This window comes from Nostoc sphaeroides (assembly GCF_003443655.1).
GTDB classification, from domain to species: domain Bacteria; phylum Cyanobacteriota; class Cyanobacteriia; order Cyanobacteriales; family Nostocaceae; genus Nostoc; species Nostoc sphaeroides.
This window is the reverse complement of sequence record NZ_CP031941.1, coordinates 2,970,172-3,027,842: the sequence shown is the minus strand read 5'-3', so window position 1 is coordinate 3,027,842 and position 57,671 is coordinate 2,970,172. Positions and strand designations below refer to the sequence as shown.

General features: G+C 42.3%; 47 protein-coding genes and 1 pseudogene (1 of these 48 running past the window's edge). 26 read left to right on the top strand and 22 right to left on the bottom strand.

All coding sequences use genetic code 11. From position 1 onward, the window contains the following. Window positions 1-220: 220 nt before the first annotated feature. Window positions 221-538, top strand: coding sequence for a DUF3155 domain-containing protein (locus tag D1367_RS13385; RefSeq protein ID WP_041566316.1), 318 nt, complete (start codon window positions 221-223; stop codon window positions 536-538). Between the two features lie 633 nt (window positions 539-1,171). Here the strand turns inward: D1367_RS13385 and D1367_RS13380 are convergent. Both D1367_RS13380 and D1367_RS13375 read right to left on the bottom strand, forming a co-directional pair. Next, window positions 1,172-1,702 (bottom strand): cofactor assembly of complex C subunit B, encoded by a 531-nt coding sequence (locus tag D1367_RS13380; protein WP_118166886.1) that lies wholly within the window; start codon window positions 1,700-1,702, stop codon window positions 1,172-1,174. 59 nt (window positions 1,703-1,761) lie between these two features. Continuing rightward, entirely contained in the window at window positions 1,762-2,109 is a 348-nt protein-coding gene (locus tag D1367_RS13375; protein ID WP_118166885.1) for a PadR family transcriptional regulator, read from the bottom strand. A 761-nt stretch (window positions 2,110-2,870) separates the two neighbouring features. Between D1367_RS13375 and D1367_RS13370 the strand changes: the two genes are divergently transcribed. From D1367_RS13370 to rpsN, 5 genes are all read left to right on the top strand, one after another. Further along, on the top strand, window positions 2,871-3,449 hold the full coding sequence (locus tag D1367_RS13370; protein WP_118171409.1) for a DUF3611 family protein: 579 nt from the start codon (window positions 2,871-2,873) through the stop codon (window positions 3,447-3,449). 175 nt (window positions 3,450-3,624) lie between these two features. Then, window positions 3,625-4,905, top strand: coding sequence for a serine--tRNA ligase (serS, locus tag D1367_RS13365; RefSeq protein WP_118166884.1), 1,281 nt, complete (start codon window positions 3,625-3,627; stop codon window positions 4,903-4,905). A 296-nt stretch (window positions 4,906-5,201) separates the two neighbouring features. Continuing rightward, the gene (gene rseP / locus D1367_RS13360; RefSeq protein ID WP_118166883.1) at window positions 5,202-6,302 is read left to right on the top strand and encodes an RIP metalloprotease RseP; all 1,101 of its coding nucleotides are present in this window, start codon (window positions 5,202-5,204) and stop codon (window positions 6,300-6,302) included. A gap of 23 nt (window positions 6,303-6,325) precedes the next feature. Next, complete coding sequence (gene nth / locus D1367_RS13355; protein WP_118166882.1) at window positions 6,326-6,997, top strand: endonuclease III; 672 nt, start codon at window positions 6,326-6,328, stop codon at window positions 6,995-6,997. Window positions 6,998-7,073: 76 nt separating this feature from the next. After that, window positions 7,074-7,376, top strand: a complete 303-nt coding sequence (gene rpsN, locus D1367_RS13350; protein WP_012410383.1) for a 30S ribosomal protein S14 — start codon at window positions 7,074-7,076, stop codon at window positions 7,374-7,376. A 107-nt stretch (window positions 7,377-7,483) separates the two neighbouring features. Here rpsN and D1367_RS13345 read toward each other — a convergent pair whose 3' ends face one another. Then, a complete protein-coding gene (locus tag D1367_RS13345; protein ID WP_012410384.1) occupies window positions 7,484-7,813 on the bottom strand; it encodes a hypothetical protein in 330 nt (109 codons plus the stop codon). A gap of 107 nt (window positions 7,814-7,920) precedes the next feature. On the opposite strand from D1367_RS13345, the gene aat reads away from it, so the two are divergent. Then, complete coding sequence (gene aat, locus D1367_RS13340; RefSeq protein WP_118166881.1) at window positions 7,921-8,496, top strand: leucyl/phenylalanyl-tRNA--protein transferase; 576 nt, start codon at window positions 7,921-7,923, stop codon at window positions 8,494-8,496. A gap of 646 nt (window positions 8,497-9,142) precedes the next feature. Here the strand turns inward: aat and D1367_RS13335 are convergent. Then, a complete protein-coding gene (locus D1367_RS13335) occupies window positions 9,143-9,952 on the bottom strand; it encodes a DUF3598 family protein (RefSeq protein ID WP_118166880.1) in 810 nt (269 codons plus the stop codon). Between the two features lie 184 nt (window positions 9,953-10,136). After that, window positions 10,137-11,039 carry a cell division protein FtsX gene (locus D1367_RS13330; protein WP_118166879.1) on the bottom strand — a complete coding sequence of 301 codons (903 nt, stop codon included), beginning with the start codon at window positions 11,037-11,039 and terminating at the stop codon, window positions 10,137-10,139. Window positions 11,040-11,445: 406 nt separating this feature from the next. On the opposite strand from D1367_RS13330, the gene D1367_RS13325 reads away from it, so the two are divergent. From D1367_RS13325 to D1367_RS33320, 6 genes and pseudogenes are all read left to right on the top strand, one after another. Continuing rightward, on the top strand, window positions 11,446-11,733 hold the full coding sequence (locus D1367_RS13325) for a Mo-dependent nitrogenase C-terminal domain-containing protein (protein WP_118166878.1): 288 nt from the start codon (window positions 11,446-11,448) through the stop codon (window positions 11,731-11,733). 362 nt (window positions 11,734-12,095) lie between these two features. Continuing rightward, complete coding sequence (gene def / locus D1367_RS13320; RefSeq protein WP_118166877.1) at window positions 12,096-12,659, top strand: peptide deformylase; 564 nt, start codon at window positions 12,096-12,098, stop codon at window positions 12,657-12,659. Between the two features lie 10 nt (window positions 12,660-12,669). Next, window positions 12,670-12,873 carry a hypothetical protein gene (locus D1367_RS13315; protein ID WP_118166876.1) on the top strand — a complete coding sequence of 68 codons (204 nt, stop codon included), beginning with the start codon at window positions 12,670-12,672 and terminating at the stop codon, window positions 12,871-12,873. A 164-nt stretch (window positions 12,874-13,037) separates the two neighbouring features. Next, window positions 13,038-13,838: a PD-(D/E)XK nuclease family protein gene (locus D1367_RS13310; RefSeq protein WP_118166875.1), complete on the top strand. Its 801-nt coding sequence runs from the start codon at window positions 13,038-13,040 to the stop codon at window positions 13,836-13,838. Between the two features lie 252 nt (window positions 13,839-14,090). Beyond that, window positions 14,091-16,559: a single-stranded-DNA-specific exonuclease RecJ gene (locus D1367_RS13305; protein ID WP_118166874.1), complete on the top strand. Its 2,469-nt coding sequence runs from the start codon at window positions 14,091-14,093 to the stop codon at window positions 16,557-16,559. A 146-nt stretch (window positions 16,560-16,705) separates the two neighbouring features. Further along, window positions 16,706-17,851 (top strand): annotated as a pseudogene (locus D1367_RS33320) (DUF4351 domain-containing protein). Window positions 17,852-18,033: 182 nt separating this feature from the next. Here D1367_RS33320 and D1367_RS13290 read toward each other — a convergent pair. Further along, window positions 18,034-18,672 carry a pentapeptide repeat-containing protein gene (locus D1367_RS13290; RefSeq protein ID WP_118171406.1) on the bottom strand — a complete coding sequence of 213 codons (639 nt, stop codon included), beginning with the start codon at window positions 18,670-18,672 and terminating at the stop codon, window positions 18,034-18,036. Between the two features lie 272 nt (window positions 18,673-18,944). Continuing rightward, window positions 18,945-19,619 carry a cadmium resistance transporter gene (locus D1367_RS13285; RefSeq protein ID WP_118166873.1) on the bottom strand — a complete coding sequence of 225 codons (675 nt, stop codon included), beginning with the start codon at window positions 19,617-19,619 and terminating at the stop codon, window positions 18,945-18,947. A gap of 644 nt (window positions 19,620-20,263) precedes the next feature. Between D1367_RS13285 and D1367_RS13280 the strand changes: the two genes are divergently transcribed. Beyond that, a complete protein-coding gene (locus D1367_RS13280) occupies window positions 20,264-20,704 on the top strand; it encodes a Crp/Fnr family transcriptional regulator (protein WP_118166872.1) in 441 nt (146 codons plus the stop codon). Window positions 20,705-20,772: 68 nt separating this feature from the next. After that, a complete protein-coding gene (locus tag D1367_RS13275) occupies window positions 20,773-21,291 on the top strand; it encodes a GNAT family N-acetyltransferase (protein WP_118166871.1) in 519 nt (172 codons plus the stop codon). Between the two features lie 322 nt (window positions 21,292-21,613). Here D1367_RS13275 and D1367_RS13270 read toward each other — a convergent pair whose 3' ends face one another. The 6 genes from D1367_RS13270 to D1367_RS13240 all read right to left on the bottom strand — a co-directional run bounded on the left by D1367_RS13270 (window position 21,614) and on the right by D1367_RS13240 (window position 30,018). After that, window positions 21,614-23,128: a cobyrinic acid a,c-diamide synthase CobB gene (locus D1367_RS13270; RefSeq protein WP_118166870.1), complete on the bottom strand. Its 1,515-nt coding sequence runs from the start codon at window positions 23,126-23,128 to the stop codon at window positions 21,614-21,616. Between the two features lie 127 nt (window positions 23,129-23,255). Continuing rightward, window positions 23,256-24,617, bottom strand: a complete 1,362-nt coding sequence (gene opcA, locus D1367_RS13265) for a glucose-6-phosphate dehydrogenase assembly protein OpcA (RefSeq protein WP_118166869.1) — start codon at window positions 24,615-24,617, stop codon at window positions 23,256-23,258. A gap of 199 nt (window positions 24,618-24,816) precedes the next feature. Next, window positions 24,817-26,346 (bottom strand): glucose-6-phosphate dehydrogenase, encoded by a 1,530-nt coding sequence (gene zwf, locus D1367_RS13260; protein ID WP_118166868.1) that lies wholly within the window; start codon window positions 26,344-26,346, stop codon window positions 24,817-24,819. A 155-nt stretch (window positions 26,347-26,501) separates the two neighbouring features. After that, a complete protein-coding gene (gene tal / locus D1367_RS13250; protein ID WP_118166866.1) occupies window positions 26,502-27,647 on the bottom strand; it encodes a transaldolase in 1,146 nt (381 codons plus the stop codon). A gap of 441 nt (window positions 27,648-28,088) precedes the next feature. Continuing rightward, window positions 28,089-29,138 (bottom strand): class 1 fructose-bisphosphatase, encoded by a 1,050-nt coding sequence (fbp, locus tag D1367_RS13245; protein WP_118166865.1) that lies wholly within the window; start codon window positions 29,136-29,138, stop codon window positions 28,089-28,091. A 364-nt stretch (window positions 29,139-29,502) separates the two neighbouring features. Beyond that, a complete protein-coding gene (locus tag D1367_RS13240; RefSeq protein ID WP_225892259.1) occupies window positions 29,503-30,018 on the bottom strand; it encodes a hypothetical protein in 516 nt (171 codons plus the stop codon). A gap of 246 nt (window positions 30,019-30,264) precedes the next feature. Here D1367_RS13240 and D1367_RS30125 point away from each other — a divergent pair, with 246 nt between their 5' ends. Beyond that, window positions 30,265-30,735, top strand: a complete 471-nt coding sequence (locus tag D1367_RS30125) for a hypothetical protein (RefSeq protein ID WP_181985172.1) — start codon at window positions 30,265-30,267, stop codon at window positions 30,733-30,735. Between the two features lie 76 nt (window positions 30,736-30,811). Here D1367_RS30125 and D1367_RS13225 read toward each other — a convergent pair whose 3' ends face one another. Then, entirely contained in the window at window positions 30,812-30,991 is a 180-nt protein-coding gene (locus D1367_RS13225; protein WP_118166862.1) for a hypothetical protein, read from the bottom strand. Between the two features lie 60 nt (window positions 30,992-31,051). On the opposite strand from D1367_RS13225, the gene D1367_RS13220 reads away from it, so the two are divergent. The 4 genes from D1367_RS13220 (at window position 31,052) to D1367_RS13205 (ending at window position 38,141) form a co-directional block, all read left to right on the top strand. After that, complete coding sequence (locus D1367_RS13220; RefSeq protein WP_118166861.1) at window positions 31,052-32,278, top strand: RNA-guided endonuclease InsQ/TnpB family protein; 1,227 nt, start codon at window positions 31,052-31,054, stop codon at window positions 32,276-32,278. Between the two features lie 670 nt (window positions 32,279-32,948). After that, window positions 32,949-33,506 (top strand): calcium-binding protein, encoded by a 558-nt coding sequence (locus tag D1367_RS32790; protein ID WP_118166860.1) that lies wholly within the window; start codon window positions 32,949-32,951, stop codon window positions 33,504-33,506. Window positions 33,507-33,691: 185 nt separating this feature from the next. Next, window positions 33,692-34,342 (top strand): calcium-binding protein, encoded by a 651-nt coding sequence (locus tag D1367_RS13210; RefSeq protein ID WP_118166859.1) that lies wholly within the window; start codon window positions 33,692-33,694, stop codon window positions 34,340-34,342. Between the two features lie 1,090 nt (window positions 34,343-35,432). Beyond that, window positions 35,433-38,141: a beta strand repeat-containing protein gene (locus D1367_RS13205; protein ID WP_181985171.1), complete on the top strand. Its 2,709-nt coding sequence runs from the start codon at window positions 35,433-35,435 to the stop codon at window positions 38,139-38,141. 316 nt (window positions 38,142-38,457) lie between these two features. Here the strand turns inward: D1367_RS13205 and D1367_RS13200 are convergent, their stop codons facing one another. Both D1367_RS13200 and D1367_RS30810 read right to left on the bottom strand, forming a co-directional pair. Next, complete coding sequence (locus D1367_RS13200) at window positions 38,458-41,109, bottom strand: CHAT domain-containing protein (protein ID WP_228674513.1); 2,652 nt, start codon at window positions 41,107-41,109, stop codon at window positions 38,458-38,460. Window positions 41,110-41,526: 417 nt separating this feature from the next. Further along, entirely contained in the window at window positions 41,527-41,751 is a 225-nt protein-coding gene (locus D1367_RS30810; protein WP_181985170.1) for a hypothetical protein, read from the bottom strand. 131 nt (window positions 41,752-41,882) lie between these two features. Between D1367_RS30810 and D1367_RS13190 the strand changes: the two genes are divergently transcribed. Further along, the gene (locus tag D1367_RS13190) at window positions 41,883-43,103 is read left to right on the top strand and encodes an RNA-guided endonuclease InsQ/TnpB family protein (protein ID WP_118167318.1); all 1,221 of its coding nucleotides are present in this window, start codon (window positions 41,883-41,885) and stop codon (window positions 43,101-43,103) included. A 313-nt stretch (window positions 43,104-43,416) separates the two neighbouring features. On the opposite strand, the gene D1367_RS13185 is transcribed toward D1367_RS13190, so the two are convergent. After that, entirely contained in the window at window positions 43,417-47,253 is a 3,837-nt protein-coding gene (locus tag D1367_RS13185; protein ID WP_118166855.1) for a DUF4912 domain-containing protein, read from the bottom strand. A 525-nt stretch (window positions 47,254-47,778) separates the two neighbouring features. On the opposite strand from D1367_RS13185, the gene D1367_RS13180 reads away from it, so the two are divergent. After that, on the top strand, window positions 47,779-48,477 hold the full coding sequence (locus D1367_RS13180) for a hypothetical protein (protein WP_118166854.1): 699 nt from the start codon (window positions 47,779-47,781) through the stop codon (window positions 48,475-48,477). 8 nt (window positions 48,478-48,485) lie between these two features. Here the strand turns inward: D1367_RS13180 and cobO are convergent, their stop codons facing one another. Further along, complete coding sequence (cobO, locus tag D1367_RS13175) at window positions 48,486-49,163, bottom strand: cob(I)yrinic acid a,c-diamide adenosyltransferase (RefSeq protein WP_118166853.1); 678 nt, start codon at window positions 49,161-49,163, stop codon at window positions 48,486-48,488. Window positions 49,164-49,822: 659 nt separating this feature from the next. Further along, window positions 49,823-51,082 carry a plasmid pRiA4b ORF-3 family protein gene (locus D1367_RS13170; RefSeq protein WP_118166852.1) on the bottom strand — a complete coding sequence of 420 codons (1,260 nt, stop codon included), beginning with the start codon at window positions 51,080-51,082 and terminating at the stop codon, window positions 49,823-49,825. Between the two features lie 186 nt (window positions 51,083-51,268). Here D1367_RS13170 and D1367_RS13165 point away from each other — a divergent pair, with 186 nt between their 5' ends. Beyond that, window positions 51,269-51,805, top strand: coding sequence for a nucleotidyltransferase family protein (locus D1367_RS13165; protein ID WP_118166851.1), 537 nt, complete (start codon window positions 51,269-51,271; stop codon window positions 51,803-51,805). Window positions 51,806-51,927: 122 nt separating this feature from the next. On the opposite strand, the gene D1367_RS30805 is transcribed toward D1367_RS13165, so the two are convergent. Both D1367_RS30805 and D1367_RS13155 read right to left on the bottom strand, forming a co-directional pair. Then, window positions 51,928-52,335 carry a hypothetical protein gene (locus tag D1367_RS30805; protein ID WP_181985168.1) on the bottom strand — a complete coding sequence of 136 codons (408 nt, stop codon included), beginning with the start codon at window positions 52,333-52,335 and terminating at the stop codon, window positions 51,928-51,930. Window positions 52,336-52,394: 59 nt separating this feature from the next. After that, window positions 52,395-53,075, bottom strand: a complete 681-nt coding sequence (locus tag D1367_RS13155; RefSeq protein WP_118166850.1) for a GntR family transcriptional regulator — start codon at window positions 53,073-53,075, stop codon at window positions 52,395-52,397. A gap of 89 nt (window positions 53,076-53,164) precedes the next feature. Between D1367_RS13155 and D1367_RS13150 the strand changes: the two genes are divergently transcribed. The 3 genes from D1367_RS13150 (at window position 53,165) to D1367_RS13140 (ending at window position 56,020) form a co-directional block, all read left to right on the top strand. Further along, window positions 53,165-54,787 carry a 2-isopropylmalate synthase gene (locus D1367_RS13150; protein WP_118166849.1) on the top strand — a complete coding sequence of 541 codons (1,623 nt, stop codon included), beginning with the start codon at window positions 53,165-53,167 and terminating at the stop codon, window positions 54,785-54,787. A 120-nt stretch (window positions 54,788-54,907) separates the two neighbouring features. Next, window positions 54,908-55,141, top strand: a complete 234-nt coding sequence (locus tag D1367_RS13145; RefSeq protein ID WP_118166848.1) for a hypothetical protein — start codon at window positions 54,908-54,910, stop codon at window positions 55,139-55,141. 450 nt (window positions 55,142-55,591) lie between these two features. After that, window positions 55,592-56,020 (top strand): KTSC domain-containing protein, encoded by a 429-nt coding sequence (locus tag D1367_RS13140; RefSeq protein WP_118166847.1) that lies wholly within the window; start codon window positions 55,592-55,594, stop codon window positions 56,018-56,020. Here the strand turns inward: D1367_RS13140 and D1367_RS13135 are convergent. Then, window positions 56,010-57,671, bottom strand: partial view of a hybrid sensor histidine kinase/response regulator gene (locus D1367_RS13135; RefSeq protein ID WP_118166846.1) — the 3' portion only. It continues 378 nt past the right edge of the window; the window shows 1,662 of its 2,040 coding nt (coding positions 379-2,040); the start codon falls outside the window, past its right edge; it ends in the stop codon at window positions 56,010-56,012. The genes D1367_RS13140 and D1367_RS13135 overlap by 11 nt on opposite strands.

Below are 57,671 nucleotides of genomic sequence, written 5' to 3'. Positions count from 1 at the left end.
TCACCCATTTAATAAAGCTTAACTAAAATCTTTTACATGAAAGGTTTGTACTAAGGGATTATATCGGAATGGTAGTTTTGTTTTCTCTATCTCCAAAGATATTAATTTTCTTAAATTAAAAGGTTAAAAACTATTGATATTTTGAACTATAACCTATATAATGACGACGGATTTTGTAGCTATCACTACAATCTATAGCTTGAAAGAGGAGGACAATAGATTGGCAAGGAGACGCAAAAGGAAGAGTCGTCGTCGTCAGGAAGGACGGCGAATTTTGGAACATGTGCCTCAATATAGCATCGAAAGTGGCGAAGAAAAACCTGTGACAGCAGCGAGAAGATTCATTCAAGCTGAAGGTATTTTGCCACCTGCGTTGCTACTCGTAAAGCGAAATGAACACACCACAGACCGTTATTTCTGGGCAGAAAAGGGACTCTTTGGTGCTCAATACGTAGAGGAAAACCATTTCTTGTTTCCTAGCTTGAGGGTGTTAGAACCTTCACCAGGTCAAGAACCTCTTGCTTTAGCTAGTCGGTGAACCATAAACGGTCATCTTACGCATTGAATGTGGCTCCTGACTATCATTAACTGGCAAAATTGCTAAGTTTATGCAAAATTTAATTTTTTTTTAGTTTGGAGCTGATTTGCTTTTTAAGGCTAGTCCAGGTAGTTGGAAAATCAACTTGTGTCAAACCACGGGGAACTCCAAAAAATAAATTATTCCACATTAAAGTTGTTGACTGTTGACTGTTGACTGTTGACTGTTGACTGTTGACTGTTGACTGTTGACTGTTGACTGTTGACTGAAAACTCCTGAACCGTCAACGGTCAACAGTGAACAATAGCAATGGAATATTTTTTTACTTGGAAGTCCCCCACGCTAGATTGCATGGGTTGATAGTATTTTGAAAATGCAGAAGGGAGTGGGTATAGAGCCAAGCGCCTCCAAAAGCGCTAGTGAAGTTGCGATTTTATGCCGTAAATTGTTAAACCTTGCTCTGTCAACAAATTTAAGTTAATGAATTTAAATTTTTCCCCACTACTTATGTCGTGGGGAAAATTGACAAAGCAGAAGTCTTGATTTCCTCCTTCCTACTTTCCATTGCCTAAAGAGTAGATCGGGTCAGAACTCTGCATATCATAGTTAAGAGATGGTCATAAAAACCAACAATTATTCACCAGCCTTGAGCTGTAGAATCCTCTGTAACTCACTGAGTTCATCTCGATGGGCAACTACAGTGATCTTACTTGAGGAGGTTTGTTTGCTCTGAGTTGTTTCTACTTTGAGCGACACCTTCTCAAGTCTTCCAGATTTTTTCCAATAAAATAGACCAGTCAAAGGCGACAGCAGTACCATAGGCAGAACAAAGGTACTGAGGTTAGGAAAAAGCAGGTACACGACTAGTGATAGACAGACAATACCAGTCGCTGCCAGCAGAGTTAAAAATATAGCTAAAAACCAACTGGGGCGAACATTACCTTCAAAAGTCACTTTATTTTGTTCTCGGTCTACCTCTGCTACTCGGTAAGACCGCGAGCGAAAATACTCTTTTAATTGAGACATTAAAGCAGCTTCGTCTTGCTCAGATACCAGTTGCGCTGTTTCTATGCGGTCTTTAGTCGAGGCACGAATAAAGAAAAACAGCCCAACTGATAACAACAAGGTTAGCAGGAACGTAGATGGCAGAATAGCAGTATCCATAACTAATTGTTACTGTTTGACTGGAGGAGACTTATTCATTATCAATTATTCATTATTCGTTACTTTGTCCTCCTATTGATGTAGTCAAGCCATTGAAAAGCTAAGTCCTGCGCTTGACCTTGCCATTCTGGAGAAACTTGGTACATTCGCCTGGGGCGTCCTCGTCCTTCGAGTTTCTTCCAATATCCAGTGATAGCCCTTTCGTCTTCCAGAAATTTGATTGCACTATAAAGTACGGTATCCGAAAGCCTATAGGTTGGATATTCAGTTTCTAATTGCTCAATCAACTCGGTTCCGTAAGATTCACCTTGTAACAAAACAGACAGTATGTAACAAACTGCTACTTCCTGACAAAGGTAAGTTGGCGGAGGATTCTCAAAGAATTGATATATATCCTCAAGTTTCATGGTTAGTGAATGGCTAAAAAAATGCCTTAGGGTAGAGTCTACAATCGTCGTAGCCAGTATATAGTGCTACTACTAAATGAGTAATATATATAAAGCTACTTAGACTAGATATCCATTGCGTAAATAGGAAATAATTACCCACGCCTGTGAAGTTGTGGGACTTTGCGAGTTTTAGGGGCACAAAGTAGTGTATCCCTACTCAAGCTCGATACGGCTGGTGAGGAGCGAACAGACACTGGCAAAGTCACTATCTAGGTGTTAAGTGATGCCGAGCTAGTCAGAACTGCTTAGGCAATAAAATGCCATCGAAGAAATTTTACAGGTAAAATGCTATTTTGTCTGTAAATGTTAATAAACACTTTGTTTTACAGTGATTTTCCCAATGCGAATTCTGAAAGCTTACGCTAAGGGATATGTCTGGGTTAAAGCTGCTACTGCAGTGAAAACACTTAAGCAGTAACCATTACTGATTTCCTCCATCAGAGAATCTCTTGTCTGTTATGGCAATTGTGATAGTAAATTTATCAAAGAAGACCTGATTTTCGCGTTATATGGAAAAACCTAACCCCCTTCCCGACACGGGAAGGGGGAAAAATTCAAAGTCTCTCTCCTTCTAGGAGAGAGAAATAGAAGTGAGGTTTTCTAAATACCGTAAAAAGTCAGAAAGAAGAAGAAGAAACGCTCTGACGCGGGTAAATAACTCTTCGTGTCCCCTTTTCCCCGTGTCCTTTAATCAAGCGCCCAGCACATTGGTTCAGTCTATGTCACAAACTCCCGATGCTCCATCATCTTCCTCAACTCTCCGGGCAATTGCCCAAACTTTTCGCCTTACAGGTTGGATTAGCTTCTGGATTCAGTTAGTACTAGGCGTTGTTTCTAGCATAATTGTGCTGCTATTCGCCATCTTTAATCAAAGAACTGGCAGTCCTAGTAATAATCCTGGGACTGGCTTTGGTGTATTTTTAGCAGTTTGTGGACTGGTTATTTTGGGTGGAGGGATTTATTTAGCTTACCGTTACACTAGAATTGGCAAGCAATTGGAATCCTCCAATCCCAGCAACCGCCCTCGGAAAAGCGAGACTGTGCAAGTATTACGCTTAGGGCTGTGGGTGAATTTAGGGGGAACGCTGGTAACTCTTTTGGGTGCGCAAGCGATCGTTGGTACACTAGTAGCAAGATCCATTTCTCCTCAAGCTATAACTACGCAATTTTTTGACCCCACCCGAATTATTAGCGGTCTAGATATGCTTGTGGTACAGGCAAACACCAACACCGTCTCAGCGCATTTTGCAGGGGTTATTGCATCGCTTTGGTTGCTCAATCGCATTAACCGTCCTTAGAAAGGGGAGTAATACCAAATTTTGGATTTTAAATTTTGGATTTTAAATTTTTCTAGCCCTGGCAAGATTGGCAGGGCAAAATTTTTATGTTTGCTTTTCTGCTCATGGCAAGCCAAAATCAGTATATGCTGATGTGTTGGCAGGTAGATAATAGGCTAAAAACTGAGAAAAATCTGTGCTGGATATCAAGCAAATACGGGAAAATCCGCAATTAGTTCAAGAACGATTGAATAGTCGTAGTGGTAAATACGACATTGAACCGATTTTAGAGTTAGATCGGCAACAACGGGAACTTGAGGGAACGCGCAGTCAACTCCAAGCTCGTAGCAACGAAATTGGTAAAATTGTCGGGCAAAAGATTAAATCTGGGATAAATCCTCAAGACCCAGAAATTCAGGCTTTGCGGGATGAAGGGAACTCTGTCAAAGCTACATTGAGCGAACTGGAACCCCAGGAAAAAAACCTCAAAGCTGAAATTGCCCAACTTGTGTTGGCACTTCCCAACTTACCAAGCGACTCTACACCCCTTGGTAAAAATGAGGAAGATAACGTAGAAGTGCGGCGTTGGGGTGATGAGTACATTCCCCAAAATCTGAATATTCTCCCTCACTGGGAAATTGGCGAAAAGCTGGGTATTCTCAATGTTGAACGGGCTGTAAAAGTTGCCCAAAGTCGCTTTGTGACTTTGATGGGCGCTGGTGCGGCATTGGAGAGGGCATTAATTCAATTTATGCTGTCTCTCCATACTCAAGCTGGTTATGTGGAAGTCAGTCCGCCTCTGTTAGTGAATACCGAGTCTTTGACGGCGACCGGTCAGTTACCCAAGTTTGCGGAAGAAAGCTTTAAATGCGCTGATGACGACTTGTGGCTGATTCCTACGGCGGAGGTTCCAGTTACAAATCTCTACCGGGGTGAAATTCTCGCTGCTGAAAACTTGCCTATCTACCACTGTGCTTTTACTCCCTGTTTTCGCCGCGAAGCTGGTAGCTATGGGCGCGATATGCGGGGTTTAATTCGCCTGCATCAGTTCAATAAGGTGGAAATGGTGAAATTTGTCGAACCCAGTACATCTTTTGATGAACTGGAGAAATTGGTGGGGAATGCAGAAGCAATTTTACAGGCGTTGAAGTTGCCTTACCGAGTAGTAAATTTAAGTACTGGAGATTTAGGATTTGCCTCTACCAAAACTTATGATTTAGAGGTTTGGTTGCCCTCTTCTGGCAAATACCGCGAAATTTCTAGCTGTTCCAATACTATAGATTTCCAGGCGCGACGGGCTGATATTCGTTTCAAAGAGGCGGGGAAGAAAGGCACTCAGTTCGTACATACCCTCAATGGTTCGGGTTTGGCTGTGGGACGGACTATGGCAGCAATTTTGGAGAATTATCAACAACCTGATGGGACAGTAAGCATACCAGAAGCGCTGCAACCTTACTTGGGACGGGAAGTATTGTAATTAGTCATTAGTCATTAGTTCTTTGTCTTTTACCAATGCCCAATGCCCAATTAGCTAGTAGGTTGGGTTGAGCAACGCGAAACCCAACACTTTGATCAATGTTGGGTTTCGTTCCTCAACCCAACCTACAATTTTTTTTGCAACAATTTAGCCTCGTCACGCCACTACTAGCTTTAGATGTTAGAACCAGATACGAAAAATCGAACTATGACTAATGCCCAATGCCCAACGCCCAACGCCCAATGCCCAATTAGAATGGAGATAACTATAGCTTAATATTTTCACTAATTTACTCTATGTCAGTTTTAGCAGCGATCGCAGTTTTGGCTGTTTTGATTTTGGTACACGAGTTGGGACATTTTGTTGCAGCCCGTTCTCAAGGCATTCTCGTTAACCGCTTTTCTTTGGGTTTTGGCCCAGTTCTTCTTAAGTATCAAGGAAAGCAAACCGAATATGCTGTCCGCGCCTTTCCCTTGGGCGGCTTTGTGGGCTTTCCCGATGATGACCCCGATAGCGATGTTCCACCCAATGACCCAAATCTACTGCGTAACCGTCCAGTTTTAGACAGGGCGATCGTTATCAGTGCTGGAGTAATCGCAAATTTAATATTTGCCTATTTGGTGTTGGTTCTGCAATTGGGTATCGTCGGCATTCCCAAAGAATTAAATTATAAAGCTGGTGTAGCCGTACAGCCTGTTAATCAAGAATCTGTTGCCTATCAAGCAGGAATTCGGGAAGGAGATATTATTCTGGCTGTTAACGGTGAAGAACTCCCGGCTTCTGAAAAATCCACTCCGTTGCTGACAAAAGAAATTCAAACTCATCCCAATCAGCAAATCGAATTGAAAATTTTGCGTGACAACCAACAACAAACCCTGAAATTAACGCCAAAATTGGGAGCCGATGGCAAAGGTGTAGTTGGTGTGGCACTTAGTCCAAATGCTACAGCAGTTTATCGCCGCCCTAATAGTCCTTTTGAAATTTTTGGTCTTGCTGCTAACAGGTTTCAACAATTATTTGTTGGTACACTTAGCGGTTTTGGACAGTTGATTACCAACTTTCAACAAACTGCTGGACAAGTCTCTGGGCCAGTTAATATTGTCAAAATCGGTGCAAAGTTAGCTGAGGACAATAGCGTAAACTTGTTGTCTTTTGCCGCAATTATCAGCATTAACTTGGCTATTATCAATATTTTGCCTTTACCAGCTTTGGATGGTGGACAACTTGCTTTTCTGCTGATTGAAGGTTTACGCGGTAAGCCTGTACCAGCCCGGATTCAAGAAGGTGTAATGCAAACCGGTTTGGTATTACTGTTAGGGTTAGGAATTTTTCTGATAGTCAAAGAAACTACTCAATTAACTAGTCAATTGGAGTGGGTGCAAAGATTGTTTCAGTGAAAATAAAGAGTGGGGAGTAGGGAGTGGGGAATAGGGAAAAGGAAGTTTTATCTTTAAAGCAAAGGGCGATAGAAATTTTAGCTCGTCTGAAGCGTCTTTATCCAGATGCTACTTGCTCTTTGAACTACTCAACGCCAGTACAATTGTTGGTGGCAACGATTCTCTCGGCTCAGTGTACTGATGAGCGGGTAAATAAGGTAACACCAGCTTTATTTGATCGGTTTCCTGATGCTGAGAGTTTAGCGATCGCTGACTTGGTAGAATTAGAAAGCTTGGTACGTTCAACAGGGTTTTATCGCAATAAAGCCAAGAACATTCAAGCTGCCTGTCGAATGATTGTTAGCGAATTTGACTCTGTTGTGCCTAACCAAATGGAGCAATTATTAAAGCTTCCAGGTGTGGCGCGGAAGACAGCAAATGTAGTCTTGGGTCATGGTTATGGCATTAACGTTGGAGTGACGGTAGATACTCACGTTAAGCGCCTTAGCGAACGTTTGGGTTTAACCCAAGCAAAAGACCCCGTTCGGATTGAGCAAGATTTAATGGGTTTATTGCCTCAGCCTGATTGGGAAAATTGGTCAATTCGGCTGATTTATCACGGTCGTGCTATTTGTAAAGCACGTTCTCCCGTCTGCATTGCTTGTGAACTTGCTGATTTATGTCCTGCTGCGAATAAGCCAGTGGTTGCAGGGTAAGCGACACAAGTAACCCCAGAATTGATGGAGAGACTGTAGAATGGAAAACGGTGTCTTTAAATAAGTTAGAGAATATATGGCAAAAAAGAGCATGATTGAGCGCGAGAAAAAGCGCACCAGGTTGATAGAAAAGTATGCTGACAAGCGGGAAGCTCTTTTGGAAGAGTTCAGAAGTGCAGCATCTCCCCTAGATAAGTTGGAAATCCACCGGAAGATTCAACAGCTACCCCGGAATAGTGCGCCCACTCGTCACCGCAACCGTTGCTGGTTGACTGGTCGTTCTAGAGGTGTTTACCGCGATTTTGGACTGTCTCGGAACGTGCTGAGAGAATGGGCGCATGAAGGTCTATTGCCTGGAGTTGTTAAGTCTAGCTGGTAAAAAGTTATGAGTGATGAGTTATGAGTGATGAGTTATTAATTGAGACAAACCTAACTCCTAACTCCTGTACAGACGCGATTAATCGCGTCTCTACTCCTAACTATTTATTATTGACCACAACACTTATCAATTCCCAGACTTTCTAAGAGTAGATCGCTGACGGCGTTAGCGATCGCAAACTCTCCGTAAAAGCTATTGGAAAAATCATAGGACTGCATCTCTGTGACAATGGCAATTACCAGAGAACCAAGGTCGTTTTCTCCTTCCATCCGTTGACGCACAAAAATCTGGGCGGCTCGTTGGGCAATATTTTGGTTGACTGCTTCGGGGATAAATTCTGTATCTAGCCACCGTTGTAAGCGTTCTCGTAACCATTCACCTTCGAGGAGAGGGTTTTCAGGCGGTGGTAGGGTAATGGGGGGAATTGGTTGAGTCATTTTTTTTATTTTAAACGCAGAGGGACGCAAAGGAAAACGCAGAGGAACGCTGAGGATGATTGATAGGATCAAATGGCGTTTTTAAGAGTGTTTTTTTATATTTATTTATGGAATATGATATCGCGGCTATTGTTGAGGGTTATGCACAAGGCTATTTTCTCATGGCTGATGATAGCGATCGCCTGAGTTGGTATGCAAGTCGCGATCGGACTTTTATTCCTTTGGATGAACGGTTTCGCTACCCTAAGTCTTTGCAGCGTGTCCTGAATCAAGAGCGTTTTAGTGTGGCTATTAATCGAGACTTTCAAGCTGTGGTGGCTGGGTGTGCTGACAGAGAAACAACTTGGATTTCACCGGAATTGCAAAAGATTTACTGGCTACTTTACCAGAGTGGTTATGCTTTTAGTTTTGAAACTTGGCAGGGTGACGAATTAGCTGGGGGAATTTTAGGGATTGTTATTGGTGGGGCTTTCATTGGAGAGTCGATGTTTTACCGGATTCCTGAAGGCTCGAAGGTAGCGATGGTAAAGTTGGTGGAAAGGTTGCGTCAGAGGAAATTTGTGTTTTTTGATGCCCAAATGATGAATCCGCATTTGGAGAGGTTTGGGGCTTATCGGGTTGAGGATGATGAATATCAAATGCTACTTCAGCAAGCGTTGCAATATAACTGTTATTTCGGATAAAAAATAACAGTTATAGCGTTTCTCGACCTAGTTAGGTACACCCGTAAGGGCACGGCACTGCCGTGCCCCTACACCTAGCGATATAATGTTGTACCGCATCTGAATGGAAACCGCTATATACATCGTTATTAAAGAAATTCCTTATACCGCAATACAGTTCAGTTAAGGATTTGTGGTACTGATTTTAAACCTGTAGAGACGCGAAATTTCGCGTCTTTACCAAGGTTTTTGGGCTTAACTGAACGGTATTGCCTTATACCGTCGCAGCATTGCTGTAAACTTAGAAACTGGCATTATAGGCATTAAAGGCACTCCATCTTCATTTTTGATGGGGGAAGTCTCAAGGATTTCCTTCAAAACTCCTGATGAGTTGCAACTACCAAAAATGGTTAGCAGATGAGTAATTAGGGTTTGCTGAATAAGTCTCTAAAGCGAATCTAGAAGCCACACAGGTTACAAAATGGTTGTTTCGTTGCTCAGTTTCCAATATTTACCCAGCGATCGCTAATGATTGTGCAAGGGTTTTGAGACTCTAGATATCATAGCCTTGCACTTATTTGGGAGAAAAAAGCTTGAAACCCTTGCCTGGACTAAATTACACCTTCATTCAGCAAGCCCTAATTAAGCGATCGCACTCTCAAATCCCTTACACTTTTTCTTCAGTAACTAATGTCAGACTAGCCCATTCGCCTTTATCGTCATAGCTGCGAATCATCCTCTGGCGCAGGTTTGGCTGAATTAACCAACCCGCTTCCAAAAATAAGGGTTGACGTAATTGCACCTTTAGCGGAGAAGTTGCAGAAGCGCCATCAGGTAACAATAATACTTGTATTTGCTTTTGGGGATCTTGGTCAAAGAGAACGATAGAACCTTTGATGGTAGCAGTTGAGGTAATTGTACGTTCCCCAAAAGAGGTACTTTGAATTAATCGCCCAGTATCATCAAGTTGTATTTTCAAAGTTGTAGAGTAAATATCAGGCGATCGCAAATCTCGATATATAGTTACTGCTTGTCCTTGCCATTCACCCAACAAATCATTTATCTGCAAAGGTGGACGTTCTGTTACTGGGGTTCTGGCTAGATGCTCTCGAATTAGAACTAGTCTACTTAGATTACCAGTCTTATCAAACAGTTGCACTAGACGCAAGCGGCGATTTTCATGAACAAAAGCGAGTTCTGCACCGAATTCGGAAAATGGCCCTAGCTGAATTAAACCTTCAGAAAATGAACCATTTTCAAAAAACAGTAGACCCCCTCCCACAGAACTATATTCTCTAATTAGATCATCTCCTCCCGAACGCCTCAGAGTTAGGCGTACTGTCTGGTTATTGTTTAAACCTTCTAGAGAAAGATAGCTAGGAGTATCAGTCAGAAGTGTACCTTCGGGAGAAAAGTTGGTAAATGAACCTTCCCATACACCGAGATTTTGCAGAAAACATTCCCATTGTGATTTCATAAGTTTTTGTCATTTGTCATTGGTGATTGGTCATTGATTAGCCCTGTTAAGTTGATATATAGGTTTAATTTCATATTCGTTCAAGCAAAACTTCAGTTATTCTTTTAAAATTTTGAAAGTTCCGAGTTTAGAGGTCGAAGTTCCGAGTTCAAAGGACTAATGACAAAGGACTAATGACCAATGACTAACCTTTAGCAAAACGTCGGACAGCGAATAAGCTTCCCATTAATCCTACAGCTGAACCGAAACTTAAGAGAATCAGGGGCAAGAGTAAAATTTGGGCTGGAGTGAGTTGCACCCCGTTAGTGATAGCTTGAATAAATTCAGGTTGATTGGCTAGCAACTTACCGAGAAACTGTTGAATTAGAGAAATAAAACTCCAAGCGATCGCACCACCAACCAAACCGAAGGTAATTCCTTGTAAAATAAACGGGAGGTAAATCCAAGCTCTGGTTGCTCCCACTAATTGCATAATTTCAATTTCCTGGCGTCGCGCCATCACAATCAGCCGAATTGTCGTAGTAGTCACTGCGATCGCTGTTAAAGTTAGAATAATTGTAATTGTTAAAGTAATCCAGTTCAGACCTTGGTGCAATTGGGCAATGCGTTTAACTGCTTCATCCACATACTGCACCGTATCAACTCCTGGCAATTTAGCCAACTGCGTTGCTAAAGTTGGTACAACTTGAGAATTACGCGCTTTTACCTTCATCTCATCAACCAGAGGATTCTCACCTAGCTGCTGCGTAGCCCCCTCAATATCAGAAATTCTCATTTCCTTAACTAACTTAGTCCAAGCTTGCTCTTTGGTAATGCTTTGTATCGCCGCCACCTCTGGCATTGTTGCAATCAGTGGCTCAATGGTTTCGACTTGCGTATCCGGTTCGAGATAAACTGAAACTTCTAGCTGACTACCAAACTGATAGAGGAGTTTTTCAACTTGCCAAGAGGTTTGCAAACTCAAGCCAAATAAAAACAGTAACACTGTAACAGTACTTACAGCTGCCCAATTCATCCAACCTCCCCGCACTAAACCGAGGAAAGTTTCTTTGAGTAGATAGTCAAGTTTCGTAAGAGATTTAAACACACATCACCTCAAAATTTTAATTAACTTAACGCCTTGGCGCTAAGTTCAGCTTTTGCATCTTTGCGTCAATAACATCACTATTTATAGTCAATAGTGCAAAGTTTGCCAATACATCAACTTTTATCCATTGCTACTTCCTTCCTGCTCCTTTGCTCCTGTACCGTCCTGCTGTCTTGATCATTTACCCTATCTTCATGCCATTCAGCATAGATACACTCACTGTCGCTCCCACAGTTATTGATAGCAATTGGCTACCTGTCGTGGTTTATCAGCAATTTTACTGTTTTTATAACTAACTTCAAAAAAAGGGGAAAATAGTTTGGTAATTTTACGATGTTTAGTCTCTGAGGATAGGTGTAACTTTAAAGTAACAAACAAGGTTGATTGATTGAAGGAGATTTAAATCATGAACTTATTAAATAAAGCCAACTTGGATAATAACTTATTAAGCCAAATCCGATATCAACTTGAGTCCATAGAAATACATGATTATCATCTAGCAAAACTATTGTGCAAAGTAATTCCCTCCAATTGCCCTTTTGAAAGAACGGTTACAGTTTTCGGTCGGACTCTGTTCCAAATTCCACCTTTGTGTAAAATTAATCCCCTCTATGAACAAATAGTTGGTCTTCGTTTTAAGTGTTTATTATATTTAGTTAATGAATGTGGTGAGGATGCGAAAAAATATTGTTAGAAATAGGTTTCCATCAATAAAAAATAGATTTAAGAAATCTTTTTACTAAAAAAATATTGTATAGGAATCCTAGTTGCAATTAACTGTTGGCTTCCTCGCCCCCCTGGAACTAAAGTTCAAGGCTAACGGCTAAAGTCTACTGAAGTAGACTAAAGATTTTTGGCTATATTTAGTCATCTTTTCTACGAGATGCACTCGCGTTCGCTTAGAGCGAGACGGACGCTCTAAGCGAACGCGCTATCGCTAACGAGCGTCGGGAACCTCCGCAAAGCACTGGTTCCTTTAGGTGGATTTCAAAAATTAAATATGAGTCTTATAGAATTAAGATAGTAGGAATTTTCACCATCTAGCCATCAAGACTCATGCCCTCTGAAATTGCTGTAGAGAAAAAAAAGTTAAAAAATCCACCTTTGGAGCTTCATTATTTAGGCGATCGCGTCCTCCGTCAAGCTGCAAAGCGAGTTGCAAAAGTTGATGACGAAATCCGCCAAGTGGTGCGCGAAATGTTGCAAACTATGTATAGCAAAGATGGCATTGGTTTGGCTGCACCCCAAGTGGGAATTCACAAACAACTAATTGTCATCGACCTAGAACCCGATAATGCAGCTAATCAGCCCTTGGTAATGATTAACCCCACCATTAAACAAGTAAGCAGCGACATCTCCGTTGCCCAAGAAGGATGCTTGAGTATTCCCAACGTATATCTAGACGTAAAGCGCCCCGAAGTCGTAGAAATTGCCTATAAAGACGAATACGGTCGTCCCCGGACATTAAAGGCTAATGACCTTTTGGGACGCTGCATTCAGCACGAAATGGATCACCTTAACGGCGTGGTATTTGTAGACCGTGTGGAAAATTCCTTGACTTTAGCCCAAGAGCTATCTAAGAATGGCTTCTCGTATCAAGCGGTGAAACCAATAAAATAGGGGGCTAGTTGTGTATTTAACTCCAAAAAGCGGTTTATTCCTGGGTGGTTCTTGTGTAAGTGCGATCGCGGCTGTCGGTTCAATTTTTGAACTCAGTTACGGGCAACCAGATTTTGGTTTCACAGCCACGGCGATTATCCTGGCATTGAGCATTCCACTCACAGGATTATTTTTTTTCGCCGCAGTGAAGGACGCAAGGGCTAACATGAAATAAGCATCAGGTACATAAAAAAGGTAAAAGGATGAGTAAAAAGGCAAAATTCATTCTTTTACCTTTTATTTTTGCTCTCCATCTTCCACTGCGCCTAAAGCTTTTAGCGTCATTAACTACGCTGCGGTTAACCCTGTAACCCCAGCGATCGCTTCTAAAATAGAAGAATGCTGTCAACTCCCACTCAACTACTGCGACTGTCTCAAGGACAACTCAACTTACTAGAAGTTTGTCCGCGTAAATTTCAACATACTTACCTAGAACAACTCAATTCGCCCTCAAATCCAGAACAAGAAGAACGGCTAACTTTGGGTAGTCGTTTTCACTTGCTAATGCAGCAGCGAGAAATGGGTCTGCCAATTGATAGTTTCCTGCAAGCAGATGCTAAACTGCAAAGCTGGATGCACGATTTTGCTGATGCAGCCCCAGAAATTTTAACGGCTGCATCTGATAATCAAACTTTCCGTGAGAGTGAACACTACCGCACTCTGCAAGTTCAGGATTATTTGCTAACAGTTGTCTATGATTTATTGATTGCAGATAACCAACAAGCGCAAATTCTCGACTGGAAAACTTATCCTAAACCACCCCATAAAGGCAAGTTAGAAGCCAACTGGCAAACACGGCTTTATCTGTATGTATTGGCAGAAACTAGCGACTATTTGCCAGAAAATATTTCGATGACTTACTGGTTTGTCCAATCTGAGGGGAAACCACAAAATATTAAGTTTAATTACAATACTGTTCAACATACACAAATAGCAAAGAAACTTAATCAACTGTTAAGCCAGTTAACTATTTGGCTGGAAAATTACCAAAATAACCAGCAGTTTCCGCAAGTGGCGGAGGGTAGCAAAACCTGTGATTATTGTCAGTTTGCTAAAAGGTGCGATCGCACACAAGTTACTGAAGAAGCAGTGAAAGATTCATTGCCCAATTTTGACAGCATTCAAGAAGTCTCAGTTTAATTTTATCCGCAGGATTGTTTTATTAATCTAAGTTAAGTAGGCGCTAATATTTCAAGGTATATTAATAAATTTAAATGTAGGGTGCGTTGTCGCGCAACGCACCGTCAACAATTCAAGGTGCGTTAGCCTACGGCATAACACACCCTACTTAATATTTTGTTTAAAAATAACTTCTAACTTTTCAGTTTCCAACTTCCTACTCCTAACTCCTAACTCCTAACTCCTAACTCCTAACTCCTAACTTAAGTTTATATGCCAGAACAACAGCAGTGGAATATAGCAGCAACCGAACAACCCCCGGAGTCGTTCATCCAAGCGGTGAAACAGCATACACCGGCATCAAGTGGAATATATGCAGCACAATTGTTGTGGCAACGGGGAATCAAAGATCATCAACAGTTAACAGCCTTTATTAACTACAAAGCTTATCAACCAGCGAGTCCGTTTGAGTTTGGGCAAGAAATGCAATTAGCGATCGCCCGGTTGCAACAAGCATATAAGATCAAAGAAAAAATTGCTATTTGGGGAGACTTTGATGCTGATGGGATTACCGCCACATCTGTACTTTGGGATGGATTGGGGCAATTTTTTACACAAAATACTCAGTTAATTTACTACATTCCCAATCGCCTGAAAGAATCTCACGGACTCAATAATCAAGGGATTGATAACCTCGCAAAACAAGGTTGCAAATTAATTGTTACTTGTGACACAGGCAGCACAAACATTGAGGAAATTATCTACGCTAAACAACTAGGCATAGATGTAATAGTTACAGACCATCACACCTTACCTGCCGAACGTCCACCTGTCGCAGCAATTATTAATCCTCGCTATTTGCCCAGAGAACATCAGCTGTTCAATCTTTCTGGGGTAGCAGTAGCTTATAAGTTAATCGAAGGATTATATCAAAGTCTGCCTAATATTGCAAGATATCCGTTAGAAGATTTATTAGATTTAGTAGCAGTAGGATTAATTGCCGACTTAGTGCAGTTAAGTGGAGATTGTCGCTATTTAGCACAGATAGGAATTCAACGACTGCAAGCGGATTTTCAACAGCCAGCAGCAGCGCGTCGGCGTCCGGGGGTGGGGCGATTATTAGAATTGTGCCAAAAAAGTGGCGATCGCCCCACAGATATTTCCTTTGGTTTGGGGCCAAGAATTAACGCCGTTAGTCGCATCCAAGGCGATGCTAGTTTTTGCGTTGAATTATTAACTAGTCGGGATGTCAAACGTTGTAACGAACTAGCCGAAGTTACAGAACTCGCAAACACCCGCCGCAAATCTTTGCAAAAAGATGTGCAAGCGCAAGTAGCACAAAAACTTACTCAATTAGACTTATCAACCACTAGCGTCATCGTCCTAGAAGATGCCCAATGGCCTGCGGGTGTCTTGGGCTTAGTTGCTGGACAAGTAGCACAAGAAACAGGTCGCCCGACTATTTTGTTAAGTACAGAGGGACTGGGAACTGGGGACTGGGAACTGGGGACTGGGGAGGAATTTTCCCAATCCCCAATCCCTAATCCCCAATCCCTAGCCCGTGGTTCCGCCCGTTCGGTGAATTCTGTCGATTTATACCAACTGGTAAAAGACCAAGCACATTTGTTACATCGCTTTGGGGGACATCCTTTTGCAGCAGGTTTGAGTTTGTTGGTTGAGAATATTCCTTTATTTACAGCAGCGATTAATCAGCAGTTGCGGCAATCTTTAGGTAGTACAACCTTAACGCCAACCGTGCAAGCAGACTTGACGGTAACAGTTGCAGACTTGGGGAAAGAGTTATTTTTGGAACTTAAACTGCTAGAACCTTGTGGAATGGGTAACCCTGTTCCGAAATTGCTAATTCAAAATTGCTTGTTTGAAAATCCTTGGCATCGTAATCAGCAGGATTGGCAAGGAAAAAAGGTACAGTACATTAAAACCGAGTTTGATATTCGGGATGATTCCAGCAGAAGTGCTTTTCCGGGTATATGGTGGGGACACTACAAAGATGAATTGCCCATAGGAAGGTGCGATTGCATAGCAGAATTAGACTACAACACCTTCAAAAAACGTTATGAAATTAGATTAATTGCCGTGCGTCCCAGTGTTAACTCAGCACTCAATACTCAAAATGGGCTAAACGCCCCGCGATCGCTAACCCCACTCATCTTAGACTGGCGTAATTTAACCACTCCCGACTCCCAAGTACAGACGCGATTAATCGCGTCTCTCCCAAGTACAGACGCGATTAATCGCGTCTCTCCCCCACTCTTGCTTGAAGATTGTCCTACAAACTGGGATGATTTACGTGCGTGGTTGCGGCGATGTCTAACGATAAGTAGTTCGCAACAATTAGCGATCGCTTGGTCTAAACCCAACCTCCAACCACCCAATCAAATTTGGCTGACTCTTGTCGGAATTGCCAAATATCTTAGTCGCACAAATCAATTAGTTACCCGCGTCCAACTTTTAGAGAAAATCGGCATCACTGACCAAACCTTGCTTGTAGGCATCAAAGCTTTAAAATATTTAGGGTTCACAGTCAAACGACAAGACCGTTATTTGCAAATCACTTGGCATTCAAGCGATAGTGCAGAAAACTTGGCACAGGAAGCAGTTGCACGATTTTTAGCTGCTGTCAGAGAAGAACAATTTCAGCGACAATATTTTGCTGAAGTTCCTTTATCTACTATTGTGGCGATCGCAAGTTCCGACAATTATACAAGTACAAACTTTTAAAAACGTGAGATCGACTGCTATTTTCGTGCAAATCCCTTCTATATTGATGAAAATCGCCAGTCTCAGATCCCCGACTTCTCCAAGAAGTCGGGGATCTTGTTGTTCACAAATGATTTAGGATTACTAAATGGTATAACAATCAACTGATGACCGAGCAACTGGAAAGAGCAGATAATGATAGCCCGTGGAAAGAAATTTTAGAAGCTTACTTTCCCCAAGCAATGCAATTTTTCTTTCCCCAAACAGCAGAACTAATTAATTGGGAACGTCCCCACGAATTTCTCGATAAGGAATTTCAACAAATCGCCCGCGAAGCAGAACTTGGTAGGAGATATGCAGATAAGTTAGTTAAAGTCTGGCAAATTCAAGGACAAGAAACTTGGCTATTAATCCATGTAGAAATCCAAGCAAAATCAGAAGATACTTTTGCAGAAAGAATGTTTTCCTACAACCTGCGGATTTTTGACAGATTCGCTAAACCTGCCATGAGTTTGGCGATTTTGTGCGATACAGACCCGACATGGCGGCCCAATCAATATAGTTATAATTATCCCAATACCAGGCTTAACTTTGAATTTGGAACCGTCAAAACAATTCAAAATTCAAAATTATTAATTCAAAATTGCAATCAGTGGGGGCTTGAAACCCACCACTGATTGTAGACCACTGATTTTAAAAATCAGTGGGGGCTTGTACCCAGAATTAATTAATTAATTCAAAATTATTCTTATTCTTCATTTTGAATTTTGAATTTTGAATTTTGAATTCAAAAAACGGTCAAGCTACTGGATTATCAAAATCGTTGGACAGAATTAGAAGCCAGCGACAATCCATTTGCAACTGTAGTAATGGCGCATTTGAAGACACAGCAAACAAATAAAAAACCAGGAGAACGTAAAGCTTGGAAATTTAGCTTGATTCGCCGATTGTATGAATTAGGATTGCAAGAAAAAGATATTCGTAACCTTTACCGATTTATTGATTGGGTTATGATTTTACCAAAAGCCTTGGAAGCAGAATTTTGGCAAGAGTTTAAGCAATTTGAACAGGAGCGGACTATGAGCTACATTACCACAGGCGAGCGCATTGGTTACGAGAGGGGAAAACAGGAACAAGGACAAACACTTGTGCTACGGCAACTACAAAAACGGGTAGGAGAGTTACCACAAGAGGTTCGGGGGCACATTGAAGCTCTTTCCCTAGAGCAATTAGAAGCACTTGGCGAGGCTTTATTGGATTTTACAACCCTTGAGGATTTACTTAACTGGTTGGAAGCAAATCAAACAACCTAGAAAATTCGGGTTTAATAAGTAATCAAGCGGACACGATCTGATTAAATCAGTGAACAGTGAACAGTCAACAGTTATCAGTTAAGAATTGATAACTGTTCACTGTTAAAAAATAAGCCTGTATTCATTACTGAATCAGGCTTTTGATGTTTATTAATACATTTGCAGAGAGAACTTCAGTTTAATTACTGAATAGTGAATCCTTCCGGTCTGATTGCATCTTCCAAATCAACTCCCATCAGGTTAACTCCCTGGATGTTTGCATTTGTGAGATTTGCCTTTTCCAAGTCTGCGCCCTGTAGGTTAGCGGTTTGCAGATTTGCTCCCAACAGGTTGGCTTTTTCTAGGTCTGCATCAAATAGGTTTGCTCCTAACAGGTTTGCTCCCAAAAGGTTTACCTTGCCTAAATCTGCTCCTTGAAAGTTTGCGCCTTGTAAATTTGTTTGCTGTAAGTTAGCCCTTTCTAAGTCTGCATTTTGTAAGTTAGCACCCTCCAAGTTTGCCGCTTGCAGATTTGCGTCCTTTAGCATTGCTCCAGTCAGATTACACCCGACACATTCATTGGTTTGTAATAAATGTCTAACGTTTTCTGTTACAGACACCATTGGCGGTGCAACTGGAGATATTACTGGAGATGTTACAGACTCCATTGGCGATGTAACCGGAGATATTACTGGAGCTAATTCAGATTCCGTAGGTATGGATGGTGTTAGTGTTAAAGCTCTAACTGCTTGCTGGTCAAGGAGCGAAAATCCTGCTACAAGTACCAGAAATACTGCTGTTACGATCCACTGAGTTAATTTTTTTGGATTTGGTTTATTCATTAGTTCCTTCATAAGCTGATTCGTTGTGCTGGGCTTGCTTTTATAAGAGCCATCAATAATGTGCTTTATTCTCACTTTAGATAAATTGATTGATAACATCAAATATTATTTTGATTCTAATTGATAAATTCAAGTGATTAAAGAATCTTTGATTTTTTTGGTTACATCAGGGAGATAGCACCGATCAAGAATTTCGAGTTTTCAGATCGGGTGCCGCAGCTACACCCGCACTTCGGCTGCGCTCAGTGACCGTCGTAGACATCGCCTCATGCCTAATTAGAAAGCATTGCCAGACTAGGTAAAAGCCGATATGTTTCACTTTTAATTAAGATAGAGAGTCCCAGGTAAATTAAGACAAAGGGGAAAACTTTTCGACCGAAGCGAGTTAAAACCGGAGCCATGAGAGGATTACGAGTCAGGTTGTAAGACAGTAAGCACCACACTCCAACAGTAAAGTAGCAAACACACAGAATTACACCCAAACTTGGAAGATTGCTACTAGCAAACAATGGTACATAGATCCCAATGTTGTTTCCTCCATTGGCAATGGTGACAGCAGAAACGCGGTAGGTTTGAGGATCGCGGATGGTTGCTAATAGTGATTTCTTGTGGCGTTCAGATTTCACAGGAGAGGTTAAGTCAACTGACACAGCTTGCACTGTCTCTTCTTCCTCTTCTCGACTGATGAGATTACTGATACCAATGGCGATGGGAAGCAAACCCAGCAAACCAATCCAGGTGGTTGGAACAATCAGACCGCCAAAGAAACCAGGGAGACTAGCAAAAACTAAGGCAGTGAACCCCAGAAATTCACCGATAATAATATGCTTAGGACGAAAGCTGCGATTGACTTTTCCAAAAAAAGCTGTCAAATATAAATTGTCGTCAAAGGTGGTTGCAAAAGCGGCAGAGATTCCAATAATTAATGTACTAATTAACCAACTCATAATTGTTGCTCACGATAATTCAATGCTGTTTGTCCTAGTCCTTCTCTGCTCCCCAATCTCAGGGCAGTTCAGGAGATTTTGTGACTGTTTTACCTAACGACAACCGATCGCGGTTGGTTATTCATTAGCCATTTCCCCAGTTTTTAGAAGCTATCGCCTCTAATCAAATTGGTGATTTTTTTCTCAGCAAGGTACCTTGGGAGTTCATGAAGTTAATATTATGGCTTTCACCCAAATAAGAGCAAATACTCTTGTTTTTTAAAACGATAAAGAAAAATGATTGATAACTTAACCATTTATGTTTTCCTCGTTCCTATGCTCCGCATGGGAATGCATTCATTGAGACTCTGACTCAATGTCTGACCCAAGGCAGTAGCCCTAATCAGCCACACAGCATGGGAACGAGAGAATACCTAAATACTGAGCTATTGTTTTAGAAGCTTCTGTGCGTAGTTTACCGCCGTAGGTCTTACCCTGAGCCTGTCGAAGGGCATCGCTCCGATTGAAGAGATGCTAAGTGGTTTTCTGTTGGTAAAATTTAAGATATTCTTGACGGCTAGCGTTCAATATCAGTTAATATGACTAATCGCGCTCTGATTTAAGTTTTAAAATTTACAGTAATGTTTGATATTTAACTTGTAATTATGCTAACCAGTGTTGACCGTTTATTATTTGTCCGGCGAGTCCCAATTTTTAAGGAATTGCGGGATGATTTTATTGTGCGGCTCACTTCAGTAATGAACGAATTGTCATTTCCAGCTAATTACACGATTTTTCGGCAGGGAGAAGAAGGGCGATCGCTCTATATTGTCGTCTCAGGCCGAGTTAAAGTTCACATTGGCAATAAACAGTTAGCAGAGGTGGAACAGGGAAAATACTTTGGTGAGATGGCAGTATTTGATACTCAACCTCGTTCCGCCACTGCAACAACTTTGGAACCTTGCGAATTTTTAGAACTGACGCAAGAGCAGCTGTATGATGCGATCGAAGAAACTCCCGAAATTGCGGTGAATATCATTCGTGAGTTATCCCGTCTGATTCGCAGATTGAATGACGATATGAATATCACCTCCTTGCGGAGTTAATAATCAAGTCAATCTTGAACAACCGAGAGTTAATTTAACGCGAGTAATAAAAGAGAATCAGAAAAAACATGGCAACAGACGCGGTAATCTTGCGCCTAGAAAAGGTTACGGAACAGCACGCCGAGATCCTCTACTCGTGTATAAGCAACCCACCTCTGTACAAATATCTTGAGGAGCAAATTCCGACCTTCATGGAGGTTAAGCAAAAATTCCAGTTTGCCGCGCTAGAAAAATCACCCGATAACGAGACTATGATCTGGTTGAAATGGGTTGCGATAACTCCCCAAAATCAACATGTTGGTGTTGTGGAGATAGGTATTTTTGATGATCAATATGCAGAAATCGGTTTTATGACATTTGTTGGTTTCCAAAACCAGGGATACGCTAAGATATACAGTTCTTTAGCGATCGCAGAAGCCCAACAACGTTTTAATTTATCCACACTACACGCATCGGTGAACGAGTGCAATATTGCCTCCCGTAAAGTGGTCGAAAAACTTGGTTTCAAGTTGTACAAAGTAAATCGAAATGCAGAGTTGATCAAGGGCAAACTTTCTGATGAATTCATTTACCGCTTGACCTTCTAAGGTTCTTGTTATGAATCTTAGAGGATGTTTGGAAAGTTTAATTTTTACTAGCCCTGGCGACTAGAAGTCGCGGCTACAAGAGACTTTACCTACCTCCGTGGGTTAAAAATCTATTCAGAAAATATTATTTGATAGTTTTTAATTCACCCTACTGGGTTCTGTGCATGTTTAAATCCAATACGCTTGGGTTAGCACCAAAAACCTTGAAATGTGTAGGTTGGGTTGAGGAACGAAACCCAACATTTCGGGACTTTGTTGGGTAATGCTAAAGCTTAACCCAACAAAGCAATTTTCCACAAAGCCAAGCGTATTGTGTTTAAATCTACGTTTCTATAGATGCTACTTTCCGACATTCTTGAAGAAACTGCTGGGGAATTTCTCTACTTTCTCCCCAGTGCGAATGCACATAAGAAGCATGAACATTTGCAGGTAAACCCCATCCTTCGCATCCCATATTTTCCTCAGAATCGTAGCGAGAAGTTTCAAATAGTGGCTGAGTCGCAGTTAAGGTTAAATGGGAACGATGAAACTCATGTCCGTAAACAGTTGTACCTGCTTTTACTAACATATTATTTTGCAAAGCTACTGCCCGACGATAGCCTAAAGTTAAACGCCCACCCATTACAGCAGATGTCGGTAAAACTCCCGCCATCGACCAAGATTTACCCTCAAAATCGATAATTTGCTCACATAAATACATTAATCCTCCGCATTCGGCAACTGTCGGCATTCCTTGAATAATTGCTGTTTTCACTGCATCACGAACGCTAGTATTTTCTGCTAATTGCTGGGCAAAAACTTCTGGGAAACCTCCGCCAAAATACATTCCCTGCACATCTTTTGGTATTGCAGCATCTTCTAAGGGACTCCAGAAAACCAGTTCTGCGCCAAGTTGTTGCAGCAAATCGAGATTGTCTTGATAGTAGAAATTAAAAGCGCGATCGCGGGCTACTGCAATCCTGACTGGGGATGAGGGCGATGTGGTTTGACTTCGCTCACCAACCGGGGGATGAGGGGGATGAGGGAGAGGTTTTGATTTTAATAAAGGTAATAAGTGTTGCCAATCGAAGCAGGTATCTCCTAAATCGGCGAGGCGATCAATTAAAGCGTTGAGTTCGGGAAGTTCTGCTGTGGGGACTAAACCCAAATGGCGATCGGGAATTGTGATGTTATCTTGACGGCGCAGTACGCCGAGAATGGGTAATTTTAAAGGTTCGAGAGAATCTTTGAGGAGAGAGAGATGGCGATCGCTCCCCACGCGATTTAATACTACCCCAGCTATTTTAATTCGGGGATCAAAAGACCGATAGCCGTGAGCGATCGCAGCTACAGAACCAGATAAACGACTACAATCAATCACCAACACCACAGGTAAATCTAAAAGCCGCGCGATGTGTGCCGTACTCGCAAAATCACTAATTTGTCCTTTGTCATTTGTCCTTTGTCCTTTGTCCTTTGCAAATGACATAGGCGCTTCTCTACGAGACGCTACGCGTAGCTTGCTTCCACGAAGTGGTACGCCTTCCCGCAGGGTATGACTAATGACTAATGACGAAATTCCATCAAATAACCCCATCACCCCTTCCACGAGTGCATATTCACTCAGTTGGCTATGACGGGCAAAACATTGCTGAACGTAGGCTTCGGAAGTTAGTACGGGGTCTAAATTGCGACAAGGAAGACCAGTTACGTGTTGATGAAACATCGGATCGATGTAGTCTGGGCCTACCTTAAAAGATTGCACCAGGCGATCGCTACGGCGTAAAGATGCTAAAAGGGTGAGCGTAACTGTTGTCTTGCCCACCCCACTACGTTCTCCAGCAATGATTACAGACATAAAAAAAAGTTAGGAGTTGAGAGTGAGAAGTTATGAATTATAACTCCTAACTTTTGTACAGACGCGATGAATCGCGTCTCTCCTAACTTTTGTACAGACGCGATTCATCGCGTCTCTCTTTATCTTTTTAATTCGCCAATTTGAAAATATTTGCTGTCACTCCCAGGCTTTCTTCAAAAAGTGACTCGCGGCCCCAGCGTTGCACCTGCTGACTCAGCAAAGCTTCCGCCTTTTGTTCCGAAAGTGAAGTCACCTGTTGAAACAGACCGGCAGATTGAGCGCCACCGTGGGTTTCCATCCGCATACAACCGCCAGTTTCCGAGCAGATAACTGTACCACAGTCTGCCTGGAGATTTGTTGAACTGAGGCGCAAGGCAATCAAGTCACCAACAATATCGCCCACATCAGCAACCGGAACACCTGCTAACTCTGCTTCTACTTGTCGCTGCTCTTGAGCAATAAAACGGATGCGAGTGATTTCATAATCACCGCTTTCTTTTTCATAAGAAACTGGCTGCCATTGCAACCGACTTGCCAGCCAACCCAAAAACAGCAAAGCTTGAGCGGGGTTGCCTTTTTCGTAATCAATCGTAACGCGGTCAATTTCTTTGAGGGCGGCGCGACGGTTAGGTGAGTCGTAAGCCTCAGCTGTCAATTCCTGCCATGATGCGAGGCGACGCCAGTTTAAGTCAGCTAAAGGTACACCCGTTTCTACCAACTCTTGTAGGTGGAGTAAATCACTTTCTGGCTCGTTGAAGTTGCAAGAATCTACAATCACATTATTGCAGACTGCTGCTAGGCGCTTAAATAGACCGTTGTTAGGGTCTGGTGTTGCCTTCCACCAGAGAAACTTTGGCAAGCCGCCAATCAACAAAGCTGGAATCATACCACCGATGCGTTCTAAAGCAGCAGCAGTTCCACTGAGAGTGATGTATTCGCAGCAGATAAGTGTACTTGATGATTGCTTTTGGATGGGGCAATAAGCAGAAACTTGAGCCTTAACCCCTTCATCTTCGCCAGCAATGGGAAATAGCGCAATGATGCGGCAGGGGTTGCGGAGAGCGATTTCATCGGCAATTCTGGGGCTACCGCTACTTAACCCAGCAGCAGGATGTTCTCCTACAGATCCACCTCGCTGGCCTTTAGCGAATTCTTCTCGTAATACAGTCAGAGTTTCTTGTGTTGCTGTTCCAGTTTCTGGCAGTTTATGTTTCTTTTGCACTTCCCGCAATGCTGCTACCATCTGTGGCCCTAAAATCCCATCAATTGGGCCGTTGTAAAATCCCAAAGCAGCCAACAAATACTGAGTTTCTTCTGGTTCGTAGACCACTAAAGTAAATGTAGTTGCCCTAGTAGCACTGGGAAGTCCACCGTCCTCGCCTGTTATGCCATAGCTTTGCCAAATTTGATTCAGTTCTGCATCTATTTCGTTAAGCGAAATATCTTTTGGTGCTTGGAGTGAGAAAATTGTAGAAGTTTGGGTAGGCATAGTAGTTTTAGATTTGTCAGCTTTGTTTGAATTTAGAAGTTAGGAATTAGGAGTTAGGAGTTAGGAGTTAAGAATTAGGAATTAGGAATTAGGAATTAGGAGTTATAACAACTGAAATTCTTAACTCAAAAACTCATAACTCATAACTCATAACTCATAACTCATAACTCATCACTCATCACTCATAACTCCTAACTTTCTACAGTCTGCGCCAGCGACGGCCATCCTGGTTAATTAGGAGTTCTGCCTGTTCTGGCTCCCAAGTACCGGCTTCGTACTGAGGAATAGTATTAGCGTCGGCGGGTGCATCCCAAACGGAAAGGGCTGGTGTTACTACTTGCCAAGCTGCTTCTACTTCGTCGGCGCGTGTGAACAATGTTTGATCGCCCATCATACAATCAAGGAATAAGCGATCGTAGGCATCGGATGTTGCTTGGATGCCAAAGGAACCATAACTAAAGTCCATGTCAACGGAACGGGTGCGGAATTCTGCACCAGGCATTTTGACATCAAAACGCAGGGAAATACCTTCATTTGGCTGAATCCGCATCGTCAAAATGTTGGCGTTTGTCTGTTGGGCGGCAGATTGGAACATCCGAGATGGAACTTCGCGGAAGTGAATGGAAATCTCACTCACTTTTTTCGGCATCCGCTTTCCGGTACGCAAGTAGAAAGGAACACCTTTCCAGCGCCAGTTATCTACCAAAAACTTCATCGCTACATAAGTGGGTGTGGTGGAATTGGGGTCAACGCCTGGTTCTGTCCTATACCCTGGCACTGCTTGACCTTTCATCCAGCCAGCACTGTATTGCCCACGGACTGCTGACCGCGACAGATTGTGAACATCAGCTAAACGAGTAGCTTGGAGTACCTTCACTTTTTCTGTACGGATACTATCGGCATCCATTGCGTTGGGTGCTTCCATCGCGGTTAAGCAGTAAAGTTGCATGAGGTGATTTTGCAACATATCCCGCAGTGCGCCAGCGCTTTCATAGTAACCAGCCCGGTCTTCCACGCCCACGGTTTCTGCCACGGTAATTTGTACGTGGTCAACAAATTGACGATTCCACAGGGGTTCAAAAATAGCATTGGCAAAGCGAAACACCAGCAAATTCTGGACTGTTTCTTTACCTAAGTAGTGGTCAATGCGGTATACTTGGTTTTCTTTGCAATATTTCTGTACCACTTGGTTAAGACTTTGGGCAGAAGCCAAGTCCCGACCAAAGGGTTTCTCAACTACTAGACGATGTTTGTAGGGATCTTCTAGCATTCCGCCGCTTCCTAGCTGCTTAATCGCTTCGGGAAAGAATGAAGGGGCAACGGAGAGGTAGAACATGCGATTACCTCGCGTGCCCCGTTTTTCGTCTAATTCACTCAATAAGGTTTTTAGTTTCTTATAGCCTTCGGGGTTGTCTATATCCCCAGGACTATAGAACAGACCTTGAGAGAAGTCTTGCCAAAGTTCCCCTAAATCGACATCAGGATGTGCCTCTTCCATGCCCTTCTGCATTTGTTCACGGAAGTATTCATGGCTCCATTCTCGACGCGCTACGCCGACAATGGTAGTTTCTGGCGGTATCCGCCGTTCTCGCCGCAATTTGTAAAGTGCTGGCACTAGTTTGCGCCAGGTGAGGTCACCAGAAGCGCCAAAGATAACTATAATCTGGGGTTCGGGCATCCCTTGTTGTTGCAGACCAACGCGCAAGGGATTTTCTAGCAGACTAACCATAGGAATTTTGGATTTTGGATTTTGGATTTTGAGATTGGGGACTGGGTATTAGGGACTGGGTATTGGGTATTGGGTATTGGGGGTTTAGTATTAGGAAAATTGTTTACCAGTCCCCAGTCCCCAGTCCCCAGTCACCAGTCCCTAGTCCCTAGTCCCTACACTGGTGACAATACCTTGATCTTGTCTTCTAAAGAGTTCATCAAGGACTGGAAGGGCTGAATGAACTTGTCAATACCGTCAACTAACAGTTCATCCATTACGGCATTGAGATCGATGTTGATGTCGTCATCTTTGAGGTTTTCGATCAGCGTGTAAGCATTGTCTACATCTGTTTCTAAGCGATCGCCTACGTTACAATGATCGGCACAAGCTTTTATCGTCGCTGGTGGTACGGTGTTAACGGTATCTCGCCCAATCAACTCTTCGATATACATCACGTCGTTGTAGTTGGGGTCTTTGGTGCTGGTACTAGCCCAAAGTAGCCGTTGTACTGTGGCCCCTTTTTCTGCCAAGGCTTTCCAACGATCGCTCTCGATAATTTTCTTGTATTCTTGGTAGGCAATTTTAGCGTTAGCGATCGCTACTTTCCCTTTAACAGCTCTTAGCCTTGCTTCCACAGAAATATCATCAACGCCTTTTTTCAACTTAGCATCTATTTTGGCGTCAATGTTGCTATCGATCCGGCTGAGGAAGAAACTGGCGACTGAAGCAATTTTACTGATGTCTTTACCTTCAGCTAGCCGTTTTTCTAAGCCACGAATATAAGCCCAAGCTGTATTTACGTAGCTTTCTACAGAAAACAGCAACGTAATATTAACATTCATCCCTTCGGCTATTACCTGCTCTACTGCTGGTAAACCAGGTTCTGTACCGGGAATTTTAATCATCAGATTCTCCCGACCAACTTCTTGGAAATACCGTCGGGCTTCGCTTATTGTTGCTTCAGTATCATGAGCGATCGTTGGTGGAACTTCAATACTCACATAACCATCTAGTCTATTCGATGATTCATAAACAGGGCGTAAAATATCACATGCATAACGGATATCTGCAAAAACTAGGGATTCGTAAATTTTGTCTATGGGTAAGTTAGCACGAACTCCGGCTTCTATATCGGCATCATAGATAACGTTACCTGCGATCGCTTTCTCAAAGATAGCTGGGTTAGAGGTAATCCCAGATATACCTTGATTTTCAACCATATCTTTGAGTTCGCCTGATTGAATAATGTCACGGCTCAAATTATCCATCCAGATACTTTGACCGTATTGTTTAATTTCTAGTAGATGATTGGTAGACATAGCTCTAATTTGTTTCACTCCTGTGTAGTGATGATTCTAAGTAAGTTGGCAAAACCCATCAAAATTTGATGCTTACTTTTGAATTGTGGCGTTGCCAATCACTTATCGCATCGGCCAGCTGAGATAATCTTTAATACATCTTCAAGAAGTGCTATTCTGCATCGCCAATCTTAAATCACCATGATTAACTTTTAATTAATGCCAGATGCTAGACGCATCCTTGATCCTTTTATTACCGTCTTCTAGTGCAGCATGACAAAAATAACTATCCAGTAGAAAAAGTTTAAAAAGCTTTATTTACAAGCTTTATTCTCTTCTAAATCGTGCTTTTTTACACTAGTACAAGTCAGCAGCCATTTCATTACAGCCAAAAAGACCAAAATTAAAGCCTTTTGATTTTTGACTTTTGACTTTTGACTTTTGACTTCCCCGTAGGGGTTGTTAGTGTCCGTTTTGAATAAAAGACTCCACCTTTGCTACATCCTCTTTGCTACCAATAATTAAAGGTGTGCGTTGATGCAATTTTTTTGGTACTACATCCAAGATATTTACCAATCCTGTAGTGGCGCGACCGCCCGCTTGCTCAATTAAAAAGGCTAGAGGAGCGGTTTCATAAAGCAAGCGCAATTTACCTTCTGGGTTTTGAATTGTGCCTGGGTAGAGAAACACGCCGCCTTGAATCAAAATTCTATGGATGTCGCTGACCATTGCGCCGCTATAACGAGCGCTGTAACCTTCTGTGCGGTGAACGTAGCGGATGTATTCCCGAATCGATTCTTCCCACTGCCAGAAGTTACCCTCATTCACGCTGTAAACAGAACCGTGGTTAGGAATCCGAATGTTTTCTTCTGTGAGAATAAATTCTCCTAAGCTGGGATCAAGAACAAAAGAATGAACGCCCTTACCTATAGTATAAACCAGCATCGTGCAGGGGCCATACAGAATGTATCCAGCAGCAAGCTGCTTACGTCCGTTGGTGAGGAGGTCAGTTGCCTTACCATCGCTATCAGTTCCTTCTTGTTGGCGAATGGCGAAAATGGAACCCAAGCTGAGATTATTATCAGTGTTAGATGAGCCATCAATTGGGTCATACAGCAGGGTATAGCGACCAATGGGGCAATTTTCCGGGATATAGTAGGGCTTTTCCATTTCCTCAGAAGCTAGGCGACAGACTAAGCCGCTTTGCTTAAAAACTGAGATAAATACATCATTGGCATAGACATCCATCTTTTTGACGGATTCTCCTTGGACATTAACTTCCCCAGTAAATCCGAGAACGCCTTCCATTAAACCAGCGCGACTCATGCGGCGAGCAACCAGTTTGCCAGCCAGGGCGATGCGATTCATCAGCGCACTTAAATCCTGTGCATCTGGCGAAAAACTCTGAAGTTGCTGTAAGACGTGACGCGATAAGGTTGTACAATCACGATCTAAAGATTTGTCTGTAATTTCATTGATAGACGAATCTATTGAATCTGGCGCTTTAGCCATTTTTATGTTCTCCGCAGCCACTAGCTGTTAATTGGGTTTTAGTCGTGTATGGCAACTTATGGTTGCTGCTTCTATCTTAGAAAGGTAATTTGATAACTTAGATGCGACTTTAGATAAACTAAAGAATTGACACTCTCAGCCCTAAAGGGTCTGAGATTCTACAGACAGAGTAAACTTAGGTAGTGCCCAAAGTCTAACTCTCGTTGCGGTCGTCAAACACCGCCTACCCAGTAAGCCTAAGTCTATGCTTAGATTGCTGGCTACTTTTCGCAAAATATTCGCGCTTCCGTTCAAATCTGCGTTTACAATTGAACCATTCGCTGACTGATACAGCCCTCTTTTGACCACTTTTTGAATTCAAAATTCAAAAAGTGGTCAACCCCAGAGAAAACCTAAGTTGCCCATTAATTAATGTTGGTCTTTGACCTCCTGAATTCGGATACGCAACCTTGAATAACTTTGACCCTTTTAGGTAGCTAGGCGGTTTCGGTCTGAAATGTAATTCACCTTTTAAGTATAAGTTTCTTAATTCCTTGAAAGACTTAAACGCCTCTGCAACTGACATCAAAGTTTGTTGCATTGGCGTGGAAGGCAAAGATTGAGCAAGCATTGACTTAGCAATTGAAGGTTCAAAGGCTAAGTCAAACTTACCTGTTAATAACTTATTTGTCTTAAAAAAGGTTTGGCGTGCAAAGTAAACTCCAGTATTGTAAAGCTTGCCTGATTGCTCACAGAGATATTCTAGTAGTGCTTTCGTCTCATTGCCTGGGGACAATAAAACTTGCTGCACTCCCATTAATTTCTTTGGCTTTGCCATCTTTTCACGTTGAAGTGATATCATACTAATATGGCTTTGTTCGATGGCAAAGAAAAAAGGCACAGTAGTTTATCTGTCTGAAGAAGATAAAAACAGCCTAGAAACTATTGCAAATCACTGGGGCATCTCACAGTCCTCAGCAGTTCAAAGATTAATTCGTGAATACATGAATACGACTGCGACTAAAGGAGCGAATGCCGCAACGCTGTCAGCACTGAAGTGACTGAGTTTCCCGCATCCCGTGTACTCCTATGAATTTTCAGTGACTCCTGCACTCAGACCCTAGATACGTAGTTTACTTCGACTTGTGTGTACACCGTAGAGGGGAGACGAAGCGTAGCTTTGGCTCTTTGGGGTTGTTGTGGTTTAGTAAGTAATCAAGCGGACGTGATATCAGTCATGACGGGAACCACTTCCGATTTAACGGGAACCACTTCCGATTTAACGGGAACCACTTCCGATTTAACGGGAACCACTTCCGATTTAACGGGAGCCACTTCCGATTTAACGGGAACCACTTCCGATTTAACGGGAACCACTTCCGATTTAACGGGAACCACTTCCGACTTAACGGGAACCACTTCCGATTTAACGGGAACCACTTCCGATTTAACGGGAACCACTTCCGATTTAACGGGAACCACTTCCGATTTAACGGGAACCACTTCCGACTTAACGGGAACCACTTCCGATTTAACGGGAACCACTTCCGATTTAACGGGAACCACTTCAGTCGTGATGTTGCCAGGACAGTTTCTGCATTTAGCTATTACGCCGTAAGCCTCCCACTGAATTCCGTCTTCGGAATCAGTGGCGAGATATAAGGCGGTTAAAAATAACGCGACCTCTGACCAATTCAATCCACAGGATTGATAGGGAGAGGGTCAGCGTTATTTTTAACACTCTCTAGATTTGGTAATCTATCAACCCAGTCTTCTACTATTTGCGTGACTGTTTTATCTTTCATTACAGCATAAGAGCGAAGTTTGTTTAATCTGCGCTCAGACATCCTGACATTTAATCTAGTAGTTTTCATTTTGTATACCCGTTGTTGTCACTTTATGATATTATAGTTTTGATAATAGAGGATGAATAAGTGAGGACAGCGTATCAATACAAGCTACGACCAACAACAAAACAAGCCATTAACATAGACAGATGGCTGTCTATGTTATGCGCTCAATATAATTACTTGTTGGCTGATAGGTTTGATTGGTACGAGCGCAATCGCTCACCGATTAATGCTTGTTCTCTTGTTTGCCACATACCAGAGTTACGCGACAACCCAGATTATTACTCACAAAAGAAAACGCTACCACAACTCAAAAAAACTCATCCTTGGTACGGTGAGATTTACTCGCAGGTGCTACAGGATATAGTTAAACGAGTTTATGTTACTTTTGACCGTTTTTTAAAAGGTGACAGCAGTGGAAAACGAAGTGGACGACCTCGTTTTAAGTCTCGTGACCGATACAGAACTTTTACTTATCCACAGATGAAGGATGGGTGTTTGCAAGGCAATTTAATAACTTTACCGATGTTCGGTGTAGTTAAAGTTATTTTGCATCGTCCTATTCCAGATGGCTTTAAAATCAAAACCGCTTCCGTAACTAAGAAGGCTGATGGTTATTATTTAACTTTAAGCCTTGAAGATACGGCAGTCCCAAGTATTAAGCCTGATTTCAATGCAGACTCGATTACAGCCATTGACCTCGGTTTAAAAGAGTTTTTGACAACTTCCGATGGTGATGTTGTTTCAATCCCTCAGCATTATCGTAAATCTCAGAAGAGATTGCGGGTTATTCAAAAACGTATCTCACGCCGTAAAAAGGGAAGTAGTCGCCGCAAAAAAGCTATTAAACAAGTTGCTAAACAACATAAAAAAGTAGCTGATAAACGCAAAGACTTTCACTTTAAAACTGCCAACAATCTACTAAAAAAATATGATGTTGTAGTTCACGAAGATTTAAACGTCAAAGGTCTTTCTCGTTCCATGCTAGCAAAATCTGTGCATGACGCTGGATGGGGTAGTTTCCTGTCAATTCTAACAACCAAAGCCGAAAATGCCGGGTTATGTGTAATTGCAGTGAATCCATCAGGTACATCACAAAATTGTTCTAGTTGTGGGGTGAAGGTTCCCAAAAAGTTGCATGAAAGATGGCACGACTGCCCCAGTTGTAAATGCAGTCTTGACCGCGATCATAATGCAGCAATTAACGTGAAGAATAGAGCGGCAGGGCATTCCGTTCTTAAAGCCAAGAGCCTCCTAAGCAATAGCCGGATTGTCTTGGAAGCCTACACTGTATGCGTTGCATCAGTGTAGGAGTATGTCACAGTGAGTTAAGCTGTTACGTATACAATTTGCACTAAGCTGACGCGCATTTAAATTTGATAATTTAGCGATTGAACCGCTTTGCTGCCTTAAATTGCCTTGTAAAACTAGATGACGAACAGCTTATCAGGGCGGTGAAGATGCCCACCCCACAATCATATTGAAAAAAATATTAGTGCAAATTAAGGGCACAATAGCTTATATTTTGCACCTGCCTATCCCGCCGCATCAATGAATTATCAATTATAAATCAATACAGTTCAGTTAAGGATAATCGTAGGTTGGGTTGAACTTTAGTGTTACCCAAGAAATTCTGATAAATGTTGGGTTTCGTTCCTCAACCCAACCTACGCAGTTTAAGGTTTTTGGCTCTAACCCAAGCGTATTGAATTATAAATTAATAATTATTTCGTCACGCTGTTTTCAAGGCGATCGTCATGGAAAGTCCCATGTTGTGACGACATTTGCCTTTGCGTCCATTGTTGGACATTATGAATAATTGCGATGCAGCTAAAGCGGTAGATAAATAGAGGATAACTGAATATTGACAGTGTTAATGCTGGAGAAAGCGTCTTATTTTATTGGTTAAAAAATCTCATCAGTTATGCTAGTTGCTAGTTAAGATAAGCAGTAGAAACACTAAATTATCGGAGTAAGGAACGTGGGAAATATTTACGGCACCTCTGGAAACAACTATCTAGTTGGGACTTCACTAAACGATCAAATATACGGCTATGGAGGTAATGACACTCTAATAGGTGGGCTAGGTAATGACTACTTAGAGGGAGGAAGCGGTAATGACATTCTCACTGGTGGTAATAATGATAGAGATACCTTTGTCTTGAATTACTCAGGTGGCGGTATTGATAGAATTACAGACTTCTCAGTTAACGACGATATTCTGAAAGTTACTACTTCTAATATTAGTTCCTCTCAGTATGTTATAGGTACACTATCATCTCTGAGCAATTATGAAGTGAGTAAAGATACTGGTATTAGCTCTACTAACCTTGCAAATCGTTCACTAACGGTCGAATCGAGTAGCTCTAGAAGCTCTTCTAGTATGTTTACATATAACGCAAGCACTGGTGCTCTATTTTATTTGAATCAGCAGCTAGCCTGGCTACCTATTAATCTTAATTGGAATTTGGCTGTTGTAGTGTCTTCGATAACTCCTCCTACTACTACTACTACTACTAATGATGAATCAATAATGTAACTCCCCATCTGAGTTTCCTACTAGAGTTGGAGGAGGCAAACTCCCCTTTTACTGTGTATACAAAAATAAGAGGTTCGCGCTTTGATTACGGAATTGGTGTTCTAGCTGCGATCGCCTTGTTTTGTTTCTTTACCAATCTCGTTTGTAATGCTAATTGCCAGTTAAAATAAGCAGTAGAAACACTCATGTATCTGAGAGTAACTAACGTGGCAATTATTCAAGGCAGCTCTGGAAACAACTATCTAGTTGGGACTTCAGGAAACGATCAAATATACGGCCATGCAGGTAATGACACTCTAAAAGGTGGGGCAGGTAATGACTACTTAGAGGGAGGAAGTGGTAATGACTATCTCACTGGTGGTACTGGTAAAGATACCTTTGTTTTATATTACTCAGGTGGCGGTATTGATACAATTACAGACTTCTCAGTTAACGGCGATATTCTTAAAATGATTACCTCTCCTATTAGCATTAGTAAGCCTATGCCTAAACCTGATCAAGGTAATGACCCTCTAATAGGTAAATCAGGTAAAGATTCCTCGGTGGGAGGACTTGTTAATGACATTTTCACTGGTGTCAATATCCTTGACACTAATGAGAATGCTATTGAATTGACTAACTCTATAACAACTGATGTTTTAGCATCAACAAATGGTTCGAGTCAGGACATGACACTTCCTGATCCTATAGATCAAACTCCAACACTAACAATAATTGGTGGGAGTGTGGGACTTCCTGATTATTGTAGCTATGACGCAAATACTGGTGCTCTATTTTATCTTGATCAGCAGTTAGCTTGGCTACCTCGTAACCTTAGCTTTGCTAACAATGCATGACTTACGCAGTCAGAAACCCCAGCCCTTTAGGGCGGGGCACAGAAATTGTCCTAATCTGACCAGATTAAGCCAAAAGTTGGCTACGTTAGAGGCAAGCGTTAAAGAACCTACCGGGAGATGCGAAGCTAGTCTCCTGCTCTAGGACCGAACTGTTAAACATGTGTCAATACCTTTGCCAAAATACGAGCCTACAAAAATTTTGGCAAAAACGGCAAAATGACTCATGCATAAGCGTTTAGCGTACAAAGTAGATTGGAAGCTCAAACCCTTGATAGTATGGGCAATACGTTAAAAAACGCTTGCGGGAAACCTTGAAACAATTTTTAGGGTTTATTGTTTTTGCCAAACCTTTGAAAACAGAATGTTAATATATCAACTCAGCCTCGTAAATTGGCGAAGGTATTGATTAAATTTTTCAATTACTTTTTTGTGATGCCTGTCTTGAAAAGTGACGCTCGTTCCTCTCTACAAGACGCTGCGCGAACGCTAACGCTGCGCTAACAGTTCCCCTTTGGCGTTGCCGCCAGTTGCTTCTGCTGTTCAAAGACGCTCTTGCTAGCAAGCTTTAAGAGTAGGGGTACAAGTCGGGAAGCCCGCTATTAGCGCCTGATTCTACTTTTCGCTGTGGTTATTGCCAGCCTACACAAGCATTAACAATTCAAAATTCAAAATTCAAAAATAAAGGGTGATTTGCAAAAGGCTGAAAGACGTATTTAGGTTGATATAGAGGATCATTATTTGGTAAAGTGCGTAAGTCTTAACGTGAATTCTACGCCTTATTATAGTGTCCGCTTAATTAGCTCAATCAAAAAGACCTCTTCCTGATTTTACTATGCAAAATCGTCCCTCTCCGAATCGGAGAGGGACAGCCTTGAACTTTAGTTCAAGGCTGGGAGAGGTTTGTGGAACTCACGTTAAGTCTTAAAATTTATCCAGTCAGTACTGTCACAACAGCAGATTAGTAATCAAAAACCTAACCTTCCAGCAGAGTTACGTGGAAAGGGGCACGGGCAAAGGTTTGCACAAGCATTACTAAAGTGATGTTCTGTCTTGCAATGAAGTAACTTTCAAGGGTTAGGAGATAAGTTCTGTGAGTTTAAGAAGTTGGTTTGATCGCGGTTGTCACTTAGGGTTGTCGGGCTTGGTGATTCTAGTGGGTGCGATTGGAATACGAGGAGGCGATCGCACATCTGCTCAGGTTACTGCTGATCCCACTTTGGGAACTCAAGTGCAGCGAAGCGACAACACTACCTTGAATATTACAGGGGGTACAACCGTTGGCAATACAAATTTATTCCATAGTTTCAGCAACTTTAGTATTCCAAGTGATGAGACAGTCAATTTCCCTGACGCGCCTAATATCAACAATATTTTGGTGCGAGTTACAGGGAGAAATCCCTCTGACATCCAGGGAAAACTTCAATCTGAAGGTAAAGCTAATTTCTTTTTAATGAATCCCAACGGCATTATATTTGGACAATATGCCGACTTAAATGTTAACGGTTCATTTATCGGCACAACAGCTAGTGCGATCCAGTTTCCGGGTGGTGGAGAATTTTCCATAACTTCACCCGTCAATCCGCTTAACCCCTTGCTGAGAGTGAATCCTTCTGCATTTCTATTCAATCAAATACCATCCCAGCCTGTTAATCCGATTCAAGTCAATGCATCACTTCTATTCGTTCCTCAGGGTCAGAGTTTAGTGCTATTGGGAGGCGATGTGAATTTAGAAGGAGCGATCGTGTATGCTCCAGATGGCCGAATCGAATTAGGAGGATTGGCAGCAGGGGGAACAGTAGGGTTGAATATTGATAACAACAATTTCCGCTTAAGTTTTCCTGAGAGTGTAGCGCGAGCAGATGTATCTCTTACCAATTTCACTACAGTAAGTGCTAGTGGTGAAGGCGGCGGTGGTATCCAAATACAAGGCAGGCGCGTTACATTCGATAGTTCAGATATTGCGGTTAATACCGTAGTCTCAAAATCGGGAGGAACATTAGGGGTGAACGCATCGGAGTCAGTAACACTCTTGCGAGGAAGCCGTCTGGTAACTGAAACAACAAGGTCTGGAACTGCTGGAGACTTAAGGATTGAAACTGGGCAATTGACTGTTCAAGATGGTTCGCAGATTTCAGCTTCCACTTCTTTACAATCTACAGGAGGGGGAGGAACTTTGTTTGTCAACGCCAGAGACTCTATCCAACTCATTGGGACTTCGCCAATTATAGAAGGTGAAAAACCCAGACCTAGTGCATTGCTTACTGTAACACAAGGTGCTGGAAATGCCGGAGAATTGAAAATTGAAACTGGGCAATTGATTGTTCAAGATGGAGCGCAGGTTTCAGCTAATACTCGTAGTCAGGGAAGGGGAGGAACTGTGTCTATCAATGCCAGGGACTCTATCCAACTTATTGGAACAAATGGTGACAGTAGAAGCGGCTTATTTGTTGGGACTATAGCTACTGGAGATGCCGGAAACTTAAATATAGAAACTGGGCAATTGATTATTCAAGATGGAGCAAGAATTTCAGCTTCCACTTCTAAAGAATCTACTGGTCAGGGAGGAAGTGTGTCTGTCAACGCCAGGGACTCTATCCAACTTATTGGAACAAAAGGTGAGAATAGAAGCGGCTTATTTGTTGAGACTGAAGCTAGTGGAAATGCCGGAAACTTAAATATAGAAACTGGACAATTGATTGTTAAAGATGGAGCGCAGGTTTCAGCTTCCACTTCTGAAGAATCTACTGGAGAGGGGGGAACTGTGTCTGTAAAAGCAAGGGACTCTATCCAACTTATTGGAACACAAGGTAAGAATAGAAGCGGCTTATCTGTTGAGACTAAAGCTGCTGGAAATGCCGGAAACTTAAATATAGAAACTGGGAAGTTGATTGTTCAAGACGGAGCGCAGGTTTCAGCTTCCACTTCTGAAAAATCTACTGGGGAGGGGGGAAGCATTATAGTTAAGACTGGAGAATTAAATGTCTTAAATAACGCTGACATAACTGTGAGCAGTCAAGGCACAAAAAAGGCAGGTGATTTGGAAATCACCGCTCGTTCTATTAAATTAGATAACCAAGGTAAGCTCATTGGGCAAGCTAACTCCGGTGATGGTGGCAATATTACGCTGAACTTGCAAGACTTATTGTCACTGGGCCTTAATAGTCAGATTTCTACCTCAGCAGGTACTCGTGAGGCTGGTGGAAATGGCGGTAATATTACCATCAATGTCCCTGACGGCTTTATTGTTGCCGTTCCTAGTGAAGATAGCGACATTAGCGCCAATGCCTTCACAGGTAGAGGTGGCAGAGTTGATATTACAGCTAAGGGTATTTTTGGTATCCAGCCCCGCTCTAATCCAACTTCTTTGAGTGACATCACTGCCAGCTCTCAGTTTGGTGTAAACGGCACTGTAGAAATTAACACACCTGATGTTGACCCCAATAGTGGCTTAGTCAATTTACCAGCCGTACCAGTTGATACCCAAGTAGCACAGACTTGTACCGCAGGTAGCACTGTAGCTAAGAGCAGTTTTACAATCACTGGACGCGGCGGTTTACCACCCAACCCCAGAACCGAACCCCTCTCTCCTGATGCAGTTCAACTAGATTGGGTAACTCTCAACTCAAAGGCTGAAAACCGTGTTAGTACAAATTCAAATCAGGCAAAGAGTTACAGTCCAGCGCCGATTGTGGAAGCGCAAGGGTGGGTGATAAATGCTAAAGGTGAAGTTGTACTCACGGCTGATGCGCCGAAAGCTTTGCCTCATAGTTCCTGGCTTGCTCCTGCTTCTTGTTTGTGAACAACCAGGTTATATCATGTCCGGTTAATCAAGCTGAATAAAAAATGTTCGTAGTAAGGACTTTATACCAATTCACGAAAATCCTGATACATATAGATTTATCGTAGGGGCAAGGCCGCAAAGCCCATTGGTGTCAACTTAGGTTGAAAAGCTTTTAGAGATTATCTCGTTATCTCGTTCCCAGTCTCTGACTGGGAATGCCGTCCTAGAGGCTCCGCCTCCCTGACTCGCGGCAGAGCCGCAATTGAAGTGCATTTCCAGCCAGAGGCTGGAAACGAGGTTTTAAAGGAGTTTTAACTTAAGTTGACACGAATGATTACAGCCAATTGCCTACTAAAACATAGGGTGCCCAAAAATATGGAGCTTTTTCTTTAGCAAAAACACCTAATTGGGCACGCTGGAGTGCCTGGGCTTTATTTACCCCAGCCTTTAGCTGTCGATAGAACTCACTCATAACATCGGCGGTGGAGCGATCATCTATTGACCACAATGTTGCTAGTGTACTGCGTACCCCCGCCCGCATAGCTATCCCAGCCAGTCCCAAAGCTGCTCGTTTGTCTCCCTCAGCAGTTTGACAAGCACTGAGGACAAGTAATTCAATGCCACTAAACCTGTCTTTGTCGCTAACTCGCAGTAGATTATCAAATTCCTTGACTTTAACTAGTTTATCCCAGGTGAGAATAAACGTTTTTTCAGCATCAGAACTAAATTCACCGTGAGTTGCTAGGTGAACCACGGAGAAGGCAACTGTTTGCAACTTATTTTGCAGGTTTGTTTGGGTAAACTGTTGATTTAACAGTTCTTCACTCTTGGATACCTCAGATTTGATTTCTTTTAATTCCCGTGGTACATTTTCTAATTGGGGAAATTCTTTGCCTTCCACTGGGCGTTTTTCGCTGACTCCGGCAGTTAAAGCATTTAGCTGTACCTGTCGCAAAGGTTTGGGATCGAGGAGTTGCAAACCTGGTGTCAAGGCGATCGCATATTTCTCTATCAGATATTTCTTTTGCTGTTTGTCGTAGAGAACCGCCATCGGTATATTACGTAACTCCCCATCCAGCACAAACACTAAGGTTTTGATCCCACTATTGACTAACTCTGTTTGTGCAGGTCGAATTAACCAATTATATATTTGTTGGGACTGCTGCTGAACCCGACCAGTCGCGGTGACATCTAGTAAGTTTTTCCTCAGTTCTGCTATTGTCTTTTCCACATCATTTTGAGCTATTGCAGTTTTGTAGTGGCGCAACTCTTGATTAGGCAATTTGAGGATAACATCTAGGCGGTCTGGTAAAATAATTGGATAGATCACTGCTGCTCGTTGGTCTTTTTTGTCAACCACTGGGTCAAGTTCCTGTGTAGGATTTAAACAGGCTGACCGAAAGAAGTTATCCAGTTCTGCCAATTGCAGAGATTCAATTACATTACGAGCAAGCTTTAGATTGTCTTGATTGATACCCTCTTCTGGCGATCGCGGCGTGTTAGCTTTTAGTAGAGAAGCGTCTTGTTGATCTAGCTTCTCGAAGGGAACAGAAGCGGTGCTTTGGGGAGAACGCAACAGCAATTCAACTAACTCTCGATACACTGGTTCGATATTTTCCCGGAAGGAAAACTGAACGTCTGGATTGATGGCGACTAAATCACCACGCAGAGATTGAAGGGTATTGTAGGCTACGTTATAGGATGCGATCGCGCCTTTAATATCTCCCTTTTTTTTCAGTATGCGTCCTAGTTGCCATTGCCACTGATAAGCAATATCCGATGCATCAATACTTTGCGCTATGAATAAAGCTTTATCGGTAAGCTCTTGAGCATCAGAAAACTGCCCGGTTTTTTCATACAACTCACCAAGACTACCCATAGCATAAGATTCTGCTCGTCGATCTTGCAAGCTTTGCGCCTGCTCGATCGCGGTGGACAATTGCTGGGCAATGTTCAGCCATGAGGGGGTATCTATGCTAATTTTTTCTTTTAATTGGGTAAGATTTTCGGCAAACTTAATCCGAGTATATACGGAGGCTCGGCTGGGTGGTAAGTTGCTAATTTCCGACTGGATTTGAGACGACAATGCTAATGCATTTTGATCTTGCTTTTTCTCCAAAAGTAGACTGAGTAAATTTAGATGTGCCTGAATGCGTGTGATGGAGGAAACAGATACAGCCGCAGCCTCCTGGTAGTATTGTAAAGCTGCTTCAGTATCTTGCTGGGCGCGGGCTGTGTTGCCTAAACTGAGTTGAGCCTCTGCGATCGCTTTTGGAGATTGCAATCGCTTTGCCACTGCTAAACTATTCCCCAATACCAACCGTGATACGTTTAAATCACCGACAACTCGGCGGACGTTGCCAAGACTACGCAGCCCTGTGGCTACAATCAGTGAGTCTGGAAGGCTGGTAAGGGTTTGCTGTACTTCGTTTAAAATTTTGTTAGCCTGAAGGTAAAGCCCTAAAGTTTGCAAAGCTTGTGCAGAGTTAATCTGGTTACGAGTTAATCTAGCCTTGTCGCCTATTTGTTGATAAATATCAGCCGCTTTTTGCCAGGTAGTTAAAGCCGCTTCTGCTTGCCCTTGTGCCAGTTGTAACTGTCCTTGCACATCTAGGGCTTGTGCAATAAGTTGCGATTGCTCACCAGAAGTGCCCGTATTTTCCCCTGACTGTAATAATTTTAAACTTTGGGCGATCGCTTCTTCTGCTTCAGCCCACAAGCCAAGTTGCTGATAAGCCAAGGAAAGATTACTCAACGTCATCGCTTCTTGTAAACCATCTTTAGAGGTTTTAAACGCAGTAGCAGCCTGTTGCAAAAGTTTGACCGCTTCAGTAAACTGCCCCGTATCGTATAATATTTTGCCCTGTTCGACTACGCTTGCTGTTTGGGACGGGCCGTTTTTAAGGGAGAGCAGGGAGTGGAAAGTAGGGGATCTTTCTGTACTTTCTTGTTTTCCCCACTCTCCTTGCTCGGTCAAATTTTGCATGTCAGAGTAGACAGCAGGAGGTTTTGCCAAAACAGGGGATAAGGCTATGCATAGAAATGCAGTGAACACCGCTAGGAAAAAATGATTTGGGCATCTCATACGCAATTATTACAGCAGTTTTATTTTTTTTGAACCACAACCGAAGTTAGTTCTCCTTAAAAGTATGGGTTGAAATGCGATGCCTACGCCTACGCACTTGCAGAATGTGGGGTTTAATGACTGGATAGCGTTCAAAGATAGATAAAAGAGTGGGCGTGGTTTCTCTTGGACAAATGACAAATGACTCTCGCGTTGCGGTTCAATAACCCTCTTGCAAAAGTCTATCCCCTTTTCCACGTCCCGTCAAAAGTCAGGTTGAGCGATCGCATTTGCTTGTTGAGCGATCGCATTTGCTTGTTGAGCGAGCGCATTTGCTTGTTAAGCGATCACATTTGCTTGTTGAGCGACAGCATTTGCTTGTTGAGCGAGCGCATTTGCTTGTTGAGCGAGCGCATTTGCTTGTTGAGCGAGCGCATTTGCTTGTTGAGCGATCACATTTGCTTGTTGAGCGATCACATTTGCTTGTTGAGCGATCGCATTTGCTTGTTTGGAAGTAGGTACGGTAGTCTCTCTCTTTTTTCCAACGTCATCAATCCTACCCAACTTTAATTTACCGAGTTATCCGTGCCGGGAAAGCCCCTAAATTCTATTTATGGGGGCACATCAGGGGCGAATTTATTCGCAGTGATACTTCTCTATTGTGATATAATTACGTTAGTGTATTCAACGTAATGATGCTAGTATTTGAGGCAAAATTGGAAGGAACAAAAGAACAGTACCAATCGCTTGATCAAGCGATTAGAACTGCTCGTTTTGTTCGTAACAGTTGTGTCCGATACTGGATGGATAATAAAGGGATTGGTAGATACGAGTTGAGCGCTTATTGCGCTATTCTTGCGTCTAATATTGAGTTTCCGTTCGTTTCCAAGTTGAACTCGATGGCAAGGCAAGCTAGTGCTGAAAGAGCGTGGTCTGCAATTGCTCGATTTTTTGAGAACTGCAAGAAAAGCAAACCAGGGAAAAAAGGTTATCCACGATTCAGGTCATATCAGACAAATGGATCTGTTGAGTACAAGACCAGTGGGTGGCGGCTCTCTGAAGACCGTAGATACATCACTTTTTCGGATGGTTTTCAAGCAGGAACTTTTAAACTTTGGGGAACTCGTGACCTGCATTTTTATCAGTTGAAGCAGTTTAAGCGCATTCGCGTTGTGCGTCGTGCAGATGGTTATTATTGCCAGTTTTGCATCGACCAAGATCGAATAGAAAAACGACAGCCAACTAATAAAACAGTTGGGTTAGATGTTGGTTTAAACTATTTCTTGACTGATAGTGATGGAAACCAAGTTGAGAATCCCAGGCATTTGAGAAAGTCGGAAAAATCGCTTAAACGATTGCAGCGTCGTTTCTCTAAAACCAAAAAAGGTTCTCAGAACCGGGTTAAATTTAGAAATAAATTAGCCCGTAAGCACCTCAAGGTAAATCGCCAGCGTAAAGACTTTGCTGTGAAATTGGCAAGGTGCGTAGTGATGTCTAACGACATTGTGGCGTATGAAGACTTGAAGGTACGGAATATGGTAAAAAATCATCATCTAGCGAAATCGATACATGAAGCAGCATGGATGCAGTTCCGCCAATGGGTTGAATATTTTGGCAAAGTGTTTGGTGTGGCAACTGTTGCAGTTCCACCCCATAATACTTCGCAAAATTGTTCTAATTGTGGTCAGGTTGTCAAAAAATCTCTTAGCACTAGAACTCATTCATGCAACAAGTGCGGAATGGTGTTAGACCGTGACCATAATGCTGCGCGAAACATACTTGAGATAGGACTCCGTACCGTGGGGCACACGGGAACGTTAACGTCTGTGGATGAGAACGACCTCTACTTGGGTGATGCAAATCCTCCAAGCAAGCCGACTCGTGGAAGCAGAAAACCTAAGAAGGCAACTTCTTAGAATCCCCGCCATTTTATGGCTGGGGTGGATGTCAATTGTCCCACACATATAGGACTTTTGCAAGAGGTCTAATAACCCTCTCCCCATTTCCCCCCGAAAAGGGGCTACGGTGTACACACAAGTCTGAAATAGCTGAAAAACCCAAGGTTTTACCCCACCCTAACCCTCCCCTTATAAAGGGGAGGGAACTAGACTAGATAGATTTCTTTTTCCCCCCAATATATCGGGGGGATTAAGGGGGGTAATTCGACTTGTGTGTACACCGTAGCCTAAAAGGGGAGAATCGGGTTCGAGGGGATAATTTAAGAAATTACTAGCTTTCTGAAGTTTCCTGAGAGAACTTCTTATGGATAGTTTTAGTGGATTCCCCATCAGCACCTACCGTTATCAGATAGTCCATTAAACCATCTGAAAAGGGAAGACGTAGGTGGAAAGTGCCATCGGGTTTGATTTTGATGGAATGGCCACCAATGTTTACGCTTGTATTTGGTTGGGTTGCTCCGTGAATAATCAACTCGGCATCTGCCACAAACCAAAAATCTTCGGGGGAACGATTGAAAACCCGAACATTAGGTGAACGGGCTATGAGTAACCAACCATCGCCATTAGCGATATAGCCAATTTCAATCATGTAGTCGCGATCGCTGACGGGAATAGCCACAAAGCGATCGCGTGCTACCTCTTCACATTCATACTGCTGTACAAGCTGGGGATTTTGATAACTCAAGTCAATCCCCGTTACATCATACAGCCGCACTACCAATTGGGAGCCGCCCTGTTGTCGCAGTGCTTCGTTCTGAGCCTTGGAAATGTGCCAAGAGGCATAAGCCCACTTGGGAGTACGAGGTGTGAGCAAAATACTGCTCTCTTCTTCACTACTCTCTTCTTCTACATCTACTAAACTAATACGTGTTTCGCTTGCTAAGGCTACATCTTCAACGGTGGAATCTGTATGAACAATAGCTGTTTCGCTTGTTAAGGCTACATCTTCAACGGTGGAATCTGTATGAACAATAGCTGTTTCGCTTGTTAAGGCTACATCTTCAACGGTGGAATCTGTATGAACAATAGCTGTTTCGCTTGTTAAGGCTACATCTTCAACGGTGGAATCTGTATGAACAATAGCTGTTTCGCTTGTTAAGGCTACATCTTCAACGGTGGGTGTAGGCACTAGACTGAAGACACGAACGATCGCTGAACTGGCCATGAACAACCAGCCATCGCCATCAGCGACATAGCCAATTTCAGCTATGTAATCGCGATCGCTGATGGGAATTTCCACGAAGCGATCGTGTGCTGTCTCGTCACATTCATACTGCTGGACAAACTGAGGACTTTGATAACTCAAGTCAATCCCAGTTGCATCATACAGCCGCACTACTAATTGAGAGCCGCCCTGTTGGCGCAGCGCTGCCTTCTTGGTTTCGGAAATCTCCCAAGAGACATGAGCCGATGTATTAGTATGTGGTGTGAGGACGATACTGCTTTCTTCTTCTACATCTGGCAAGTGAATATCTGTTTCAGCCGCGATCGCCACATCATCAATTATGGGATCTGGATGCACAGGACTGAAGAAACGAACAATTGCGGAACGGGCGATGAATAACCAGTACTCGCCATAAGCGACATAGCCAATTTCAGCTATGTAATTGCGATCGCTGATGGGAATTTCCACAAAGCGATCGTGTGCTGTCTCTTCACATTCATACTCCTGTACCAGATGGGGAGTTTGATAACTCAAGTCAATCCCAGTTGCATCATACAGCCGCACTACCAATTGAGAGCCGCCCTGTTGGATCAGCGCTGCCTTCTGGGCTTCGGAAATTTCCCAAGAGACATGAGCCGATGTATAAGTATGCGGTGTGAGGACGATACTGCTTTCTTCTTCTACATCTGGCAAATTAACAGATGTTTCAGCCGCGATCGCCACATCATCAACTGTAGTATCAGTTTCTTCTTTGCTATCTGATCCAGAAATGGTAGTCCAGCCGAGAATTCCTACGCCTGCTGCTACCGCAGCACCCGCTAAATCTGTGGAGTTTTCAGCAATACCTTCCTCAACAGTAGACTCTGCTTGAGATTCTTCCACTGGCAAATTGACAGTGGGTTCAGCTGCGTCCGCTATCACATTGAATACATCTTCTTCTGATAATTCTGACAAATCGTCGAGCAGTGAAGATGTTTGTGCAGTTGATGATTCTACATCGGCTGTCACTTCGTCAGACTCTGGTAAGGGGAATTCATCTACTGAGTCTGTATCTTCAGTTGAGGTAATACTCTCTAGCCAGTTTAATTCTGCCTGAAGTTCTTCATCTATCCGATCTTCATTAATTTCTGTGTCCCAATATCCAAAATCAGATGTGACATCTGGCACATCTGGTAATTCTGGGAGTGGGGCTGTCTTCTCAGATAAAGACAGTTCCACATCAGATACCTCTTCTGGAATATTAGGCAGATGAGGATATGAAGTATTTACTACAGCTGCTGGGGCTTCTATGTCCCATTCAATTTCATCAGAATCCCAGGCAATTTCTTCAGAATCAGGCTCAGGATTGTTAACCTCCGGATAATTACTTTGACTAACTGTCTCATCAATCGCATCTGCTTCTGTTTCTTTGTTGCTAAAGGCAGACCAGTTAGCCGCGCCGATGCCTGTTGCTAGAGCCGCACCATTAGTTAAAGCTGCGGCTCCCAAGTTGTTATTTTCCGATTCATTAACTACGCCAGAGGTTGTGCCTTCATAGGAATTAGAGGTGCCATTGGTTCCCTCTTGGACTAAATTGGATGTCCCTTGAGTAGCATTCTCGGTCAGTTCAGATTCTGTTTGAGCATAGATATTGAAAGGAGTGCGATCGGGACTTTCTTGCTCTTGGAAGTGCGGCACTGGCTCCTCCTCAAGCATCGCTCCGTTAATGGAGGGATCGGTGCTGGCGTTGATCGCTGCCAGTTCTCTATCTTCTCTGCTGGGTGGACGAGGATCTGATTCTGGTAAGTTGTCTGTTTTCTCAGTAGACAATGGGCGTTTTCCCAGAATCCACCATAGGAACGCTCCAGCTACAGGAGCAAAAAACAAAGGTAGGAGCAACCAAAATGGTGTTTCCCTGTTGACAATCGGACTGGCTTGTGAGTTGGGAGGAGCCACAAATGGCTGTTCGGCGAATACAGAAGTAGTTGCACTAGGGGAAGACGTAGCAGCCGGTGTCGTCTGGGCACTGGGGGAAGCCGTGAGTGCAGGTTGTAATACGTTGGTGGCGATCGCTTCTGCTTCGGCAGTTATACCTTGTTCTATAGCCTTCTGTCCTGGGGGTGCAAGGGTAAAGCCGATAAAATCAGCTGTGCTTACACTCGGATTTTTTTTGTAAACATAAACTAAAGGTTGCGAGAAGGGATATTTTTCATTATCTGGTAAGGCTTGATTTAATTGCAGAACTCGCACACCTTTCAATTTTGACACCTGACTAGCTAACACATAGCTGATGCCGTCTTTGCCCAGTTGTTTGATGATTTCTGCGGTATTATCCTCAGTTAGTTGGGTAGCATTGGCCCCTGTAGCAAATTCAGCAGTCTTGAAGGCTGGATAAGTCCGAAAAGTATTGCGAGTCTCACTCGTGTTCGGGTGATCGATTAACCGAATCTTCCCTGGAGGCCCTCCTAGTTGTGACCAATTTGTAATTTGTCCCCGAAAAATGCGGGCGAATTGCCTACTGGTCAAGTTTCCTTTGAAAGGATTATCTGCACTAACTACGATCGCAATCTTCTCACGGTGGAAGCGAGCTTGCTCTAGTCCTTGGGCTTTTTCTGCTGGCGTTAACCCACGCCCCATTGCTGCTATGTCGATTTTGCCATCTAGCAATTCTTTCAGTGCCGTATCAGTGCCGTTGGCAGCAACTTCAACCTTTGCGCCATAATACTGTTTTTCAAAATTCTCTTTCAGGCTTTGGTTGATTGCACCCAAGCTACTTGAACCATCAATCCGCACTATCGTCCCATTCTGCACTGTTTGCGGCAGTGTAAAAGAAGGAGTTTCAGGTTTAGATTGTGCCAGCATGGGTTCTGACACCAGTAAACTTGCTGCCATAGGGGTTGTAACTAAGGCAAGCCATAATACCAGTCTAACTATTGAAGTATCTTTTTTTTCTTGTTGCCACATATGCGCCTTATTAAAGTAAAAAATAGAAAGCCTGTAAATCCTAAATCGCGATCTTTTTAGAGATTATGGAGGAGACGCGCTAATTATACATCTGAGTTATCTTTACTTATAAGTTCCTTTAACGTACTCATATTGATTTATACTTCGCTATCGCTTGTATAGTATGATAATTTATACTCTAATTGCTAGAGTCTGTTTACTATAAAATTTTCTAATTTATATTGCAACTTATACCAAATTGGTAGCCTAAGTAGGACGGCGTAAATAATTTGCATGTTTGTAGTCTGGGCTGGAGCCGCTCACTACAAACTAATTTCAAAATTTTTTACATTAGTTAATATAGTTTCTAACTGATGATAATCTAGGGTTGTTGAGCTAAATTAAATAAAAACTTCAGTTTTTGACAGTTTTCTTTTTTGGACAATAGTAATATAAGTTGTAAACAAAGTCTTTGATAATTAAGACTTAGTGATAATTTAAGTAAATTATAAAGAACTTAGTTCGTTTTTTAACAGGAGAAGTAGGGTGCTTAACAACCTTCATCAGTTCTTATCTCCCCGTCAATGGGGAATTTCCCTCGCAGGCTTAGGCATACTTCTCGGTTTGGGCTTTATAGCCAAGCAGACTCAAGTAGTACCAGTTACAAATTCTTCATTATCATCGGCTCAAATTCAGAAAACCAGCGAAAACTCTCTTTTGTCGCAGCTAAGAAGAGTTCGAGAGCAGAGAAGTCAACTCAATGCAGCTTCTGGAGATAGAGGATTTTTTGCCCATAACGGAAAAACATTACCTACAACCACAGCCTTGGTTCCAGATTCTCAAGGAGCTACAAAAGGCGCAGGAGTTTTACGAAAAGCGGGTTTTCCTGTAAAAGATGGGATTTACCTCTATGGTCAATCCCCAAAATCAAACCAGCTTGGTCAAGGTTACATCATATTTCAAAAGCAGCAAGAAAAGATAACTGGTGCATTATATATGCCCCAATCAGAGTTTAATTGTTTTCAGGGTACACTCAACCCATCAGGAGAGTTGGCGATGACGGTTAATAGTTCGTCAAATGAAGCCAGTACTACTCAGTCGAATCAGGTAGCTGCAAGCAATAGACTACCTCAAGTCAGTGAAGATGAGTTAAGCAGTTATCCTTACTCGGTGGCTCTGCAAGATTTTTATCATTTAAGTTCTATCACTGCTAGCGATCGCCGCACGTTGCAAATGTGCAAGTAATCTTCAATTTAATACTCAATTCCTGGTTGCGCCTTAACGCCTTGATCGCGGAAAGGGTGCTTAATTAGGGTCATTTCAGTTACCAGGTCAGCACGCTCTATTAAAGCCGCAGGTGCGCCTCTACCTGTAAGAATAACGTGCTTATCAGCTGGTTTTTGCGCCAAACCTGCTAAAACGTCCTCTACTTCTAAGTAAGACATTTTGAGGGCGATATTGATTTCATCTAACAACACCATGTGAAAATCTGGGTTGCGAATGTATTCTAATGATTTTTGCCAAGCGGCGTTAGCTTTATCGAGATCGCGATCGCGGTCTTGAGTTTCCCAGGTGAAGCCTTCGCCCATTGCGTGAAATTCTAACTGATCTTCCCAATTACTGAAAACCCTTTTTTCTGAAGGTTCCCAGCTACCTTTGATAAATTGAACGATCGCTACTTTATACCCGTGACCTAGCGATCGTAACACCATCCCCAAAGCGGCAGTAGTTTTACCTTTACCATTACCAGTATTTACAATAATTAATCCTTTTTCTGGTACAGCTTGTGCTATGCGTTGATCTTGCACTTCTTTGCGTCGCTGCATCTTTTTGCGGTACTGTTCATCAGTCAGAGACGAAGACATGACTTCATCAATCAAGCGTCCAATCTCTTTGTCTGGGTTTAATTCTTCTGGTGTATCGTTTTTCATCAATTTGGTGTGCAAATAATTGTTAAAACTTTCGAGAATGAACTAAAATTCAGTTTATTCTAATTGAATCTGTCTAGTAAGATTTTACGGAAAGATATTGATACCGTGTTAGCTTTTTTAACATCATTGGCAGACAACTAAGTAAAACTCTATGATATACAAACTGAGGTTATAATTTAAGTTCAATATTGCTATTTAAAAAAAATTAATAGGTTTATTAAATCATTTTACTAAGAGGATGTTTTAAAAGTCCTTTCGTCAGTAGCAAAACGTTATTGATCCCCCCTAACCCCCCGATAAATTGGGGGGAACCGGAATTAGAGCAAGCCTTTTTAAGGGGGGTTGGGGGGATCGATACAGTGCCTAAAATCACAGCAAACTAATTTTAAAACAACCTCTAAGATTTCCTTCGACAGACCAGTTAGTTAGGATAAAGATTATCATTTCATCACTTGTTTAGAAAGTTACATTAGTTTTAGCAGGGGTACTGTTGTAGAAATTGAGTTACTAAGGGAACTCCAAAAAATAAATTATTCCACATTCAAGTCGTTGACTGTTGACTGTTGACTGTTGACTGAAAACTCGTGAACCGTCAACGGTCAACAGTGAACAATAGCAATGGAATATTTTTTTACTTGGAAGTCCCTAAAATAGTACAATTACTCTCCCTCATTTTCATCCTCACTCCAGTACTGTTGAGGTGCATTTCCGTGAACTTCTAAAATCTTTGGTTTTTTAATTTTATTATCGGGCTGATTAATTGCTTCTAACTGTACATCAAATTTCCAGTTGTCACCAAAATCATAAAGATAGGTCATTTTAGCACCCGCTTCTAAAGACAAATCACCAATCTGCACTTGGTCAGCAAATGGGGGTGTTTCCATGTAGGGATGACCTATTTTAATTATGCGACCAAAACGGTCTTTATAACTAAACTCATATAAATGGTCGTAGTCAAAATCAAAAGCATCAAGAATTGTTTCTGCTAGCCAGCCTAATGTTTTTTTCGCTGGTATGGCAATGCGTCTCCAAGCGTGAGAAATAGACACTTTAAAAATATAAATACCCTCGGTAAAGCCTTGCTGTAGAACAAATAAGTTATGCTCCCATTCGGGAAAAAATGGTTGTAAATGTGACTGCAATTTTCCAAAATTCACATTGACATCATCCTGTAATTCTCCTCGTATCCCTAATGGAAATAATAATTGCAACAGAGCATCCCCAAAAGGCAAGCGTTGTAAACTCGTAATACGCCATCCCTTACCTTCTTGCGGTTTTCCCTGCTTGATAGATAACAATCCAAATAACTCTAACAGGGCAATGTTATGCAAACCAGGGTAATAACTAATATTGTGTTGGTCTTCATATTTAGGAAATTTTAAACCTTTATCTGGGACACGAGGCCAAAGTTGAATACATCTAAATAAATTACCGAATGAGTCTTGATGCTCACCCAAAATTTCGTTATTTCCCCAAATTAACCAGGCTTCTAATAAGTTGAAATAGCGTTCTGTTGGGTTGAGATTTGACCATGATTCTAAGGTGGCTGTGTCTAATACTAAAATTTGCTTTTTACCTTGGGATCTAATTTGGGCTATCCCAGAACTGCGTAATAACAGATATAGTCCATTAATGTAGGGGTATGATTTCTGTACAGGGCGTTTAAGTTTAGTTTCAATTGAGTGACTTAACCGAGAATTAACTTCTGATAATACTTTCAGTGGTAAAAGGTTATTAACACTACTAACTTCTACTCCATTTGGTTGCAAGAAATCTATTAGGGTTTGAAAGTCATGCAGAATCGTACCAGGTTGATTTTCATCAATGCTGAGTTCTTGTAGAAGTTGTTGTTGTGACTCTGCAAGGGTTGGCAGTTCAGGATTGAATGTGCGTTCTAGCCGCGCAAATAAATCTTCCATAAATAAAAGTTATAAATTCACAATTTAACCTTCCGTAAAACTCTGTTCTCTATACTATGACTTCAGCAGTTACCCTAAAAAACATTGACTTCCCAAGTATCACCGTAGGACTATCAAGACCGTAAGCTTAATGAGATGGGAATAATAATATTTTCACCTTCTAGTTGATCATCCCAAGAATTTAATATGAATAGTAACACTCGTCTACAGATGATTTTAAATGATACACCTATTGATACAGTATTAAGAGCGATCGCTCAACTAAATTTACCTAATTGGTGGTTAGCCGGGGGTGCAGTCCGAAACACTGTTTGGTCTTCAATTTTTGGCAATGAGTGTAAATTAGGTATTAAAGATTTTGATATTGCATTCTTTGATATAGAGGGAAACCGTTCTCAAGAACTAGCAGCAAAGGCGACTCTTACAGAACAATTTCCTCATGAACAGTTTGATGTAAAAAATCAAGCTAGTTTTGCTCGTTGGCGGACTGGTAGCAGACTTTACACGAGTACGGAGGATGGCATCACAGATTGGCTGCACACTGCTACTGCTGTGGGAGTTCGGCTAGATGCACAAAGCCAATGGCAATTTTTTACTCCCTATGGCTTAGATGACCTGTTTAGTGGGATTATTCGACCTACGCCAGCACATATTGATAACGTAGATGCTCACAATAAGGCAACAACATTCTTGCAAAAGTGCCCTTATTTGCGGTTGGCGTAAAAATTACATTCGGGTTGTAGCCACCAGTTTCCGTTACGAGAATAAATCAGCTTTTTAATTTACTAAGTTCGTTTTAAGGGTTTGTAGTAAGCACTTTAGTGCTTATAATATCAGGACTAAAGTCAATAAGCTGTTACGCATTTAACTTGAACATTTACATGAAGGCTGATGACCGATGACTGATGACTGATGACTGATGACTGGTGACTGGTGACTGATGACTGGTGACTGATGACTGATGACTGGTGACTGGTGACTGATGACTGGTGACTGATGACCGATGACTGATGACTGGTGACTGATGACTGATGACTGATGACTGGTGACTGATGACTGGTGACTGATGACTGGTGACTGATGACTGGTGACTGATGACTGGTGACTGATGACTGATGACTGATGACTGATGACTGATGACTGATGACCGATGACTGATGACTGGTGACTGATGACCGATGACTGATGACTGGTGACTGATGACCGATGACTGATGACCGATGACTGATGAGTGATAACCGAAAACCTGTCAACAGTTAACAGTTAACAACCGTAAAGAGTGTTTATACAATTTAGGCGCACATCAGCTTAATCAGCGTTTCTGAGCAATTTGCTGCAAGTATGCAATTAGCTGTTCTCCTGCGGTGTCTATGTGTCGTTTCAGTAACCTGACAGCAGCTTTTGTATCCTGCTTTTGACAAGCATCTAAAAGTTGATAGTGTTCTTTTTGCGATCGCTCTTGGTAATCCATCTGCGCTAATTGTACCCGGACATAGCGATCGCAATTAACGTGTAAAGTTTTAATCATCCCCAACAACCGGGGACGTTCAGCAGTGGCGTACAGCGTCGCGTGAAATTCCCAGTTGAGTTTTGCCAACACACCTGCATCAGTTGCTTGATCTGTCGCTTCCAAAATTACAGCAGCTTTTTCTATATCTGTTTCCCTGAACTTGGGTATTGCTAATTGCATCGCTTTCACTTCTAAGGCGCTACGAATTTCACAGATTTCTTGCGCCTCTTGTGCTGTCAACACCGATACGATCGCACCACGATTTAAATGCAGTGTCACCAATCCTTCTGCTTCTAGCTGCTTCAAGGCTTCACGCACGGGAATACGACTAACTCCAAACTGAGTAGCGATTTCATCCTGTCTCAGCGATTGTCCTTCCTGAAAAATGCCGCGCAGAATCGCTTCCCGCAAAGCATCGGCAATTAAATCTGGGGTACTGCGTTGTTGTTGCAGCACATTGGCTGCTAAGTCATTTAAGTTCATAATTTATATTGTATACAAAATCCAAAAGATTGTATACAATATCCAAAGCAGGTTTTTTAAACATCCCTTCAATACCACGGGAGACAATTATGAGCATCGCATCTCAACCAGACCGAGTTATCATCTTCGACACCACGCTACGCGATGGCGAACAGTCACCGGGCGCAACCCTCAATGTAGAAGAAAAGCTAGCGATCGCTCATCAACTAGCTCTCCTTGGTGTCGATGTGATTGAAGCAGGTTTTGCCGTTGCTAGTCCGGGAGATTTTCAAGCTGTTAAAACCATTGCTGAACAAGTCGGGATACCCGGTGGGCCAATCATTTGCAGTTTAGCTAGAGCCATTCGCCAAGATATTCACGCCGCCGCCGAAGCCTTGAAAGGCGCGGCTCGTCCCAGAATCCACACGATGATTTCTACCTCTGATATTCACCTGAAATATCAGTTGAAAAAATCTCGCAGCGAAGTATTAGCGATCGCATCAGAAATGATTGCTTATGCTAAGTCGTTTGTAGACGATGTAGAATTTTCACCAATGGATGCTAGCCGCACTGAGCCAGAGTTTCTTTATGAAGTTTTGGCAAGAGCGATCGCAGCAGGTGCAACTACAATCAACATTCCTGATACCGTTGGTTACTGCACACCCAAAGAAATCGGAAATCTAATTCAGGGAATTCGAGAACATGTTCCTAATATCGATGGGGTGATTCTTTCCATTCATACTCAAAATGATTTGGGTTTGGCGACAGCTAACGCTTTGGCTGCAATTGAATACGGCGTGCGTCAGGTGGAATGTACCATTAATGGCATTGGGGAACGAGCAGGTAATGCAGCATTGGAAGAGATTGTCATGGCCTTGCAGGTTCGCAAACCATTTTTCAATCCTTATTTTGGTCGTTCGGTTGATGACGATACACCCCTGACTAATATTAAGACTGAGGAGATTTACAAAACCTCATCCTTGGTTTCCCAATTAACTGGGATGCTGATTCAGCCCAATAAAGCGATCGTGGGAGCAAACGCTTTCGCCCATGAGTCTGGTATTCATCAAGATGGAATCATCAAGCACCGCGAAACTTATGAAATTATGGAAGCTGCTGCGATCGGTTTGCCAGAAAATCGCATGGTTTTAGGCAAGCACTCTGGAAGAAATGCTTTCCGTACCAGGCTCAAGGAATTGGGGTTTGAATTGAACGAAGCGGATTTGAATAAAGCCTTCAATCGGTTCAAAGAAGTCGCTGATAAGAAAAAAGAAATCTCAGATTGGGATTTAGAGGCGATCGTTCGAGATGAAACACAGATTCAAGTAGAAAGTGGCTTCCAAATCGAACACGTCCAGGTAATCTGCGGTGACTGTACTTGCCCAACTGCAACCATTACAATTGTCACACCTGAAGGTAAAATCCTCACGGATGCCAGTGTAGGCACTGGCCCAGTGGATGCGGTATATCAAGTAATCAATCAATTGGTGGAAATACCCAATCAACTGATTGAATTTTCTGTCCAATCTGTGACTGGAGGAATTGATGCACTGGGAACAGTTACAGTTCGCTTGAAGCATCAAGAGCGGATATTCTCTGGGCAAGCATCTGATACTGATATCGTGGTAGCCGCAGCTTATGCTCATCTCAACGCCCTGAATCGCCTTTATCGTTACTTGCAAACTGAGAAATCCGAGTTTCATGAGATAAACTCTGCTGTTGTGTCTGGGTAGATCGGATGCGTTGCTGAAAACAGGCATAAACTTTTGTAGAGACGTAAAATTTTACGTCTCTACAAAGGTTTTGGTTGCACAACTAAGTACTGTTTTGCATAAAATCTTAGCGCATTAACATTGCAGACCGAAGCATTAACATTGCAGACCGATGCATTGGCATTGCAGACCGATGCATTAACATTGCAGACCGATGCATTAACATTGCAGACCGAAGCATTGGCATTGCAGACCGAAGCATTGGCATTGCAGACCGATGCATTGGCATTGCAGAGCGATGCATTAACATTGCAAAGCGATGCATTACCATTACCAAATTTAATTTGTTACAAACTTAATAAAATGCTCTACTAAGGTGACTCAAACACAGGCAAAAGGCTTGTGTCACCTCGTTCACCTCGTTCCTAGTCTTCATACCAATTCACGAAAATCCTGATACATATATATTTCTCGTAGGGGCATGGCAATGCCATGCCCCAAAAGAGCGTATTTGTATCATTATTAAAGTGAAATGGTATCAGACTGGGAATGTATTACTAGGGGCTGCTGCCTCTGGTCAAGCCACTGGAGGCAGAGCCTCTAAGAATGGGTTCCCAGCCTCCAGGCTGGGGCAAGGGGTAGGGAGAAAAAAGGTTTTATTGTGCAAAATTACTTAGACTAATATAATTGAGATTCAGTAATTTCTCTCTTGGGAGAAAAACTTGACAGCGAAATGTTTTTATAGTAACTTTGTACTATACAACTACTTACGTATTGTATAAAACTTTGCACTTTTGACTACGCTAACAGGAAAGCACAAAAGAAATGAAGCTATCTAAGGTAGACTTGAGCAGTTTAGTTGCGATCGCTCACTCTGATGGATATTTGCAGTTGTTGCTTGATCGAGGCGACGAACTAGAGTTTTTGGAAATTCCGGCGCCAGTAGAAGCTTATGAAGGATTGCAAGAACTGAACGAAACAATTGCCCAAACACCTGCACTACCCTTTGAAGAAGAACCAATTGCTATGTTACCAGTTAGCTCATCAATGGCGATCGCTGTAGGCTATGATCGCGACGAACACATTTTGCAAGTTGAGTTTCAAAATGGAGGTGTTTATCAGTACTTAGGCGTAGACGAGGATACTTGGGAAGATTTACATTCCTCTGACTCAATTGGCAGCTTTTTCAATCAAGCGATTAAAGGTAAATATGACTGCGATCGTCTAGATCATGCAGATTATACTATTGACTAATAACTGCATGTAGGGTTTTCAATAATTCTTGTGTTGTGTAGGGTTTGGGTAAAAAGGCTGTATGTTCATCTGTTTTGTCGATTGGTACTTGTTCACTTGTTACAAGTCCACTAACAACAATAATCGGCAATAAGGGATTAATATCTTGCAATGTCCGAATGGTAGTTGCTCCATCCATCTTGGACATCATCATATCGATAATTGCGGCACTAATTTTATCTTTATGCTGGGCATAAATTGCTAATGCTTCGATGCCATCACCAGCAGTCATTGCTGTGTAATTATAATTTTCGAGGGATGTTTTAGTAATTTCCTGAATGGCAGTTTCATCATCTACAACCAAAATACATTCTCCAGATCCAGTTGGTATTGCCGTATCTTCTAACAACTCGATTGGAACTTGATTAACTGCTGGTAAGTATACCTTAAACTTTGTTCCCTTGCCGACAAAACTTGATACAGTGATAAAACCATCGTGTTCTTTAATAATTCTTATTACTGTTGATAACCCAAGCCCTGTACCTTTACCCAACTCTTTTGTTGTAAAAAATGGTTCAAAAATTCTATCTAATATTTCACTGTTGATTCCAAGCCCGGTATCAGTAACTGTCAGAACAATGTAAGCACCAACTTTAGCATCTATATGCATACTGGCATAAGTTTCATCAATCCAAATATTCTCGGCAGATATTGTTAAATTTCCGCCTGTAGGCATGGCATCGCGTGCATTGAGACACAAATTAATCAGTACCTGATGCAATTGGGTACTATCGGCACAAATAGGTAACAATTCCTCCTGAATTTCTGTGTACACTGCGATTGATTTGGGAAATGTTTGTGAGATAATTTGCTGCATTTCTAAAAGCAGGTGTTTAACTTGAAGCACCGTGCATTGCCGTGTAGCGGCTTGTCCTTCGACATTGCCTTCAATTCCCCTAGTAAATGACAGCACTTGCTTGACCAAATCAGCACCACGTTTGGCATTGTTTTCTATTATTGACAGCATCTGATTAATCTGTTGATCGCCGATTTTAGATTTGAGCAGATGCACTGACATCAAAATTGGTGACAACACATTATTTAAATCGTGAGCAATACCACTAGCAAGAGTGCCAATACTTTCCATGCGTTGAGCGCGTAACAATTGTTTTTCTAGTTGTTTTTTCTGGGTAATATCAGTATCAACAACAAGGATTGATTTGGCTTGAGAATGTTCATCATTTATCAGCTTCCAGCGACTTTCAACGATAAGTTTTTTGCCAGATTTGCTGGTTTTCTCTAACTCACCTTGCCAAGATCCATCCTTTAATACAGTCTGATAAATTTCTCGCTTTTGCGGCAAAGGTTCAGTGGAAAAAAGTTCATCTGACTGCTTACCTATAGCTTCTTCTGACTTCCAGCCGTAAAGTTCCTCAGCATTTTTGTTCCATAATAAAATTTTGTTGGACAAATCTTGCACGACAATTGCATCAGTGACAATATCCAGCAATGCTTCTTGTGCCTGCTTGTACTCCTGTTTAATACTTGCCAGTTCAGCGAATTCCCGCCGGATTTCTAGTTGTCTAACTACCAGGCGGCTAAGAGTTTGCAGTGCTTCCACCTGTTTGGGACTGATTTGGCGTGGTACGCGATCGCCTATACACAGAGTCCC

What these genes read in the sequence shown, in the direction of transcription:
- aat (WP_118166881.1), top strand. Translation starts at nt 7,921, where the DNA reads ATGGAATATGATATCGCGGCTATTGTTGAGGGTTATGCACAAGGCTAT.
- def (WP_118166877.1), top strand. Translation starts at nt 12,096, where the DNA reads ATGCCCTCTGAAATTGCTGTAGAGAAAAAAAAGTTAAAAAATCCACCT.
- D1367_RS13375 (WP_118166885.1), bottom strand. Translation starts at nt 2,109, where the DNA reads ATGAAACTTGAGGATATATATCAATTCTTTGAGAATCCTCCGCCAACT.
- D1367_RS13165 (WP_118166851.1), top strand. Translation starts at nt 51,269, where the DNA reads ATGAATAGTAACACTCGTCTACAGATGATTTTAAATGATACACCTATT.
- zwf (WP_118166868.1), bottom strand. Translation starts at nt 26,346, where the DNA reads ATGGTTAGTCTGCTAGAAAATCCCTTGCGCGTTGGTCTGCAACAACAA.
- D1367_RS13380 (WP_118166886.1), bottom strand. Translation starts at nt 1,702, where the DNA reads ATGGATACTGCTATTCTGCCATCTACGTTCCTGCTAACCTTGTTGTTA.
- D1367_RS13150 (WP_118166849.1), top strand. Translation starts at nt 53,165, where the DNA reads ATGAGCATCGCATCTCAACCAGACCGAGTTATCATCTTCGACACCACG.
- rseP (WP_118166883.1), top strand. Translation starts at nt 5,202, where the DNA reads ATGTCAGTTTTAGCAGCGATCGCAGTTTTGGCTGTTTTGATTTTGGTA.
- D1367_RS13155 (WP_118166850.1), bottom strand. Translation starts at nt 53,075, where the DNA reads ATGAACTTAAATGACTTAGCAGCCAATGTGCTGCAACAACAACGCAGT.
- rpsN (WP_012410383.1), top strand. Translation starts at nt 7,074, where the DNA reads ATGGCAAAAAAGAGCATGATTGAGCGCGAGAAAAAGCGCACCAGGTTG.
- D1367_RS13275 (WP_118166871.1), top strand. Translation starts at nt 20,773, where the DNA reads ATGGCAACAGACGCGGTAATCTTGCGCCTAGAAAAGGTTACGGAACAG.
- D1367_RS13190 (WP_118167318.1), top strand. Translation starts at nt 41,883, where the DNA reads ATGCTAGTATTTGAGGCAAAATTGGAAGGAACAAAAGAACAGTACCAA.
- D1367_RS13345 (WP_012410384.1), bottom strand. Translation starts at nt 7,813, where the DNA reads ATGACTCAACCAATTCCCCCCATTACCCTACCACCGCCTGAAAACCCT.
- D1367_RS13305 (WP_118166874.1), top strand. Translation starts at nt 14,091, where the DNA reads ATGCCAGAACAACAGCAGTGGAATATAGCAGCAACCGAACAACCCCCG.
- D1367_RS13335 (WP_118166880.1), bottom strand. Translation starts at nt 9,952, where the DNA reads ATGAAATCACAATGGGAATGTTTTCTGCAAAATCTCGGTGTATGGGAA.
- fbp (WP_118166865.1), bottom strand. Translation starts at nt 29,138, where the DNA reads ATGGCTAAAGCGCCAGATTCAATAGATTCGTCTATCAATGAAATTACA.
- D1367_RS13270 (WP_118166870.1), bottom strand. Translation starts at nt 23,128, where the DNA reads ATGTCTGTAATCATTGCTGGAGAACGTAGTGGGGTGGGCAAGACAACA.
- D1367_RS13280 (WP_118166872.1), top strand. Translation starts at nt 20,264, where the DNA reads ATGCTAACCAGTGTTGACCGTTTATTATTTGTCCGGCGAGTCCCAATT.
- D1367_RS13200 (WP_228674513.1), bottom strand. Translation starts at nt 41,109, where the DNA reads ATGCAAAATTTGACCGAGCAAGGAGAGTGGGGAAAACAAGAAAGTACA.
- D1367_RS13170 (WP_118166852.1), bottom strand. Translation starts at nt 51,082, where the DNA reads ATGGAAGATTTATTTGCGCGGCTAGAACGCACATTCAATCCTGAACTG.
- D1367_RS13185 (WP_118166855.1), bottom strand. Translation starts at nt 47,253, where the DNA reads ATGTGGCAACAAGAAAAAAAAGATACTTCAATAGTTAGACTGGTATTA.
- D1367_RS13310 (WP_118166875.1), top strand. Translation starts at nt 13,038, where the DNA reads ATGCTGTCAACTCCCACTCAACTACTGCGACTGTCTCAAGGACAACTC.
- D1367_RS13225 (WP_118166862.1), bottom strand. Translation starts at nt 30,991, where the DNA reads ATGAAAACTACTAGATTAAATGTCAGGATGTCTGAGCGCAGATTAAAC.
- D1367_RS13210 (WP_118166859.1), top strand. Translation starts at nt 33,692, where the DNA reads ATGTATCTGAGAGTAACTAACGTGGCAATTATTCAAGGCAGCTCTGGA.
- D1367_RS13140 (WP_118166847.1), top strand. Translation starts at nt 55,592, where the DNA reads ATGAAGCTATCTAAGGTAGACTTGAGCAGTTTAGTTGCGATCGCTCAC.
- D1367_RS13290 (WP_118171406.1), bottom strand. Translation starts at nt 18,672, where the DNA reads ATGAATAAACCAAATCCAAAAAAATTAACTCAGTGGATCGTAACAGCA.
- opcA (WP_118166869.1), bottom strand. Translation starts at nt 24,617, where the DNA reads ATGCCTACCCAAACTTCTACAATTTTCTCACTCCAAGCACCAAAAGAT.
- D1367_RS13285 (WP_118166873.1), bottom strand. Translation starts at nt 19,619, where the DNA reads ATGAGTTGGTTAATTAGTACATTAATTATTGGAATCTCTGCCGCTTTT.
- tal (WP_118166866.1), bottom strand. Translation starts at nt 27,647, where the DNA reads ATGTCTACCAATCATCTACTAGAAATTAAACAATACGGTCAAAGTATC.
- D1367_RS13370 (WP_118171409.1), top strand. Translation starts at nt 2,871, where the DNA reads ATGTCACAAACTCCCGATGCTCCATCATCTTCCTCAACTCTCCGGGCA.
- cobO (WP_118166853.1), bottom strand. Translation starts at nt 49,163, where the DNA reads ATGAAAAACGATACACCAGAAGAATTAAACCCAGACAAAGAGATTGGA.
- D1367_RS13325 (WP_118166878.1), top strand. Translation starts at nt 11,446, where the DNA reads ATGAACTTATTAAATAAAGCCAACTTGGATAATAACTTATTAAGCCAA.